Annotated in this window: 54 protein-coding genes, 1 tRNA gene and 2 pseudogenes (2 of these 57 running past the window's edge); 24 read left to right on the top strand and 33 right to left on the bottom strand. The window is 63.1% G+C overall.

Annotation, left to right across the window (positions count from 1 at the left end; genetic code table 11):
* Both KJQ96_RS05120 and KJQ96_RS05115 read right to left on the bottom strand, forming a co-directional pair.
* On the bottom strand, positions 1–1,464 hold the 5' portion of the coding sequence (locus tag KJQ96_RS05120; RefSeq protein WP_213285612.1) for an FAD-dependent oxidoreductase. 243 nt of this gene lie to the left of the window's left edge; the window shows 1,464 of its 1,707 coding nt (coding positions 1–1,464); the start codon lies at positions 1,462–1,464; its stop codon lies off the left edge, out of view.
* A 75-nt stretch (positions 1,465–1,539) separates the two neighbouring features.
* On the bottom strand, positions 1,540–1,737 hold the full coding sequence (locus KJQ96_RS05115; protein WP_213285611.1) for a hypothetical protein: 198 nt from the start codon (positions 1,735–1,737) through the stop codon (positions 1,540–1,542).
* A 341-nt stretch (positions 1,738–2,078) separates the two neighbouring features.
* On the opposite strand from KJQ96_RS05115, the gene KJQ96_RS05110 reads away from it, so the two are divergent.
* Positions 2,079–2,153 (top strand) — tRNA-Thr (locus KJQ96_RS05110).
* Positions 2,154–2,289: 136 nt separating this feature from the next.
* Here KJQ96_RS05110 and KJQ96_RS05105 read toward each other — a convergent pair.
* Positions 2,290–3,054, bottom strand: coding sequence for a Crp/Fnr family transcriptional regulator (locus KJQ96_RS05105; RefSeq protein ID WP_213285853.1), 765 nt, complete (start codon positions 3,052–3,054; stop codon positions 2,290–2,292).
* Positions 3,055–3,434: 380 nt separating this feature from the next.
* Entirely contained in the window at positions 3,435–4,478 is a 1,044-nt protein-coding gene (locus KJQ96_RS05100; RefSeq protein ID WP_213285610.1) for an HD-GYP domain-containing protein, read from the bottom strand.
* A 301-nt stretch (positions 4,479–4,779) separates the two neighbouring features.
* On the opposite strand from KJQ96_RS05100, the gene KJQ96_RS05095 reads away from it, so the two are divergent.
* Entirely contained in the window at positions 4,780–5,751 is a 972-nt protein-coding gene (locus tag KJQ96_RS05095) for a family 16 glycosylhydrolase (RefSeq protein WP_213285609.1), read from the top strand.
* A gap of 12 nt (positions 5,752–5,763) precedes the next feature.
* Positions 5,764–7,227, top strand: a complete 1,464-nt coding sequence (locus tag KJQ96_RS05090) for a GH1 family beta-glucosidase (protein WP_213285608.1) — start codon at positions 5,764–5,766, stop codon at positions 7,225–7,227.
* A 16-nt stretch (positions 7,228–7,243) separates the two neighbouring features.
* On the opposite strand, the gene KJQ96_RS05085 is transcribed toward KJQ96_RS05090, so the two are convergent.
* A complete protein-coding gene (locus KJQ96_RS05085; RefSeq protein WP_213285607.1) occupies positions 7,244–7,477 on the bottom strand; it encodes a hypothetical protein in 234 nt (77 codons plus the stop codon).
* A gap of 102 nt (positions 7,478–7,579) precedes the next feature.
* Between KJQ96_RS05085 and KJQ96_RS05080 the strand changes: the two genes are divergently transcribed.
* The 4 genes from KJQ96_RS05080 to KJQ96_RS05065 all read left to right on the top strand — a co-directional run bounded on the left by KJQ96_RS05080 (position 7,580) and on the right by KJQ96_RS05065 (position 12,499).
* The gene (locus KJQ96_RS05080) at positions 7,580–7,900 is read left to right on the top strand and encodes a DNA-binding transcriptional regulator (RefSeq protein WP_028348061.1); all 321 of its coding nucleotides are present in this window, start codon (positions 7,580–7,582) and stop codon (positions 7,898–7,900) included.
* Positions 7,901–8,121: 221 nt separating this feature from the next.
* On the top strand, positions 8,122–8,847 hold the full coding sequence (locus tag KJQ96_RS05075; protein ID WP_213285606.1) for an outer membrane protein: 726 nt from the start codon (positions 8,122–8,124) through the stop codon (positions 8,845–8,847).
* A gap of 223 nt (positions 8,848–9,070) precedes the next feature.
* Positions 9,071–11,194 carry a methyl-accepting chemotaxis protein gene (locus tag KJQ96_RS05070; RefSeq protein WP_213285605.1) on the top strand — a complete coding sequence of 708 codons (2,124 nt, stop codon included), beginning with the start codon at positions 9,071–9,073 and terminating at the stop codon, positions 11,192–11,194.
* A 243-nt stretch (positions 11,195–11,437) separates the two neighbouring features.
* The gene (locus tag KJQ96_RS05065; protein WP_213285604.1) at positions 11,438–12,499 is read left to right on the top strand and encodes an MBL fold metallo-hydrolase; all 1,062 of its coding nucleotides are present in this window, start codon (positions 11,438–11,440) and stop codon (positions 12,497–12,499) included.
* Between the two features lie 134 nt (positions 12,500–12,633).
* On the opposite strand, the gene KJQ96_RS05060 is transcribed toward KJQ96_RS05065, so the two are convergent.
* The gene (locus tag KJQ96_RS05060) at positions 12,634–14,019 is read right to left on the bottom strand and encodes a malonyl-CoA decarboxylase (protein WP_213285603.1); all 1,386 of its coding nucleotides are present in this window, start codon (positions 14,017–14,019) and stop codon (positions 12,634–12,636) included.
* A gap of 79 nt (positions 14,020–14,098) precedes the next feature.
* Positions 14,099–15,726 (bottom strand): annotated as a pseudogene (gene mdcA, locus KJQ96_RS05055) (malonate decarboxylase subunit alpha); the annotation flags it as partial.
* A gap of 88 nt (positions 15,727–15,814) precedes the next feature.
* On the opposite strand from mdcA, the gene KJQ96_RS05050 reads away from it, so the two are divergent.
* From KJQ96_RS05050 to KJQ96_RS05040, 3 genes are all read left to right on the top strand, one after another.
* Positions 15,815–16,726, top strand: coding sequence for a LysR substrate-binding domain-containing protein (locus KJQ96_RS05050; protein ID WP_249733763.1), 912 nt, complete (start codon positions 15,815–15,817; stop codon positions 16,724–16,726).
* Between the two features lie 144 nt (positions 16,727–16,870).
* Positions 16,871–18,100, top strand: coding sequence for a 5-aminolevulinate synthase (hemA, locus tag KJQ96_RS05045; protein ID WP_028348055.1), 1,230 nt, complete (start codon positions 16,871–16,873; stop codon positions 18,098–18,100).
* Between the two features lie 163 nt (positions 18,101–18,263).
* The gene (locus tag KJQ96_RS05040) at positions 18,264–21,773 is read left to right on the top strand and encodes a PAS domain-containing hybrid sensor histidine kinase/response regulator (protein ID WP_213285602.1); all 3,510 of its coding nucleotides are present in this window, start codon (positions 18,264–18,266) and stop codon (positions 21,771–21,773) included.
* A 129-nt stretch (positions 21,774–21,902) separates the two neighbouring features.
* Here KJQ96_RS05040 and KJQ96_RS05035 read toward each other — a convergent pair whose 3' ends face one another.
* The 3 genes from KJQ96_RS05035 to KJQ96_RS05025 all read right to left on the bottom strand — a co-directional run bounded on the left by KJQ96_RS05035 (position 21,903) and on the right by KJQ96_RS05025 (position 25,638).
* Complete coding sequence (locus tag KJQ96_RS05035; protein ID WP_028348051.1) at positions 21,903–22,574, bottom strand: response regulator transcription factor; 672 nt, start codon at positions 22,572–22,574, stop codon at positions 21,903–21,905.
* Positions 22,575–22,826: 252 nt separating this feature from the next.
* Positions 22,827–24,959 (bottom strand): DUF294 nucleotidyltransferase-like domain-containing protein, encoded by a 2,133-nt coding sequence (locus tag KJQ96_RS05030; RefSeq protein ID WP_213285601.1) that lies wholly within the window; start codon positions 24,957–24,959, stop codon positions 22,827–22,829.
* A gap of 70 nt (positions 24,960–25,029) precedes the next feature.
* A complete protein-coding gene (locus KJQ96_RS05025) occupies positions 25,030–25,638 on the bottom strand; it encodes a hypothetical protein (RefSeq protein ID WP_213285600.1) in 609 nt (202 codons plus the stop codon).
* A gap of 294 nt (positions 25,639–25,932) precedes the next feature.
* Here KJQ96_RS05025 and KJQ96_RS05020 point away from each other — a divergent pair, with 294 nt between their 5' ends.
* From KJQ96_RS05020 to KJQ96_RS04990, 7 genes are all read left to right on the top strand, one after another.
* Positions 25,933–26,211, top strand: a complete 279-nt coding sequence (locus KJQ96_RS05020) for a DUF4212 domain-containing protein (protein WP_213285599.1) — start codon at positions 25,933–25,935, stop codon at positions 26,209–26,211.
* 13 nt (positions 26,212–26,224) lie between these two features.
* Complete coding sequence (locus KJQ96_RS05015) at positions 26,225–28,201, top strand: sodium:solute symporter family protein (RefSeq protein WP_213285598.1); 1,977 nt, start codon at positions 26,225–26,227, stop codon at positions 28,199–28,201.
* A gap of 171 nt (positions 28,202–28,372) precedes the next feature.
* The gene (locus tag KJQ96_RS05010) at positions 28,373–28,693 is read left to right on the top strand and encodes a YggT family protein (RefSeq protein WP_213285597.1); all 321 of its coding nucleotides are present in this window, start codon (positions 28,373–28,375) and stop codon (positions 28,691–28,693) included.
* Positions 28,690–29,013, top strand: a complete 324-nt coding sequence (locus tag KJQ96_RS05005; protein ID WP_213285596.1) for a hypothetical protein — start codon at positions 28,690–28,692, stop codon at positions 29,011–29,013. Before KJQ96_RS05010 ends, KJQ96_RS05005 begins: the two co-directional genes overlap by 4 nt.
* Positions 29,014–29,108: 95 nt before the next feature.
* Positions 29,109–29,477, top strand: coding sequence for a hypothetical protein (locus KJQ96_RS05000; protein WP_213285595.1), 369 nt, complete (start codon positions 29,109–29,111; stop codon positions 29,475–29,477).
* Between the two features lie 224 nt (positions 29,478–29,701).
* A complete protein-coding gene (locus KJQ96_RS04995) occupies positions 29,702–31,351 on the top strand; it encodes an MFS transporter (protein ID WP_375293144.1) in 1,650 nt (549 codons plus the stop codon).
* A gap of 276 nt (positions 31,352–31,627) precedes the next feature.
* A complete protein-coding gene (locus tag KJQ96_RS04990) occupies positions 31,628–31,792 on the top strand; it encodes a hypothetical protein (RefSeq protein WP_156908634.1) in 165 nt (54 codons plus the stop codon).
* Between the two features lie 39 nt (positions 31,793–31,831).
* Here the strand turns inward: KJQ96_RS04990 and KJQ96_RS04985 are convergent, their stop codons facing one another.
* The 3 genes from KJQ96_RS04985 to KJQ96_RS04975 form a co-directional block, all read right to left on the bottom strand.
* Complete coding sequence (locus KJQ96_RS04985; protein WP_213285593.1) at positions 31,832–32,305, bottom strand: secondary thiamine-phosphate synthase enzyme YjbQ; 474 nt, start codon at positions 32,303–32,305, stop codon at positions 31,832–31,834.
* 153 nt (positions 32,306–32,458) lie between these two features.
* Complete coding sequence (locus KJQ96_RS04980; RefSeq protein WP_213285592.1) at positions 32,459–32,998, bottom strand: hypothetical protein; 540 nt, start codon at positions 32,996–32,998, stop codon at positions 32,459–32,461.
* Between the two features lie 66 nt (positions 32,999–33,064).
* Positions 33,065–33,688, bottom strand: coding sequence for a 2-hydroxychromene-2-carboxylate isomerase (locus KJQ96_RS04975; RefSeq protein WP_213285591.1), 624 nt, complete (start codon positions 33,686–33,688; stop codon positions 33,065–33,067).
* 275 nt (positions 33,689–33,963) lie between these two features.
* Here KJQ96_RS04975 and KJQ96_RS04970 point away from each other — a divergent pair, with 275 nt between their 5' ends.
* From KJQ96_RS04970 to KJQ96_RS04950, 5 genes are all read left to right on the top strand, one after another.
* Complete coding sequence (locus tag KJQ96_RS04970) at positions 33,964–34,335, top strand: AtpZ/AtpI family protein (protein WP_028348040.1); 372 nt, start codon at positions 33,964–33,966, stop codon at positions 34,333–34,335.
* A gap of 69 nt (positions 34,336–34,404) precedes the next feature.
* Positions 34,405–35,160: a F0F1 ATP synthase subunit A gene (locus tag KJQ96_RS04965; protein ID WP_028348039.1), complete on the top strand. Its 756-nt coding sequence runs from the start codon at positions 34,405–34,407 to the stop codon at positions 35,158–35,160.
* Positions 35,161–35,217: 57 nt separating this feature from the next.
* Entirely contained in the window at positions 35,218–35,448 is a 231-nt protein-coding gene (locus tag KJQ96_RS04960) for a F0F1 ATP synthase subunit C (protein WP_016847054.1), read from the top strand.
* Positions 35,449–35,504: 56 nt separating this feature from the next.
* Positions 35,505–36,068: a F0F1 ATP synthase subunit B' gene (locus KJQ96_RS04955; RefSeq protein WP_213285590.1), complete on the top strand. Its 564-nt coding sequence runs from the start codon at positions 35,505–35,507 to the stop codon at positions 36,066–36,068.
* 4 nt (positions 36,069–36,072) lie between these two features.
* Positions 36,073–36,558: an ATP F0F1 synthase subunit B gene (locus KJQ96_RS04950; protein ID WP_213285589.1), complete on the top strand. Its 486-nt coding sequence runs from the start codon at positions 36,073–36,075 to the stop codon at positions 36,556–36,558.
* 51 nt (positions 36,559–36,609) lie between these two features.
* Here KJQ96_RS04950 and KJQ96_RS04945 read toward each other — a convergent pair whose 3' ends face one another.
* From KJQ96_RS04945 to paoA, 9 genes are all read right to left on the bottom strand, one after another.
* On the bottom strand, positions 36,610–37,248 hold the full coding sequence (locus KJQ96_RS04945) for a hypothetical protein (protein WP_213285588.1): 639 nt from the start codon (positions 37,246–37,248) through the stop codon (positions 36,610–36,612).
* Positions 37,249–37,348: 100 nt separating this feature from the next.
* Positions 37,349–37,936, bottom strand: a complete 588-nt coding sequence (locus KJQ96_RS04940) for a GNAT family N-acetyltransferase (RefSeq protein ID WP_213285587.1) — start codon at positions 37,934–37,936, stop codon at positions 37,349–37,351.
* Between the two features lie 23 nt (positions 37,937–37,959).
* Positions 37,960–39,249 carry a pitrilysin family protein gene (locus KJQ96_RS04935; RefSeq protein WP_213285586.1) on the bottom strand — a complete coding sequence of 430 codons (1,290 nt, stop codon included), beginning with the start codon at positions 39,247–39,249 and terminating at the stop codon, positions 37,960–37,962.
* Positions 39,246–40,664 (bottom strand): threonine synthase, encoded by a 1,419-nt coding sequence (thrC, locus tag KJQ96_RS04930; protein WP_213285585.1) that lies wholly within the window; start codon positions 40,662–40,664, stop codon positions 39,246–39,248. The genes KJQ96_RS04935 and thrC overlap by 4 nt, the downstream gene beginning before the upstream one ends.
* A 153-nt stretch (positions 40,665–40,817) precedes the next feature.
* On the bottom strand, positions 40,818–42,086 hold the full coding sequence (locus KJQ96_RS04925; protein ID WP_213285584.1) for a lipoprotein-releasing ABC transporter permease subunit: 1,269 nt from the start codon (positions 42,084–42,086) through the stop codon (positions 40,818–40,820).
* Between the two features lie 194 nt (positions 42,087–42,280).
* The gene (locus tag KJQ96_RS04920) at positions 42,281–42,676 is read right to left on the bottom strand and encodes a cupin domain-containing protein (RefSeq protein ID WP_213285583.1); all 396 of its coding nucleotides are present in this window, start codon (positions 42,674–42,676) and stop codon (positions 42,281–42,283) included.
* A gap of 154 nt (positions 42,677–42,830) precedes the next feature.
* Positions 42,831–45,035, bottom strand: coding sequence for an aldehyde oxidoreductase molybdenum-binding subunit PaoC (gene paoC, locus KJQ96_RS04915; RefSeq protein WP_213285582.1), 2,205 nt, complete (start codon positions 45,033–45,035; stop codon positions 42,831–42,833).
* Positions 45,036–45,051: 16 nt separating this feature from the next.
* Positions 45,052–46,002, bottom strand: a complete 951-nt coding sequence (locus KJQ96_RS04910; RefSeq protein ID WP_213285581.1) for a xanthine dehydrogenase family protein subunit M — start codon at positions 46,000–46,002, stop codon at positions 45,052–45,054.
* Positions 45,999–46,649: an aldehyde dehydrogenase iron-sulfur subunit PaoA gene (gene paoA / locus KJQ96_RS04905; protein WP_213285580.1), complete on the bottom strand. Its 651-nt coding sequence runs from the start codon at positions 46,647–46,649 to the stop codon at positions 45,999–46,001. Before paoA ends, KJQ96_RS04910 begins: the two co-directional genes overlap by 4 nt.
* Positions 46,650–46,897: 248 nt before the next feature.
* Between paoA and KJQ96_RS40105 the strand changes: the two are divergent.
* Positions 46,898–47,000, top strand: a pseudogene (locus tag KJQ96_RS40105) (LysR family transcriptional regulator); the annotation flags it as partial.
* A gap of 237 nt (positions 47,001–47,237) precedes the next feature.
* Here the strand turns inward: KJQ96_RS40105 and KJQ96_RS04900 are convergent.
* Together KJQ96_RS04900 and KJQ96_RS04895 are read right to left on the bottom strand one after the other, a co-directional pair.
* Positions 47,238–47,450, bottom strand: a complete 213-nt coding sequence (locus KJQ96_RS04900) for a hypothetical protein (RefSeq protein WP_213285579.1) — start codon at positions 47,448–47,450, stop codon at positions 47,238–47,240.
* Positions 47,451–47,749: 299 nt separating this feature from the next.
* Complete coding sequence (locus tag KJQ96_RS04895; protein ID WP_213285578.1) at positions 47,750–48,394, bottom strand: response regulator transcription factor; 645 nt, start codon at positions 48,392–48,394, stop codon at positions 47,750–47,752.
* A gap of 113 nt (positions 48,395–48,507) precedes the next feature.
* Here KJQ96_RS04895 and KJQ96_RS04890 point away from each other — a divergent pair, with 113 nt between their 5' ends.
* Positions 48,508–49,830 (top strand): histidine kinase, encoded by a 1,323-nt coding sequence (locus KJQ96_RS04890; protein ID WP_309142367.1) that lies wholly within the window; start codon positions 48,508–48,510, stop codon positions 49,828–49,830.
* A 3-nt stretch (positions 49,831–49,833) separates the two neighbouring features.
* Here KJQ96_RS04890 and KJQ96_RS04885 read toward each other — a convergent pair whose 3' ends face one another.
* The 9 genes from KJQ96_RS04885 to coxB form a co-directional block, all read right to left on the bottom strand.
* Entirely contained in the window at positions 49,834–50,211 is a 378-nt protein-coding gene (locus KJQ96_RS04885) for a nuclear transport factor 2 family protein (protein ID WP_249733761.1), read from the bottom strand.
* Between the two features lie 174 nt (positions 50,212–50,385).
* Positions 50,386–51,153, bottom strand: a complete 768-nt coding sequence (locus KJQ96_RS04880) for an SURF1 family protein (RefSeq protein WP_213285577.1) — start codon at positions 51,151–51,153, stop codon at positions 50,386–50,388.
* Positions 51,150–51,536, bottom strand: a complete 387-nt coding sequence (locus KJQ96_RS04875; RefSeq protein WP_213285576.1) for a DUF983 domain-containing protein — start codon at positions 51,534–51,536, stop codon at positions 51,150–51,152. The genes KJQ96_RS04880 and KJQ96_RS04875 overlap by 4 nt, the downstream gene beginning before the upstream one ends.
* Positions 51,537–51,730: 194 nt before the next feature.
* Positions 51,731–52,621 carry a cytochrome c oxidase subunit 3 gene (locus KJQ96_RS04870; RefSeq protein ID WP_057847981.1) on the bottom strand — a complete coding sequence of 297 codons (891 nt, stop codon included), beginning with the start codon at positions 52,619–52,621 and terminating at the stop codon, positions 51,731–51,733.
* Positions 52,622–52,716: 95 nt separating this feature from the next.
* Complete coding sequence (locus tag KJQ96_RS04865; protein ID WP_213285575.1) at positions 52,717–53,358, bottom strand: cytochrome c oxidase assembly protein; 642 nt, start codon at positions 53,356–53,358, stop codon at positions 52,717–52,719.
* Positions 53,359–53,363: 5 nt separating this feature from the next.
* Complete coding sequence (locus tag KJQ96_RS04860) at positions 53,364–53,528, bottom strand: hypothetical protein (RefSeq protein WP_028348021.1); 165 nt, start codon at positions 53,526–53,528, stop codon at positions 53,364–53,366.
* Positions 53,529–53,546: 18 nt separating this feature from the next.
* Positions 53,547–54,485 (bottom strand): heme o synthase, encoded by a 939-nt coding sequence (locus tag KJQ96_RS04855; protein ID WP_213285574.1) that lies wholly within the window; start codon positions 54,483–54,485, stop codon positions 53,547–53,549.
* A 59-nt stretch (positions 54,486–54,544) separates the two neighbouring features.
* A complete protein-coding gene (gene ctaD / locus KJQ96_RS04850; protein WP_213285573.1) occupies positions 54,545–56,164 on the bottom strand; it encodes a cytochrome c oxidase subunit I in 1,620 nt (539 codons plus the stop codon).
* Positions 56,165–56,247: 83 nt separating this feature from the next.
* Positions 56,248–56,305, bottom strand: partial view of a cytochrome c oxidase subunit II gene (gene coxB / locus KJQ96_RS04845; RefSeq protein WP_213285572.1) — the final stretch only. 779 nt of this gene lie beyond the right edge of the window; 58 of the gene's 837 nt are visible here — the last part of the coding sequence; the start codon falls outside the window, past its right edge — the gene reads right to left on this strand; its stop codon occupies positions 56,248–56,250.

Here is a 56,305-nt window from a genome sequence, read left to right as displayed (position 1 = left end):
AGTCGCCGGATCGGCGCCGACGAACAAAAACAGGTTGCGCACTTCAAAACTGTGCTGTTCCGGCGCCAGCCGGCTCTTCCAGCGCACGCGTTCGAGCGATCCATCGCCGCCGCCTTCGACCGCAATCACCTCGGCGTTGAAGACCAGTTCGATATTGGGCGCCGCCTCGATCCGCTCGATCAGATAGCGCGACATGCTGGCGCCCAGCCCGCCGCCGCGGATGATCATGTAGACCTTGCGTGCATGGCCGGAGAGAAACACCGCGGCCTGGCCGGCGGAATTGCCGCCGCCGACCAACACGACGTCCTGGCCGACGCACAGCTTGGCCTCGATCGGCGAGGCCCAGTACCAGACGCCGCGGCCTTCGAACGCGTCGAGATTGTCGATTTCCGGCCGCCGGTAACGCGCCCCGCTCGCCACCACGATGGATCTGGCGCGCAGCGACTGCCCGCATTCGGTGGCCAGCGCGAACACGCCGTCGCGCTGCGAGCAATCCAGCGACCGGATCGAAACCGGAATCAGCATCTCGGCGCCGAATTTCTGCGCCTGGTTGTAGGCGCGGCCCGCGAGCGCCTGCCCCGAAATACCGGTCGGAAAGCCCAGATAGTTTTCGATGCGCGCGCTGGCGCCGGCCTGGCCGCCGAACGCCCGCGCGTCGAATACCGCCACCGACAATCCTTCGGAGGCGGCATAGACCGCAGTGGCAAGACCGGCCGGACCGCCGCCGACCACCGCCACATCATAGAGCCTCTCATGCGCATGGTTGGTGATCATGCCAACCGCCAGCGCCAGCTCCGTCTCCGACGGATTGCGCAGCACGGTACCGTCAGGACAAACCGCCAGCGGCAGATCGGCCCGCGAGGTGGCATAGCGCGCGACGAGATCGGCCGCGTCCTTATCGCTTGCGGGATCGAGCACGTGGTGCGGCTGGCCGTTGCGCGCCAGAAAATTCTGCAGCCGCGCCGTGTCGCCGAGGGAGGGCGAGCCGATCAGCACCGGCCCGCCGACGCCGCCCTGGATCAGGCTGACCCGGCGCAGGATCAGCGCGCGCATGATGCGCTCGCCGAGCTCGGCTTCCGCGACCAGAAGCGCGCGCAACTGGTCCGGCGGGATCAGCAGCGTTTCGACATCGCCCTCGGCATGGCCGTCGACCAGCGCGACGCGGCCAGAGAGTTGTCCGATCTCGGCCAGAAATTGTCCCGGGCCCTGGTCGATGACCGGCGTGATATGGCCGAGGCCATCGCGCTGGGTGATCGCGACCGTGCCCGACAGCACCACGAACATGCCGGGTCCGACTTTGCCGGTCTCGAACAGGGTTTCGCCGTCCTTATAGGTCCGAAGCTCCCCGAACCGGCGCATGCGCGCGATTTCGTCATGCGTAAGCGCCGGGAATGTCTGTTCGTAACGTGGAAACGCAGTGGAAGCCGCGCCGGTCGCCGGACCGGCCGTGATATCTGCACTCATGATCGCCACCCAAGAAACAACAACTGCAAAAGAATTGCCAGGCCGCCCGGCGAGCGATCGGGGATTCCCTCTACGCTACTGGCCCGGCTTTTCTCCGCTGGCGTCATCTAGGGACGCATTGGGGCTTTCGGAAGGTGCGCCATCACTGCGCCCGCGCGCCTGCGACTTCCGCCGCTTGAGATTTTCGCGGAGCGCCAGCTTAAGCCGGTCGCGTCGTGAATCCTTCACATCCGCGCCGGTCTTTCCTGCGCTCTTGCCGTGATCACCCTTCATCGTCAGTCCGCCGAATATGTCTTGGTCGAGACGGCATCAGCGACGCCGCCATTCGAAGATAGCCGCTTTCGATCGTCCATGCCGCAATCGCGCCCGGCCTGCCACGGTCCCGAACCCCGCGACAAGTAGCGGAAGCCGGGATTCAGCCGCTCAAGGCAAGGTCGGGAACCGGAGCAAGGCCCGAAGTTGCCCATTCGCCCCTGGTCCCGATCGTCGGGACGATTTTACCCCATTTTGATGCTTTCCCAGCCTACCCGCGCGCTTGCACCAGAAGGGCCCTTGTGGCAAGAACCGGCCGCCTGTAGGAGGCCTTTAGGGCCGATTCCCTGAATACCGGGCATGCTGCCGTAGCTCAGTGGTAGAGCACTCCATTGGTAATGGAGAGGTCGACAGTTCAATCCTGTCTGGCAGCACCATCTTTTCCTCTGAACCATCAGCCACAAGGCCCCGGCGCGTCGGGCTGTGGCGGTCATTCGCTTCCCTCGAAAACGTTGCGATTGCTTGAGCGTCGTCGTGGCCGTCTGTGGGAGCTTATGTAAGCTTGAAAAACGATCATGCACCGTGGAGTTTGTCGGCCGACGCAAAATGCGGGTGCGACCCCACGGCTTCATCCGGGACGATCCGATCGGTTGCACAACGTATGATGTCGTAGCATTCGCACGTTGCTTCCTCGAGCCGCGCCCTGTCGATTTCGACCAAGCCCCGCCGAGCGGATCTGATGGCACCCAAGGCGCGGAGTTTGGCAATCACCTGCGTCACGGTCGTTCGTCGCACTCCGAGCAACTGCGAAAGTGTCCCCTGCGTTAATGATAGGATGTTGTTGCCCTCGGTTCGATCGTGCAGGTGAAGCAGCCACCGGGCCATGCGGGCTTCGACCGAGTGCAGTCCGTTGCAGGCTGAGACGTGCTGGAACTGCATGAGTATCGACCTCGTGTGCGCCTCGACCACATGTCTGACGGCGCCGCTTTTCATGTAGGCTGCATGAAACCGCGACACGGAGATTTGCGATGCGGTGCCGCCCACCCGCACGACCGCGGTCACGGACGACAAGAAAGAGGGCCCCAGCACCGATAATGCGCCGATCGCCCCCTCGCGCCCGATTACCGCGGTTGCGATCGTTTCTCCGTTCGGAAGGCCGAGCATGAAGGAGATGGCCCCGCTATGGGGAAAGTAAACGTGGTGGCGTCGATCTCCCGCTCGTATCACCACCGCGTCCTGTTCGAGCGACACCTTCTGGAGATGTGGTGTGAGTAACGCGAGGTCTGCTGGCGGCAACGCGGTGAGAAGACGGTTACCGGCGCTCGCCGGACGGCCCATCACGAGAGACTTCTTCCCTCAGAAGAACAGGCAGCTCTCCTGGAAAGTCTTTGGCAGGAATGTCTTCTGTGGTGCGCCGACACTAACTCCACTTTCATCGTTCATCGTGCATCGTTCCGGCTTTGAGCTACCTTCTTGGATGCGATATTTGGTGAGTACCCTACGGCGCCGCGCCGGTAAAGGTACGGCAAACCGTTGGGTAATCGGGCGGAACCGCTTCGACACGAGCCTCAGGACCGCTGGCGAGGCGAAAAAGCTCAATAAATTCAGTTGGCGGGGTGTTTCTCGCGACAGTTCCTGTCTAGCAGCAGCATCCCCTCCCAATAAGATGACCGGCCTCAATCGGGAAATCGGGGGCAGAGCGGGATCATCCCGCAGCCTCATCCCGGCCCAAGCGCGACGTTGCGGAACGCCCTGACCAGCGATCCTTCGAGCTTGCCCTCCATGCCGCACAGGACCTGGTAAGCGGCAGGCCGCGGCATTGGCGGCCGGTATGATCTCGACTCGATGAGTGCGGCGAAGATGTCCGAGATCGTCAGCAACCGGACCAGATCGGAAATCTGCGAGGCTTTCACTCCATCCGGATAACCCGAGCCATCGAGATATTCGTGATGGTGCCTCACGCCGTCCAGAATCTCCGGGCTGATGCCGGATACGCCCTTCAGCAGTTCATATCCGATCACGGGGTGGCGCTTGATGATCTCCTCCTCGTCGGGGTCGAGGCGTCCCGGCTTGTCCAAAATCGACAGCGGGATGCGCGCCTTGCCGATGTCGTGAAGGGTCGCCGCCATTCCGAGCCTCGATACATCTGTGCCGGAGAACCCAATGTCGAGCGCGAAGCCGACCGCTACGCCGGTGACGAGCAGACAATGCTGAAATGTGCCCTCGTGGTAGCGGCGCACCTCATCGAGCCATGCCGAAAGGCCATCCTGCCCGACGCGCTGGATGATCTTCGACGTCGCACGCTTCGCATCGGCGACTTTCACCGGCCTGCCAAGGCGCACATTCGAAAACATCGAGGCGAAGGCGGCCACACCCTCGTCCATCTCCGATGCCGGAACTTCAGCTTTGTCCTCCGCGGCTGCTTCCACCGCTTCGATCTGCGCAACCTTGGGAATTGCTTCCTTGGCGCGTGAAAGGACCGCGGTCGCACCGAGCGCATAGGCCTGCGCTACCATCGAATGGGACAGATTGTGAACGACGAACAGTTTTTCGGGAATCCCGGCGAGGTCCTGCAATATGAGCCTGAGCCGATCGACGCGCGGCATCTGCCGCAGGTCGACGTCGACCATCACCACACCATGCGACCTGATCCGGGTGCCGTCGCCGCCCAGCAACCAGGGTACCACGGCGTGCTGCGGCTCGAACATCGCACGAATCGCCGGCAACTTCGTCGGTTCGTCTGTGACAAAATAGACGAGCATGTCGAGTAAAGTCCGTACGCGCCAATATTGAAGAAACCGTCTCTCAACCTTGGAGACTGAAAACAAATTGAACGATTGATGGTTCGAAAGGCCGAGCCCGCACTCGGCGCCATCGGCATCAGGCGCTCTAACGCACCTCATTCTGGGACATCAGGGCTACCTTGCCGTTAAGTATCGACCTCGTATAACTACCTACCTCAAACGAGGTACGCACGCCGTCCCTCCGCAGACCATCAGATCGAGGGCATCGTCCGTGAATGATCTCCTGTCGTCGCGAAGCGAACGGCGGACCGAGAGATTGATGCTGTGCGCTTTGGTCGCGATGGGAGGCCTGTTCGCCGGGCCAGCGTTCGCGCAGGCCGATGTCGCCGGGGCAACGGCCAAACTCACGCTGCAGGTTGCGACCGCCATGCTCGGCGAGCGCTGCCGCCGCGTCGACGCGCCGAACCCCGCATCGTTCGCATCGGTAGCCCTGCACCGGACTTTCCACGACGATTTCGATACCCATCCGCTGCTGGATGAAAGATGGGCGCCGTACTACGCCGGCGGCGCTGCCTGGCCGGAAGCGCGCTACTGGGGTGGCGAGGGCTCCGACTTCAGGCGCAAGACCAGCTACAATGGCGAACAGCAGATCTATGTCGATCCGCGTTATGGCGGGCGCGAAACAACGCCGCTCGGCCTCGATCCGTTCAAGGTCAAGGACGGCGTTCTCTCGATCGTCGCCAGCCGGACCCCGCCAGCGCTGAAGACCGTGCTGTTCAACAATGAATATATCTCGGGCATCCTGACGACCCAGAGCCGGTTTGCCCAGAAGTACGGATATTTCGAAATCCGCGCCAAGATACCGGTCGGCACCGGCGTGTGGCCGGCATTCTGGATGCTTGCCGATGACGGCGGCTGGCCGCCGGAAGTCGACATTATGGAGGGCCGCGGGCAACGGCCGGGCGACATCGTAATGACGACGCATTGGCGGATACCGGAGACGCAGCGCGTGGAACGCTGCGGGTTTGACTTCATTGTGCCGGACGCTCCGACCGCGTTCCACGACTACGGCGTGCTGTGGCAGCCGGATCGCATAACCTATTTCATCGACCGACAGCCGGTCTCGGAGATCAAGGTCCCGGTTGGCTTCCACGAACCCATGTACATGATCGTGAATCTTGCGATGGGCTCGAAGACTCTCGAGGGCGTCGGATTCGTCGATGGCGAATCTCCCAATATTGTCGCATTCGAGATCGACAGGATATCCGCCTACCAAATCGACGAACGCTGACCGGAGACAATGATGTTCGGAAAATTCTCGCGCCGGCATTTTGCAAAGCTTGCGGGCTTGTCCGCGCTGGGCGCTGCCGCAGCGCCAGCCGATGCCGCCGCGCAAGCGGCATCCGATCGGCCCGCGCCGGCGAGCTTTCCGAAAGACTTCGTCTGGGGCACCGCGACGTCGGCCTATCAGATCGAGGGCGCGGTGAACGAAGACGGCCGCGGCCGCTCGATCTGGGATACGTTCTCGCACACGCCCGGCAAGATCGAGGACGGCACCAGCGGCGACCGCGCCAACGAACACTATCACCGCTACAAGGAGGACATCGGCCTGATCAGGGAATTGGGCGCGAGGGCCTACCGGTTTTCGATCGCCTGGCCGCGGGTATTTCCGGAAGGAACGGGCAAGCCGAACCCCAAGGGCCTCGACTTCTACGACCGGCTCGTCGACGAACTCCTCAAGAACGGCATCGAACCATACGGGACGCTTTATCACTGGGACCTGCCGCAGACGCTCGAGGACAAGGTCGGCGGCTGGCGATCCAGCGAAACGTCAAAAGCGTTCGGCGATTACGCTGGCCATGTGGCGGCGCGCCTCTCCGATCGCGTCCGGTCGATCTTCACGATCAACGAAGCCGGAAGGTTCGTGAATTTCGGCTATGGATGGGGCATCGATGCGCCCGGGCTCAAACTGCCGGACGCGGAGGTTAACCAGGTCCGCCACCATGTGGCGCTGGCCCATGGCCTAGCCGTGCAGGCGATCCGCGCGCATGGACGCAAAGGCACCAAGGTGGGGCCGGCCGAAAACATCGCGGCCTGCGTGCCGGCGTTCGACACGCCGGAAAACGTTCGCGCGGCCGAGATAGCGACGCGCGAATTGAACTCAGGCTTTCTCGGCGTCATCCTGGAAGGCAAATATACCGACGGCTTTCTGCAGTTCGCCGGCAAGAACGCGCCGAAATTCACCGCTGAAGAATTGAAGATCATTTCGCAACCGAACGATTTCGTCGGCCTCAACATCTACGCGCCCCAGTTCTACATCGCCGCTTCCGACAAAGCGCCGGGCTGGAGCGTGCTGCCGTTTCCCGCCTCGTTCCCGCACATGAATTCGGAATGGCTGCGCGTGGGGCCGGAGACGATCTACTGGGCGCCGCGGCTGGCGGCAAAGATCTGGAACATCGAGACGATCTATATCAGCGAGAACGGCACCTCATCGGAAGACAAGCTTCGCGCCGACGCTCAGGTCTACGACCTCGATCGCATCATGTATCTGCGCAATTACTTGCGGCAATTGCAGCGCGCGACGTCGGAAGGCGTGCCGGTCCGCGGCTACTTCCTCTGGAGCCTGATGGATAATTTCGAATGGATCTATGGCTACGAGAAGCGCTTCGGGCTCTACCACGTCGACTTCGAGACGCAGCGCCGGACGCCGAAATTGAGCGTTGCCTTCTATCGCGACGTGGTAGCGCGGAACGCGATCGGCGTCTGAACGCCGGTAGCCGGCTTCAATACCTCGCGGCCTGCCGGATTGACGCCGGGACCTCGGTGATGGGCCGCTGCTTGCTGTCGGTTGCCACAGTCGTGGCGGGTTCATGCGCCAGCTTGCGCGACGAATCGTGACTGACGAAGACGCCTGCAGCCATAAACATCAGCACGACATAAAGGGCGAACATGCCGCCGACCCATTTCCAATAAATCTGGCGGGCCTGGGGGGTAAGGCTTTCAAGTAATCGGCGCATGGTTACCTCCTCATCAGGAAACCTAATAGGCTGCGTATAGACCCCGGGCCTGACCCGGTGTGTGACGCACTTCACAGATGTCGATTTGTAAATGGAGAACCCGTGACCGGAGCCGAACTGAAGAAACTTCGCGAGCATCTCGGTGAGGCCATCGGCCAGCCGCTGTCGGTGGCCGACATGGCCAAGCTCTGCGGGTTGCCGGCCGCGGATGGCGCCGACACCATCCGTAAATGGGAGGTTACCGGGCCGACCGGGCCGGTGGCGGAGCTGTTGCGCATCCTGGCGATGGCTAGCGACCACTACCCGATCCTCGAAATGTTCAACGTGTTCGACCGCCACGACGTGCCGGTGAAAGATCGCCCGGCGCGGCGGCAAGCCTTCCGCGAACAGATGCGCAGCGACGTGCGCCGCCGCATTGGTTAAGCAAAGCTTGCCTGAGACTTGCGCGGCCGCTGAAAATTAAGCCTTTCCTTACCTTTGATTAGGCCTTCATTAAGTACAAAAAGTGTTTGTCTGCCAATGAGTTGGCTTATGGAGCGCTGTCACCTCGGAGTGACAGCATTTTAGATAAAAGCTGTCTATCTGCGTGGCCATGGATGACGCCGGCACGCGGTGTCGCCGAACGGTTTTCGGAGACAGCAAAAATGAAGAAGATTCTCGCCGCCCTCGTGGCCTTCGCAGCCCTCACCGCCGCCGCGCCCGCGCCTGGCGCCGACCTCGGCGCAGGCCGCTACTATAACAAGGCGCCCGCTTTTGCGCCGACGATCTACAACTGGACCGGCTTCTATATCGGCGGCCATCTCGGCGGCGCCTTCAGCGGCAGCCACGACTTCAACGGCGCGGTGCTGAGCGACTCCAGCGCCCGGCTGCTCGGCGGCGTTCAGGCCGGCCTCGATTGGCAGTTCGCGCCGAACTGGGTCCTCGGCACCGAGGGCCAGTATTCCTGGCTCGGCAAGAATAACCTCACCGCCACCTTCCCCGGCGCCTACGTCTACACCAATGATCAGCGCGGCCTCGGCTCGGTCACTGCCCGCATCGGCTACACCTGGGGTGCGGGCCTGCTCTACGTCAAAGGCGGCTACGCCTATTCCGACAACCGCGAGCGGCTGACGCTCGCCGGCGCGCCGATCCCCTTCCTGCTCGATGGCAACCACAGCCACGGCTACACCGTCGGCGCCGGCGTCGAGTACATGTTCGCCCCGAACTGGGCGGTCAAAGGCGAGTACATGTACTACGACTTCGGCAGCAGCCGCTTTGTTTCCCCCGCGGCGCTGGTGCCGTTCGGAAGCTTCCACAATGACGACCACACGCTGAAGCTCGGCGTCAATTATCGCTTCAACTTCGCGAGCCCCGTGGTGGCGCGCTACTGAGCGCTTTCAACTGAGAATTACAGAAGGCCGGCTTTTTACGCCGGCCTTTTTTGTTTTGGTTCTGCGCCCCGCATTTTCCGATTCACGGAAAAATCCAGTACAGCAAGCTGCCTGCCGCTAAAATCATGGCGAAAATAGTTCCGTATTTCCAAACTTGTTAACCGGGTTTCGCGATACTGCCACCCGAAACATCCCAAGGTAGCGTGGACGGGGCAGCGGGCAGATGGCGTCATTCAATTCAGGGCTCAAGGGTATTCGCTTCGGCGTCAGAGGCAGTCTGTTTGCCGCCTTCGCCGTCATCGCCGGTATGGCGATCATCATCTCTGCCGGCGCCGGACTGATGCTCGGGCGGCTTGGCGGGACCATGGTGGATTTAAGCGGACGGGATATTCCCCGCCTCGCCGCCAGCCTTCAGCTCTCGGCGCAGAGCGCGAGCCTCGCCAGCCAGGGGCCGGCGCTGCTGGCCGCGCGCAGCGAGCAGGCGCTGAACGATCGCACCAGGAAAATGAAGGAAACCCAGACGGTCGCGCTGCAGAAGCTCGGCGAGATCGTCGAACTCGGCGCCGACAAGGCGGTCGTTGCCGCACTCACCGAGAACATGAAGAATATCGATGAGGTGATCAAGAGCCTCGGCTCGGCTGCACATGAACGGCTCGAACTGGCCGCCCAGCACGAAAGACTGTACGAAGCGGTGCGCAAGGCTCAACGGCGCTTCATTGCCGCCGCCGGCCCAGCGGCGATCGACGCCCAGACCGAACTCTACAGCATCTACGCCGCGCCTAACTTCTCGCAGCCCGACGCCATCAAGGCCCACAGGACGGCCGACCAGCTCGCCGATATCGCCGCGAGCGGCAATCTGATGGCGTTCGACATGATCGCCGCGTTGTCGGCCACCAGTGGCGATACATTGGAGGCCATCGGGAAGGAATTCCGCACCGCGCAGGCGCGCGTGAAGTCGAATGTCGAGAAGCTGCCCACGACCACGGCGATGAATGTTGTCCGCAACGCGACCCTGGACTTGCTGGCGCTTGCCGACGGCAAGGCCGGCGTCTTCAAGGTCCGCCAGCAGGAGCTTGATGCAGACGATTTCGGCCAGACCATTCTGGAGGAAACCCGCAAGCTCAATGTCGGCCTCGGCATCAGCGTGCAGCAACTGGTCGATGGCGTGCAGAAGGAAACCAACGCTGCGGCCTGGCAGGCGCGTCAGGAGATCTCGTTCGGGACCATGGTCATGCTCGCGCTCGGCGTCGGCACGCTGGTCGGTTCGGTCCTGTTCGTCTGGCTCTATGTCGGCCGCAACATCCTGCGGCGAATCAGTAATCTGCAGCGCTCGATGCAATTGCTGTCCAGCGGCGACCTCGAAACTGAGGTCTATCAGACCCACCACCAGGACGAGATCGGCGTCATGGCGGATTCGCTGCAGGTGTTCCGCGAGAGCATGATCCAGAGCCGCGCGCTCTCCGCCGAGCAGGACAAGGACCGCATCGCCAAGTCAGAGCGCGCCTCCCGCATGGAAGCCCGCATCGTCGAGTTCGAAAGCACCGTTCGCACCGCGCTCGACAGCCTGCAGACCGCGGCGGGTTCGATGCAATCGACCGCGCAAAGCATGTCGGCGACCGCCGATCAGTCCAGCGCGCTGGTGACCGCGGTTGCGACCGCCGCCGAGCAGACCTCGGCCAATGTGCAGACCGTATCGTCGGGCACCGAGGAATTGTCCTCCTCGATCGAGGAGATCGGCCGTCAGGTCATCACCTCGGCAGAGATCGCCAGCAAGGCGGTCGACGACGCCGGTGCGACCGACGCCACCATGCAGGGGCTCGCAGACAACGCGGCGCGGATCAGCGTGGTCGTCGACCTGATCCAGACCATCGCCTCGCAGACCAACCTTTTGGCGCTGAACGCCACCATCGAAGCGGCACGCGCCGGCGATGCCGGCCGCGGCTTTGCTGTGGTCGCCTCCGAGGTAAAAAGCCTCGCCAACCAGACCGCGAAGGCCACCGACGAGATCCGCCAGCAGATCGTCAGCATGCAGACGGTGACGGAGACCGCGGTCTCCGCGATCCGCAACATCAGCACCACGATCAGCGAGATCAACGAGGTGACCACCGCGATCGCGGCCGCGGTCGAGGAGCAGGGTGCGGCGACGCGCGAGATCGCGCGCAACATCCAGCATGCCGCGGGCGGCACCAGCGAAGTCTCCAGCAATATCGTCGGCGTCTCCAGCGCCTCGGCACAAGCCGGAACCGCCGCCAACCAGGTGCTGACCGCCTCCGACGCGCTGCGCCGCGAGGCCGACGTGCTACGCGAGGAGATCGACGCGTTCCTGTCGAATATTAGGGCGGCGTAGCCAGGTGTGCCGGGGCGGGCGCCGTGCCTGGCCGACAAAAAATGCGAGAACAACCCCATGCAAAGTAGCCGGGTACGCTGCGCAGCATCGGGGCGTGCGCCACCATGGCCAGGCGCGGCGGCACGGGATTGCGCCGTAAACTCGTGCATTTGAAGCCCGATGCCTTGCGATCCCCGGGCGCGCGGACACCGCCAGCGCTTTTTTCGGCTGGCGCAGCGCCGCGCGTCCCGCTAAGCCGGTAGCATGCATTCGAAGACCGACAGCATCCAGTCCATCGCGGAGACCCTGCGATACCCCTGGGAGAGCCACCCCGGCCATGACCAGGTCGTGGAGGTCATGCCCGGCGTGCTCTGGGCACGCCTCAAACTGCCGTTCCGCCTCAATCACGTGAACATCTATTTGCTCGCCGACGGTGACGGCTGGACGATGGTCGATTCCGGTTTCGGCAACGAGGAATCGATTGCGGCTTGGACCATGCTGTTCGAGGGGCCGCTCGCCCATGTCAGGGTCAAGCGCCTGATCGTGACCCATTCGCACCCCGACCATGTCGGTCTGGCGGGCTGGATCACCGAGCGATTCAATTGCCCGCTCTATATGTCGCAGGTGGAATACCTCCAGTCGGTCTATCATCAGAACCGTGGCACCGAGGAACGGCGCAATGCGCAGCGCCTGTTCTTCCGCCGTCATGGCATGGACGAGGACCTGACCGACAGACTGCTCGGCCGCGGCCAGGACTATTTGAAGCGGGTTTCGGTGCTGCCGCCGTCCTATCGGCGCATCTCGCATGGCGACGAGGTCGTGATCGGCACCCGCCGCTTCAAGGTGATCACCGGCGGCGGACACGCGCTCGACCAGGTGATGCTGTACTGCGCCGCCGACAAATTATTCCTATCCGCCGACCAGGTGCTGAGCAAGATTTCGCCAAATGTCAGTGTCTGGGCCGTCGAGCCCGACCAGAACTCGCTCGGGGAATATCTGGCGTCCCTGGCGAGCCTCACCACCACGCTGCCGTACGACGTGATGGTGCTGCCCGGCCACGGCGTGCCGTTTTACGGGCTGAAGACCCGCATCAAGCAGCTCGCCGACCACCACGAGGATCGCTGCCGGCTGATCGCGGAAGCCTGCCGCGAAGTGCCGCAGACCTCGAAGGAGTTGGTGCCGGTCGTGTTCCATAAGCACGTGCTGGACGAGCACCAGATGGGCTTTGCCGCCGGCGAACTGGTCGCCCACGTCAATTACATGCTGGTCGAGGGCCGCCTGACCTGCGAGGTCAGCGACGGCGTGTTGCGGTTCCGCACGACCTGAGCGGCCCCGAACGCACGGCGCCTACCGGACCGCTAGAGCGGGATGACTTTTCTTCGAATCGTCAGCCCGCTCTATCTCTTTGATTTGAGCATGATCTATTCGGAAAACCGGTACCCACTTTTCCGGATCATGCTCTAGATAATGGCGGACGACTCACGGCGTTGCCGGGATATTAGCAGCGCGTCGACGTCAGACGACCGCACCACCGTCCCGTCATGGGCGAAGGTCTCGTGGTTGGCCTCGATCGTGCCGGGGTCGTAGAGGTAATTGACCATGATACCGAAGGATTCCTCGATGCCGCGCGGCGCGGCGTTGCCGAGCCAGTTGATGCGCTCCAGCCGCGCGCCGTTGCCGAGATGGAAGCGCGCGACCGGATCGATCGGCGGCTTCGAGGATATCTGGCGCGTCAGATAGGTCGCGCAACGGTGCATCAGCCAGGGACGCAGCGCCTCGCTCTGCGACGCGTCGCGCCACCACCCGTCGGTCTTGAGTTCAGCCAATGCCGCCGTCTCGGGCTCGCTCGCGTCTGCCAGCGTGCCCGCCAGCCAGCGTCGAAAGCCCGGCACCGGCGACAGAGTGGAGAAACGGGTCAAATGCGGCAGCTCGGCCTTCAATTCCTCCACCACCTGCTTGATCAGGAAATTGCCGAAAGAAACGCCGCGCAGGCCGTCCTGGCAATTCGAGATCGAATAAAAAATCGCGGTGTCCGCGCGCTGCGCCCGCTGCCGCGCGGCATCATCATCGCCGTCCTGGACCAGCAGCGGCTGCACCGCTCCAGCGAGCCCTTGCACCAGCGCGACTTCGACAAAGATCAGGGGCTCGCCCGGCAGTGCCGGATGAAAGAAAGCAAAGCAGCGCCGATCGGGCGCCAGGCGGCGGCGCAGATCATCCCAGCCTTGAATCTCGTGCACCGCCTCATAGGCGATCAGCTTGTCCAGCAGCGCTGCCGGCGACTGCCAGTCGATCCGCCGCAGTTCGAGAAAGCCGCGGTTGAACCAGGATGCGAACAGATGCTTGAGGTCGCCATCCAGCGACTTCAGCACCGGCTCGTCGCGAAGATGCGCCGTCAGCTCCTTGCGCATACCAACGAGTGCGCTGGTACCGCCGGTTGCCATGTTCATTCGCCGCAACAGCTCCTGCCGCGGCGGATCGGCTGCTTGCGCCAGCCGCGCTGCGCTCTCGGCCGTGGCGCCGGCAAGGTAGGTTTGCGCGGCCGACCGCAACGCGGCGGCGTCGGGCAGGAAGTTGGTGGCGAGATGGCGGTGGAAGTGGCGGCGATCGTCGGCGTCGAGATCCCGCAGGACGTCGTGTAGCTCACGCGCGACCACCGCGCCGGAGGCTTCGCCGCGTTCGGACAGCAAGGCCGCCGCGAGCCGTTTCGCTTGATCGAGCGGCGCGATTGCATCGTGCGCCGATCCGGGGTCGGCGCTGCTGCGCAGGCCGAGCGAAATCCGAAGCCGCTCCAGCCAGGACGACCCCGGCTGCGCGTCGCGAAAACTGCTGGTTCGGGCGTTCTTCATGACGCTATCCTTCTATGGAATGGATCGCCGGCTTCGCCTTGACGTCCGCCGTTGCGAGCTTCGCGACTGACGATCGAAGGAATTTCACCGGCGGCGCATAAAGTCCGCCGGACCACGTGACGAGGTCGTCGATCGTCTGCGCGGCGAGCAGGTCACGGGTCGCGGACCGCGCATCGATGCCGAGGTCGGCGGGCCGCAGCACGATGCCGCGCCTGCGCAAATCCTCGGTCACGTCGGCCGACCGCGCGCGCCCGAATTCGGTGTCACCGGCAACGGCGCGCAGCGCTGCCGCGCGTTCCACCACTGAGCGGCAAAGCAAGAGATTTGCGACGCCTTCCTCGGTGATGACGTGGGTGACGTCGTCCCCGTAGATCATCACCGGCGGCAGCGCGAGGCCTGCGCTCGCGGCGAGGTCAAACGCGTCGAGCCGCTCGACGAAGCTCGGCGTGCCATCCGGCTGGCGGGTCTGGACCATCTGCACGACAAGCTTTCGCCCGCGCATCAGATCGCCGGCCTGCCTTCCCGCGCGCAACCATGCCGGGCTGTCGTGACGGCGTCCGCGCGCATCGGCGCCCATGTTCTGCGCGCCGCCGAACCCTGTGATCCGTCCCTTAGTCGCCGTCGAGCTGTTGCCCTCGGAATCGATCTGCAAGGTGCCGCCGATGAAGAGGTCGCAGGCATATTGGCCGGCGACCTGGGCCAGCGCACGGTTCGAGCGCAGATTGCCGTCCGCGCCGACAGGGAAAACATCCGGCCGACTCGACATGTAGCGTTCCATACCGAGTTCGGAGCCGAAGCAGTACACGCTCTCGACAAAGCCGGCCTCGATCGCCGGGATCAGCGTCGGGTGCGGATTGAGGACGAATTGCTTCGCGACCGTGCCCTTCAATCCGCGCGAGGCGGCGAACGTTGGCAGGATCAGTTCGATCGCCGCGGTGGCGTAACCGATCCCGTGATTGAGTCGCTGCACCTGATAGGGTTCGTAGACCGCGGCGACGGCCATCATAGCAATCAGGATGTTTTGCTCCCTGATCTTGGCGGGGTCGCGGGTGAACAGGGGTTCGATCGCGTAGGGTTTTGGAGAAGGCACGACAACGTCGACCCAGTCGCCGGGGATGTCGACCCGCGGCAGCACGTCGACGATCTGATTGCCTGCGCCACGACGATACCGCCGCGGAAAGCGGCCGCTTCCGCGATCGTGGGCGTGTCTTCGGTGTTCGGGCCGGTGTAGAGATTACCGTGCCGGTCGGCCTTGTCGGCGACAATCAGCGCGACGCGCGGCGTGAGGTCGACCAGCATGCGCGCGTAGAGCTCGAGATAGGTGTGGATCGCGCCGATCTTCAGCGCGCCTGCGCCGACCAGCTCGGCAAGCTTGCGGCTTTGCGGCCCAGCAAAGGCAAAATCGAGCCGGCTCGCGATGCCGCGCTCGAACACGGCCAGATGATCGGGCAGTGCCAAGACCGACTGCACCATGTGCAGATCGTGCACGCGCGCCGGGTCGACATTGGCAAGTGCCGTGGCGAGGAAATCCGCTTGCTTCTGATTGTCGCCTTCGATGGCAACGCGGTCGCCGGGTTCGATGAGCGCTTCGAGCAGCTCGGTCGCACGGCCGGATGGACAGATTTTTCCGCCATCAGTGCAGAGGGACACCGTCCGCGCCAGGCGCTCGCGGCGATTGGCCGACCTGGGGTTTTGTTGTTCCAACATGTTTGCAGCCCTTCGTTTGATCTCTCCGGCTTGCCGATGAGCGACACGTAGGGGCGGCCAATTGATTATAAAAACAATATTTCGTAATATGACTGATCGCAAAACTCGATCAATTGCCGTGCTCGAACTCGACCTGCTCAAAACATTCGTCGCAGTCGCCGAATGCGGCGGCTTCCATCGTGCGGCCGAGCAACTCCACCTCACGCAATCCACCGTTAGCCAGCACATCAAGCGCCTCGAGCTCGAGGCCAAACGCCCACTATTCCGCCGCACCACGCGCGCGGTGGCGCTGACCGATGATGGCGAGATGCTGCTGGGCGATGCGCGCCGGCTGCTGCAGCTAGAGGAGACGGCTCGTCATCGTCTCACCGCGCCGCAGCTCTCCGGCACGGTGCGCCTCGGCGCCGTCGAGGAGGTGGCCGGCGGATCGCTGCCTCCGGCGCTCGGCCGCTTCGCCAGCCTGCACCGCCATGTGAAGCTCGAAGTGCAGATCGGCGTTAGTTCGGAACTGATCGAACTGCTCGACCGGGGACGGCTCGACGTCGTGCTTGCCAAGCGCCCACTCGGGACGTCACGCGGACGCCTGGCTTGGCGCGAACCGCTGTTATGGGCGGCCGCTGAGACGTTCGATCTCGTTCCCGGCGCGCCGCTTCCGCTGGCGCTTTATCGCGAACACTCGGTATCGCGCGAGGCGGCGCTGCGGGCGCTGCGCGGTAGCGATGCATCCTGGGAGATCAACTACACCAGCCCCAGCCTGACCGGGGTACGCGCCGCGGCACTGGCCGGCCTTGCCATCACACCACTTCCGTCTAGCGCGATCACGAATGGCCTGCGTGTTCTCGGGGTCGCCGATGGATTGCCGCCGCTGCCCGATCTCGAATTCGCGATCTTCGAAAATGCGCGCCCGGCTGCCGCTGCGGCGGCGCTGGCGGAGGCGCTGGCCTCGCTTGTCCAATTCGCAGATCGCGGCGCCGCGGGTACGGCTGCGAAACGCATCTAGCATGTTGATCTAGATCAATTTTCGTCCGGTCTAAGTAGCGTCCCGGAGGCGCGCCGAAATGTGGGAATTCGCATAGACATCAAAGCTGGAAAGGCTCTAAAAAGGCCCGACGCCAATCTGGCCGGTTCCGTTCCAGGTCTTGTGATGGATTACAGCAAATTCTTCCACGCCGCCCTCAATCGCCTGCATGACGAGCGACGCTACCGCGTTTTCGCCGACCTCGAGCGGATCGCGGGCCGTTTCCCGCATGCGGTCTGGCACTCGCCGAAGGGCAAGCGCGATGTCGTGATCTGGTGCTCCAACGACTATCTCGGCATGGGCCAGCACCCGAAAGTGGTCGGCGCCATGGTCGAAACCGCGACCCGCGTCGGCACCGGCGCCGGCGGCACCCGCAACATCGCCGGCACCCATCATCCGCTGGTGCAGCTCGAGCAGGAGCTGGCCGACCTGCATGGCAAGCAGGCCTCGCTGCTGTTCACATCGGGCTATGTGTCGAACCAGACCGGCATTTCGACGATCGCAAAGCTCATTCCGAACTGCCTCATTCTATCTGATGCGCTGAACCACAATTCGATGATCGAGGGCGTCCGCCAGGCCGGCTGTGAGCGCCAGATCTTCCGCCACAACGACCTCGCCCATCTCGAGGAACTTTTGATCGCTGCAGGCCCCGACCGGCCCAAGCTGATCGCCTGCGAGAGCCTCTATTCGATGGACGGCGACGTCGCGCCGCTTTCGAAAATCTGCGATCTCGCCGAGAAATACGGCGCCATGACCTATGTCGACGAGGTTCATGCGGTCGGCATGTACGGTCCGCGCGGCGGCGGCATCGCCGAGCGCGACGGCGTCATGCACCGCATCGATGTGCTCGAAGGCACGCTCGCCAAGGCGTTCGGCTGCCTCGGCGGCTATATCGCCGGTAATGCCGAGATCATCGACGCGGTCCGCTCCTACGCGCCGGGCTTCATCTTCACGACCGCGCTGCCGCCGGCGATCTGCTCGGCCGCAACGGCTGCGATCCGGCATTTGAAGACCTCCAACTGGGAACGCGAGCGCCACCAGGACCGCGCCGCCCGGGTCAAGGCGATCCTCAACGCAGCCGGGCTGCCCGTGATGTCGAGCGACACCCACATCGTGCCGCTGTTCGTCGGCGACCCCGAGAAGTGCAAGCAGGCCTCCGACATCCTCCTGGAAGAGCACGGCATCTACATCCAGCCGATCAACTATCCGACGGTCGCCAAGGGCACCGAGCGGCTGCGGATCACGCCCTCGCCCTACCACGATGACGGGCTGATCGATCGGCTCGCCGAAGCGCTGCTGCAGGTCTGGGAACGCCTCGGGCTGCCTGTGAGGCAGAAATCGCTGGCGGCCGAGTAACCCTACCCGTCCTAATCTCTTCGAATTGGGCCGGTGGCGCCGTGCGCTGCCAGCCCAAAGCGTCTATATTGGCCTCTTCCGGCCATGGCGTTTACGAGCGTGCGGCTGGCGTGAAAGATACACGTCCGCAATCCAAGCGCCGGGAGAGGGAGACCCGAGAGCGATGCTGCACGACTGGGGCGTAATCGCCACCGCGTTCGCCTACATCGGACTGCTATTCGTCGTCGCCAGCTACGGCGACCGCCTGTCGCCGAGCCAGCGCGGCCGCGCCAGCATGCTGATCTATCCGTTGTCGCTGGCGATCTATTGCACCTCCTGGACCTTCTTCGGCTCGGTCGGCTTCGCCACCCGCACCAGCGTCGACTTCCTCGCGATCTATGTCGGGCCGATCCTGATGATCGGGCTTTGCACACCGCTGCTGCGGCGGGTGATCCACCTCGCCAAGTCGCAGAACATCACCTCGATCGCCGACTTCATCGCAGCGCGCTACGGCAAGAGCCAGGCGGTCGCCGCCACTGTGGCGGTCATCGCGATCGTGGGCTCGGTGCCCTACATCGCACTGCAGCTCAAGGCGGTGGCCTCGTCGCTGGAGACGATCCTGACCGAGGACAAGCTGTTCTCGTCCATTCCGTTGATTGGCGACATCGCGCTGGTCGTGACGCTGGCGATGGCGGCATTCGCGGTGCTGTTCGGCACTCGCCAGACCGACGCCACCGAGCATCAGCATGGCCTGATGCTGGCGATCGCCACCGAGTCCATCGTCAAGCTGGTAGCCTTTATCGCTGCCGGCGCTTTCGTCACCTTCTGGATGTTCACGCCCGTCGAACTGATCGAGCGCGCGATGAAGACACCGGAGGCAGTGCGCGCCATCAGCTATGTGCCGTCGATCGGCAATTTCCTGACCATGACGCTGTTGTCGTTCTGCGCGATCATGCTGCTGCCGCGACAATTCCACGTCAGTGTGGTCGAGAATTCCAGCCCTGAGGAGGTCCGCCGCGCGCGCTGGCTGTTCCCGCTCTATCTGGTCGCCATCAACCTGTTCGTGATTCCGATCGCGATCGCCGGTCTCGTCACCTTCCCGTTCGGCGCCGTCGACAGCGACATGTATGTGCTGGCGCTGCCGATCGAGGCAAATTCCGCGCTGCTCAGCATTGCCGTCTTCGTCGGCGGCCTGTCGGCCGCGACCGCGATGGTGATCGTGGAATGCGTCGCGCTCTCCATCATGGTCTCCAACGACATCGTGCTGCCGATGGTGCTGAAGGGAAGTCCCGGGGCGCGCTACGGCAGCAAGGATTTCGGCGACTTCCTGCTCAAGATTAGGCGCTTTGCGATCTTCGCCATCATGGTGATGGCGTATTTCTACTACCGCGCGCTCGGCAACACCCAATTGGCCGCGATCGGGCTGCTGTCGTTTGCGGCGCTGGCGCAGTTGGCACCGGCCTTCTTCGGCGGCCTGTTCTGGCGGCAGGGAACCGCGCGCGGGGCGATGGGCGGCATGCTGGTCGGCATCGCGGTGTGGTTTTACACGCTATTCCTGCCGAGCTTCCTGGAGGGCAGTACGGCCGGCCTTCTGTTGCTGCAGCACGGGCCGTTCGGCATCACAGCACTACGTCCGCAAGCGCTGCTCGGCACCGACCTGCCACCGCTGATGCATGGCGTGTTCTGGTCGCTCGCGCTCAATATTCTCACCTATGTCGTGATGTCGCTGGCGCGCCAGCCGTCCTCGATCGAACGGCTGCAGGCGGACCTGTTCGTGCCGAACACGCTGGCGCCGATCGCCCCGACGTTCCGGCGCTGGCGCACAACCGTCACCGTGCAGGACATCCAGAGCACGGTGGCGCAATATCTCGGCCCCGAGCGCGCGGCCCAGGCCTTCGAGACCTTTGCTGCCGGTCATCCCGGCAACCTCGATCCGGCGGCACCTGCCGATTTCGAGTTGCTGCAATACGCCGAGCGCCTGATCGCCTCCTCGATCGGCGCCGCCTCCTCGCGCCTCGTGATGTCGCTTCTCTTGCGCAAGCGCACCGTCTCCGCCAAGGCCGCGCTGAAGTTGCTCGACGATTCGCACGCCGCGCTGCATTTCAACCGCGAGATCCTGCAGACCGCGCTCAACCATGTGCGCCAGGGCATCGCGGTGTTCGACGCCGATCTGCAACTGATCTGCTCGAACCGCCAGTTTGGCGAAATTCTCGCGCTGCCGCCGCATCTCGTGCAGCTCGGCATTCCCTTGCAGGAAATTCTCGAATTCATGGGCGCGGTCAGCGTGTCCGCCTCCGGCGATCCCGATACGCTATTGGCGCGACGGCTGGAGGCCTACACCACCGAGGGCGAGCCCTATCTGGAGCGCCTGGCCGACCGCCACATGGTGATCGAGGTCCGCTCCAACCGGATGCCGGGCGGCGGCCTCGTCATCACCTTCTCCGACGTAACCCCGAGCTTTGAGGCCGCCGAGGCGCTGGAACGCGCCAATGCGACGCTGGAAAAGCGCGTGCGCGACCGCACCGAAGAACTCACCCGCCTGAACTCCGAACTGGCGCAGGCCAAGAGCACCGCCGAGGATGCCAACATCTCGAAGACCCGATTCCTCGCTGCCGCCAGCCACGACATCCTACAGCCGCTCAACGCAGCGCGGCTCTATGTGACAAGCCTCGTCGAGCGGCAGAACGGCGGTGAGGACTCCCGCCTGGTCGAGAACATCGACGACTCGCTGGAGGCGATCGAGGAGATCCTCGGAGCGCTGCTGGACATCTCGCGGCTCGATGCGGGGGCAATGACGACCTCGATCTCGAGCTTCAAGATGGCCGACCTGATGCGCTCGCTGGAGATCGAGTTTGCGCCGATCGCCCGCGCCAAGGGGCTGGAGCTGACCTTCGTCCCCTGCTCGCTGCCGGTGCAATCCGACCGCTCGCTGCTGCGGCGGCTGCTGCAAAACTTCATCTCCAACGCGATCAAATATACCCCGCGCGGGCGCGTACTGGTCGGCTGCCGCCGCCACGGACAATCCCTGCAGATCGCCGTCTACGATACCGGCGTCGGCATTCCCGTGATGAAGCGCGGCGAGATTTTCAAGGAGTTCCACCGCCTCGAGCAGGGCGCGCGGATCGCCCGCGGCCTCGGCCTTGGTCTATCGATTGTCGAGCGGCTGGCGCGCGTGCTCAACCACGGCATCGCGATCGACGCCAACGTCAGCGGCGGCTCGGTATTTTCGGTGACGGTGCCGGTCGCCAAGGCGGTCAACTACACCCACGCCGTCACCAGCGCGACGCCGCTTTCCAAGATGCCGATGAGTGGCGCCTTGATCGTCTGCATCGAGAACGATCCGGCGATCCTCGACGGCATGAAGACGCTGCTGACGGCCTGGAACGCCGAGGTGATCGCGGTGGCGGATCCGGAAGCTGCGATCGCTGCGATCGAATCGTCCGGCCACGGCGTGACCGGCCTTTTGGTCGACTATCATCTCGACCGTGGCAACGGCGTCGCCGCGATCCGCGAGATCCGCCGCCGCTTCGGCGAAAACATTCCCGCCATCCTGATCACGGCCGACCGCAGCCCGAACGTCCGCGCCGCCGCGCGCGAGGAAAATATCGCGATCCTCAACAAGCCGGTCAAGCCAGCCTCGCTGCGTGCCCTGCTCGGCCAGTGGCGGGCGCAGCAGATGGTGGCGGCGGAGTAAGAGTCCGTCATTCCGGGATGGTCCGAAGGACCAGACCCGTAATCTCGAGATTCTCAGGTGCGCAATTGCGCACCGTAGTTCGACGCTTCGCGTCGCCCCGGAATGACGGCGAGGGAATAGCTTTGAGTGTTACCCCGTCGGCGTGCCCTGGCGCCACTGGCCGCCGGAGATCTTGGCCGCCGCGATCACGGCCTGCGTGCGGCTTTCGACGCCGAGTTTTTGCAGGATCGCCGAGACGTGTGCCTTGATGGTCGCTTCGGAGACGCCGAGCTCATAGGCGATCTGCTTGTTGAGCAGCCCCTCCGACAGCATCATCAGCACCCGCACCTGCTGCGGGGTCAGCGTCACCAGGCGGTCGCGCAGCCGCGTCATGTCGGGATCGGTGGCCGAGGAGAGATCGGTGTCCGGCGGCACCCAGACGTCGCCCTCCATCACTTTCATGATGGCGTCGCGCAGCGTCTCGACGCCGAAGCGCTTGGGGATGAAACCGGAGGCGCCGAAATCGAGCGACCGCCGGATCGTACCCGCATCGTCGCTCGCCGACACGATCACCACCGGGATCGCGGGATATTGCGCCCGCAGGTAGATCAGCCCCGAGAAGCCTGAAATCCCCGGCATCGTGAGATCGAGCAAGATCAGGTCGACGTCGGAATCCCGCTCGAGCAGCGCGGTGAGTTCGTCGAACGTGCCGGCCTCGCTGACGGCGGCCGAAGCCACGACACTGGCAACCGCCTGCCGCAGAGCGTCGCGAAAGAGCGGATGGTCATCGGCGATGACGAGGTGGGTATTGGCAGCAGCAATCATCTGTTCCGGTCGCCGACAAGAGGTCGGGAAAGCATGCAAGTCGTTGCTGATTGACAGCAATTTGATTGTCCACTGTCAGGAAGCGACTTGCAAGGCAACCTTTCCCGCGTCGCGCAAAAGCAGTTAATCGGCACCAATTTTCTTCGAATGGTGCAACGCAAAAAAAATGAACAATTGAGGATTTGGGCCGCGCCGGCCGAGCCCCAAGGAACTCCGAGAAACGCTTTGCTTTCGAAAAGACACGTTGCGTCAATCCCTGAACAGGAGGTCTCGGCCGAGCTCATCGATGGTGGAGACCGCAGCAAGTGCCGCACGCAGCCGATCGAGGTCGCGGCCCGACAATCGCTTCACGGCAACCGCGTTGGAAGGCGGGATGCCTTGGGCGATGTCCTCAACCTGCTGCGACAGGATGAGATCGAGAAAGGTGCCCTGGGCTTCGCCAAGCGCTTCGAGATCACTCTCGCTGGCCTGAACACTCGCCTTCACGCCGGCCAGTCGCGCTGACGTCGACCGTTCCATGACGTGATAGCGGATTGCCATCGCGCGCACCCATGCGACGAGACCAAACAGTCCTGCCGCCTTGAGGTCGATACGGCCGGCGACCGTGCGGATCCCGCCGAAAAATTTCAGGCTCGTCGGAACGCTGACGTTCTCGACCAACAGCTTGATAAACGCGACCTGGCCTTCGGCCGCCGCGAAGGCCGCCTGACGCACCGAGACGGCAAGGCTGCCGTCGCCGTGAACCGCCCGCAGGTCGAAGAAGATATCGACGGACAACAGATCGGCGGGACTGGAACGTGTGATCCACTTGTCGACGCGATCCCGCCATGTTGCCACCGAGCCGCGCCAAAGCGCGTTCTTCGCCATGACACCGCCCTTGCAATAGGGCACGCCGACCTCGTGCAGGATATCGGCGACATGCGTCCCGAGTTCAGCAAACCAGCGATCCTCCTCGCCATCGGGCTCGCCCTGCGCGAAGATCACGGCGTTGTCCTGATCCATCGCCAACAGGCTCTCGCCGCGTCCGGCCGATCCGAGCACCAGCAGCGCATACTCGCACGGCGGCCCGCCTCGGCCGCTCTCCCGCATCATCCGCTCGGCGATCACCGCGGCCTGGCGGGAAAGAGCGCCCAGTTCCAGGGAAATCACTTCGGCGATATCGCGACCGGACAATCCTTCCGCCAGAAGCATTCGCGCCACGCGCGGCAACTGCGCCCAGGCCGCCGCCAGCGCATGCGCTTCGCCTGCATCGTCGATCTCCTCGCCGAGCGATATGGCATCGCCCGCGCGCAGGCGCAGCAGATCGCGCGTCGACAATGCACCGGCCACGTGGCCGGCGTCGTCGACAACACCGAGATGGCGGGTCTTGAGACGATTCATCCGGGCGATCGCGCGATAGACAAGCGCGTCCGCCGGGACCGCTGCCAGCGGCGTGCTCATGATCTCGGCGATTGGTCGCTGCAGCGCCGGGGCACCGAGCCGGGAGACGGCGCGCAGCACGTCGCGCTCCGTCACGATACCCGCCTCAGCCGCCCTGACTTCCGGGCCCGGCTGCGGTCCGCGCACGTAAATGGCCGATATCTTCTCGTCCGCCATTTGCGCCAGCGCTTCGCCGACCGTGGCATCCGGAGGGACGAAGATCGCCGGCGTCCGCATGATGCCGCCGACGCGGTGGCGGAACGCATAGCTATCGAAGCGCTTCAGGGTTTGCTCGGAATCGAGGCGGGCCGCTGCGTCGACCGCCTCGATCCAGCCGCTGCGCACCTGATCGTCGAGCACGGCGGTGAGCGCGCGACAGGCGCGTTCGGCTTCGGCAACGGTCCGGATGCCGTGTTCGCGCAGCTTCGGCACCAGCGCCAGGAATATCCGCGCCGTTGTGATCGCATCGCCCAGTGCAGAATGCCGGTCGACCATGTCGATGCCGAGCCAGGCCGCGAGCTTCTCCAGCTCATAGCCGGCGAGGTCCGGCGCGGCGATCTCCGCAAGTAACCTGGTATCGAGCGTCCGGGGCCGCGACCATGGCAACCCCGCCAGTTCGCATTCGCGCTTCAGCATCGCGAGATCGAAACCGATCATGTGCCCGACGACGACAGCCCGACCGACAGACGCGTCGAAGCGCGGCCAAACCTCCGAAAAACTCGGCGAGCCGGCCACCATGGCATCGTCGATGCCATGGATGCATGTCGTCTCGGCTGGGATTGTCTCGCCAGCCGGCCGAACCAATTGACGGAACGAACCGTCGGCAACCAGTTTTCCAGCGGTGAGCCGCACGCCGGCAAGCTCGATCACCCGCGCCTTGCGTGGATCGAGCCCGGTGGTTTCGACATCGATGACAACGGCGTCGAGTGACAACAGCGGGACACTGCCGGCCGTCCTGTCCATCAGCCTCCTCCCCTCACCGCCGCACCGTAGTACCGGTCGACAAGCTGGCGTTGGCAATGTGCCTGACGCCCTATTCAAGCAGTGCGCTGGTCACGGCAGGCGCATCGATCCGGTCCACCAATTCGTCATGGATATTACACAGGCTGACACGCAGGTAGTTGCGTGTGGTCTGGAAATCGCGCCCGCGCAGCTTTTCGTGGATCGGCATCATGGCAAAGTAGCTCTCGGCCAGCGGTTCGGGAATGTCCATCACCCGCTTGGGCGCGTGCCCGCCGACCAGGTCGAGCCGATGGGCCAGTTCGCGCCGCGCCTCCTGCCAGGCGGCCTCGCCGATCGAGGGCGGCACCGGATAGCGGTCGAACACCGAAAGGACGACCGCGATGATCTGGTCGAGCACCGCCCGGCGCTCTTCCCCGGCGTGCGGACGCAACACGACATCTACCGTCTCGCCGACCATCGACAGGCCGAGCGGAAAGGCCTGCCAGCGTGCGTGTTCGACGGATTTGGCAAAGCCCTCCTCGGCAAACAGCACCTTGGAATAATGCCCTGCCCGGGCGCGCGAATATTCGTAGATGCCCTTCTGCACGATGTACGCCGACTGCGCATCGACGAAGTCCGCGAGCGCCTCGCGGTCGCGAATCGGCGGACGCGGGCGAAACAATTTTTCGAACAGCTTCATTGCAGTCAATTCCTGCGCGGCGACCTCGATCAGCTTGTACAACTATCCGGTACCTGCAAAGCGCAATGATTCCAATGCGGCACCGCTGTTAGCAGTCGCAACATACTCCACCCCCCGAAAGTATTATTAAGAACTGACTGTTCGTGATGTTAGCCTTCGTTAGTTCCAAACCGGCACAAGAGCGGTTGGGACTGCGGCGCAGGGGGGTGCCGCGCTGACGGGATTGCAATCCCCTCGACCATTCAATCCCGGCACACTTTGCTGACCGGTGTCTTGAGGGAGGATTTGCAACCCATGGCTAACCCCACAGATCTGAAAGCTAAAGAAGAAGCACATTGGGCGAAGACATCACGCCTGATGTTCACGCATCTCGGCATCTGGTTCTTCTTCGGCTTCGTCATCCACATGTTCGTGAAGCCGCTCAACAATATCGTCATTCCGATCCTCGGTTTCCCGCTCGGCTTCTACATGGCCGCGCAGGGATCGCTCATCGCGTTCGTGGTCATGCTGTTCGTGTTCGCGAAACAGCAGGACAAGATCGATCGCGAATTCGGCTTTGCCGAAGAAGATTGAGGGGAGCATCGACATGGCCACGCAAGGCGCTGCCACTTCCGATTTCATCAAAAATCTCGGCAGGATGTACGGGACCTACACCGGCGGGTTCCTGGCTTTCATCATTCTGCTCGCGCTTCTCGAACAGGTTGGCGTTCCGAACAAGATCCTCGGCTACCTGTTCGTGTTCTTCACGCTTGCGGTCTACGCCATCATCGGCGTGATGACGCGAACAGCAGAAGTCTCCGAGTATTATGTCGCCGGACGACGCGTGCCCGCCTTCTACAACGGCATGGCGACCGGCGCCGACTGGATGTCGGCGGCTTCCTTCGTCGGCATGGCCGGCACCCTGTTCCTGCTGGGTTACGACGGCCTCGCTTGGGTGCTCGGATGGACCGGCGGATTTGTGCTGGTGTCGATCCTGATCGGGCCATACCTGCGCAAGTTCGGCGCCTATACCGTGCCTGACTTCCTGTCGTTCCGGTACGGCGGCAACTTCGCCCGCTTACTCGGCGTGATCGTTCTTGTCGCCTGCTCCTTTACCTATGTCACCGCGCAGATCTACGGAACCGGGATTATCGCCTCGCGATTCCTCGGGATGCAGTTTGAGCTGGCGGTCTTCGCCGGACTTGTCGGCATTCTGCTCTGCGCGATGCTGGGCGGCATGCGCGCTGTGACCTGGACGCAGATCGCACAATACATCGTGCTGATCATCGCCTACCTGACTCCGATCATTATCCTGTCCACCATGAAGTACGGGATTCCGATTCCGGAACTCACCTACGGGCAGGCGATCGTGGATATTACCGCGCGCGAGCAGCAAATGTTGGCGACGGGTCTTGCGACACCCGCAGCGCTGAAACCGCACATCCAGCCATTCATCAACTATAGCCCGCTCAACTTCTTCGCGATCATCATGTGCATGATGGTCGGAACAGCCTCGTTGCCGCACATCCTGATGCGTTACTTCACCACCCCGTCGGTGCGTGAAGCGCGCCAGTCGGTCGCGTGGTCGCTGCTGTTTATCTTCCTGCTGTACTTCTCGGCGCCGGCCTACGCGGCGTTCTCGAAGTTGGAAGTCTACACCAACATCATCGGGCGGGACCTGACGGCGATTCGCCCGTGGTTGTTCAGTTGGGGTGAACTCGGGCTGATCCAGATCTGCGGCAAGAACGCAGCCAGCATCGATGCGGTTATCGCGGCGTGCAAGGCGATCGCCGACCACCCCGGGGTCGTGCGGCTGCAGGACTTCGTGATCAACACGGACGTGATCGTGCTCTCCACGCCGGAGATCGCGGGACTTCCCTACGTGATCTCTGGTCTGGTCGCCGCCGGCGGTCTCGCCGCCGCGCTCTCGACCGCCGACGGCCTGCTGCTCGCCATCGCCAACGCGCTGTCGCACGACATCTACTACAAGATGATCGATCCGAACGCGCCGACCATTCGCCGGCTGACGGTAGCTCGCGCTCTTCTGGTCGGCGTCGCCGTGGTCGCAGCCGCGACGGCCGCAACCAAGCCGGGCGACATCCTGGCCATGGTTGGCTGGGCGTTTTCGCTCGCGATGGCCGGTAACTTCCCGGCACTGGTGATGGGTGTCTGGTGGAAGCGGACGACGGCAACGGGCGCCATCTGCGGCATCATTGCCGGCTTCGGGTTGTGCCTGTTCTATCTCGTGACAACCCGGTACTTCCCGGGCGCAGGCGTCAAGTACTTCGGCATGACCTCGTTGCTGAACCCCGTGACCGGGGCTCCGGTGGTCGACATCGCGAAGGCCATGGCGGCGCCCAATGCCATGGAAAGCTTCCCGACATTGGCTCACCCGCTGGCCAACAAGGTGGGTTGGTTCAACCTCAACAACATCGCCTGTGGACTGTTGGGAGCACCGCTCGGCTTCGCTGTCATCTACATCGTCAGCAAGCTCGGCAGGGAGCCCTCGGCCGAAATGCAGGCCTATGTCGACGAAATCCGCAAACCGCGCGGCAGGACGGTGCTCGAAGAGAAGACCACCTAGGTACTGTGACTGAAGATCGATGGACGGGGCCCCTCAGGGGCCCCGTCTTTGTTGGCGGCACCCTTATCCGTCTTGCCCGAACGTCGCGCTCTTGCCATTGTTGGCGGAGAGCGGCCGGTTGCGATGCTCGGCCGGTTATCTCAACTAATCAGGCTGCGAGGAGAAACGTCCTTGGATATCGCAAGCTCGCTCGCGGCGTACTGGTACTTTCATCTGCCTAATTTCATTCTTGCGGTGTTGATGTACACATTGCTCGGCCGCGTCCTGCTCGGTCTGATGGTGGATGCGGACTCGCCAAATTACATCTGGCGCTTTTTCTGTCGGATCACCGATCCCGTCGTCGCCGCCGTCGCGATCGTGACGCCGAAGGTGACCCCGCCGGTCGTTATTTGGCTGTTCGGCTTCGTCTGGCTGTTCTGGCTCCGTGTCATGCTTCACTACACGTTACTGCTGTTCAATCTGGCGCCCCGACTTGGCGGAGCCGCATCATGAACCGCAACTTCTATTTCATCGGAATCGCGTTCTTCGGAATGATCAACGGCATCTTCAATCAGCTCGCGCTGATTTTCACGCTGCTGTATGTGCAGATGCTCGCCGGCCCGCTGCTGTTTGGCAGCCTGTCCCTGACGCTGATGTTCGCATCGCTGATGGTTTCGACCGCGACCGTCATCCTCGGCGGAATTCCGGCGGCGATCTACGAGCGGATCACCGGCGGCTCGGAATCCAGCGATGCATCGCTCTGGATATGGCTTGCCGGAACCGCCCTTCTCGCGCTGCCCGCGGCCGGTAACTTTCTCAAGATCGGCCTGTAACGGCCAATTCGCGGTATTGAGGACGGGCCGCGCTGCCGCTACGCTGTGGCCTCTCTAAATCCGGCATATTTGCTTGATCGACGGAGTGGCGGACCGTGGAAGAGATGCGCCGTATCGCCTACGAAACAGTGCTGCGCGCCTGCGGCTTCGCCTCGCTCGCCATCTTCTGCGTCATGATAGGATTGTCATTCCTGCCGCGCTCGGCCTTCCAGGCCGGAGGTTTTCTCAGCATCCTGATGACGTTGATTCTGGTCTTGAAAGCCTGGGAAGCCCGGACCAAGGATCACCGACGTACCGAGATGTGGCTCTACCTCCCCAAGGAGAGCCGTCCGCCTCAGGCTTCCGCGCAGCGGACGGTTTCGACGATCATGCGCGAGACCTATCTGCTGTTCGCGCTCTGGACTGCAAAGATTTCCATCCTGATGTGGAGCGTTGCGCTCGTCTTCTCGGTCATTGGACTTTAGTCCGAAGCTGCACAGATAAACGGCAAATCAGCAATCGCGGCGGCCAAAACGACGCGAAAACGATATCAGTCCCACCGAAAGTACTATTGGGCCAAGCTTCGCGAACATGTAGTGAGCCCCATTCATAATGCGTGATCTGACGCAACGCACATCTTTGCGATCATAAAATGGGGAGCGAATCAGAAATGTCGACAATTACCGCCACATCCGGCAAGGCCGGCGGGATGACGAAGGACGAACGTTTCGTCATTCTCGCATCTTCGCTTGGCACCGTCTTCGAATGGTACGACTTTTATCTGTTCGGTTCGCTTGCCAGCGTCATCGGCGCGCAGTTCTTCGGCGTCATTGATCCCGCGACAAATCAACCGATGTTCAACCAGGCCACGCGTGACATCTTCGCGCTGCTGGCGTTCGCCGCGGGCTTTATCGTTCGTCCGTTCGGCGCCATCGTGTTCGGCCGCGTCGGCGACATCGTCGGCCGCAAATACACCTTCCTCGTCACCATCCTGATCATGGGCCTGTCGACCTTCATCGTCGGAATACTGCCCAACGCGGCTACGATCGGCATAGCGGCACCGATCATCCTGATCGGGTTGCGCCTGCTGCAGGGCCTCGCGCTCGGCGGCGAATACGGCGGAGCGGCGACTTACGTGGCCGAACATGCTCCGATGGGCAAACGCGGCTATTACACCTCGTTCATCCAGACCACGGCAACGCTCGGCCTGTTCCTATCGCTGCTGGTGATCCTGTTCACCCGCACGGCACTCGGCGAGCCTGAATTCGCCAAGTGGGGCTGGCGCATTCCGTTCCTGGTCTCGGTGCTGCTGCTCGGCATCTCCGTATGGATCCGGCTGCGGCTGAATGAATCGCCCGTGTTCCAGAAAATGAAGGACGAGGGCAAGGGGTCGAAAGCCCCGTTGACCGAAGCCTTCGCCAACTGGAGCAATGCCAAGCTCGTACTGATCGCGCTCATCGGCGGCGTGATGGGTCAGGGCGTGGTCTGGTACACCGGCCAGTTCTACGCGCTGTTCTTCATGCAATCGATCCTCAAGGTTGACGGCTACACCGCCAACCTTCTGATCGCCTGGTCGCTGCTGCTCGGCACCGGCTTCTTCATCGTGTTCGGGGCGCTGTCCGACAAGATCGGCCGCAAGCCGATCATTCTGGCGGGCTGCCTGATCGCGGCGCTGACCTTCTTCCCGATCTTCCGGATGATCACCACCAACGCCAACCCGGCGCTGGAAAAGGCGATCGAATCGGTCAAGGTCGAGGTGGTGGCCGATGCCAAAGGCTGTGGCGACCTGTTTAACCCGGTCGGCACCCGCGTCTTCTCGGCACCATGCGATACCGCTCGGGCCTACCTGGCACAGCAGTCGGTCAAATACTCGACCAGCTATGGCGCTGCAGGCTCCGGCGTGAAGGTCGTCGTCAATGGAAAGGACGTAGCTTACACCGACGCCAAGACGTCCAATCCGGCCGTCCTGGCAGCGGTGCAGGCCGCAGGCTACCCCAAGGCCGGCGACGCCCAGATCGTGAAGATGGCTCACCCGTTTGATATCTTCAAACCGCAGGTTGCGGCGATCATCGGACTATTGTTCGTCCTGGTGCTCTTCGTCACCATGGTCTACGGGCCGATCGCGGCGATGCTGGTCGAGCTGTTCCCGACCAAGATCCGCTACACCTCGATGTCGCTGCCCTACCACATCGGCAATGGCTGGTTCGGCGGGTTGCTGCCGGCGACGTCGTTCGCGATCGTGGCCTCGACCGGCGACATCTACGCGGGTCTCTGGTATCCGATCATCTTCGCTTCGATCACCGCGGTTGTCGGCCTGTTCTTCCTGCCGGAAACCAAGGACGTCGACATCACGAAGTAACGGTTTCGCCGGCGGCAACAGCCGCGGCGATACGACACTCCCGACCAAGCCGGCCGCGGATCGCTCCGCGGCCGGTTAGTTTTGAGCTGGGATCACAACCAACTGCGGGCCGATCTCACGCCAGCGCGGCAGCCGCGATGCCCAATCGTGCGATCGACGCTCGCGATCCGGCCAACGACGTCGCAGCGAGACCACTTGGGTTTAGCGCCGTTGTTTGGTAGCCGTGATCAGGCTAAATGTTGATGATATGGCCTCTCGAAAAGGCAGAGCAGGATAATGAAACATTGGCGCTATATCGCTATGCACACCGCGGCTGCTGCTGCCTTCATCTTCCTGCTGCAGCGGTATGGATTGAACGCGTCGCTTGATTCAAGCCTGATCTGGGCGCTTACCTTCGGTGCATGCGCTGCTGGGCTTGCCTATATGCAATCCAATCGCTGATCTCAATCCGGCTGCGGTCGCTTTGCGGCGATTCAGTTCCTAGCTCGTCGCACCGGTAAACTGCAGCACGATTTCGCGTCGGTGCGGCCGGGCGCGATGCTCGACCAGATAAATCGCCTGCCAGGTACCCAGCGCGAGTGCGCCCTGCAAAACCGGCACGTGCAGCGAGGTCGCTGTCAGCATGGTCTTGATGTGTGCCGGCATGTCGTCCGGCCCCTCGGTGTCATGACGCCAGCCGGCATTTTCGGGCGCAAGCCGGTTCAGCGCGGTGGTCAGGTCGACCAGCACGGTCGGATCGGCATTTTCCTGGATGGTCAGCGACGCCGAGGTGTGACGGATGAACAGCGTCACCGCACCCTCGCGTGCATGTGCGTCACGGACGAATTTTGCGACTTCGGCGGTGAGATCGGTGAATCCCATGCCGGACGTCTGCACCGTCAGCAACGATGACACGATGGTGGTGGCGCTGACGGACGAGGGAGCGGTTCGGGAAATGGATTTGGATAAGCTCACGAATAGTCTCTCCACATGTCGTCCCGGCGAACGCAGGGACCCATAACCACCAACGCCGCTTGTTGCGGAAGGTATCAACCCTGATCACACAAAATCGAAAGGCCGCGGGGTATGGGTCCCTGCATTCGCCGGGACGACGGTCGAAACCACCCGTCAAATCTTGCCGCTGACGTCCCGCTGCACCCGGTTGGCCATCTCGATCAATCGCCGCCAGGCCCGCTCGAGGAACGACATCATGCGATCCATGTCGCGGTCGCTCGGCAGCGGGATTTCGATCTTGCGCTCGCCCTCGGCAACCTTCGGCTCGCTCTTCTTCAGCGAGTCAGATTTCGGCAACGGCTCCTCGATCTTGCCCGGCACGGTCGGCTCGCGCGAGGCGAGGTCCGCCTTGAGCCGCTCATTCTCGGCCTGCAGCCGGACGATGTCGGCTTGTTGACGGCCGATTTCCGCGTCCATCGCCGCGCGCTCGTCAGGTACGGCATAGCAGGCCCAGCCCGCACCCGAATTGTTGCAAGTCGAGACCGCGCCGGTTCTTGTATCCAGGCGAAGCACGCCGTCGCCCGTCGGCGACAGCGCGTAGCGGCCGTTCTCGGTTTCCGGCATCGGGCCCGCAAGCACCTGACCGGCGCCGGCGAGACAAACGGCCAGCACAGTGACGCCGGCCAATTTCGAGGACGATTTCGCTCTGCTCATGGGCTTGCTCCCGCCTCAGGACAGCACCGGTTTCCTCGACCGTCCGGGCGCTTTCAAGGCGCACCCCTACACTCTTGACGTATAGGGCGCGCGGCCGGACTTCAACGCGTCTCCGAGCAATTCGATGCGGTCCTGCCCCCAAAACACCTCGCCATCCAACACGTAAACCGGCGAGCCGAACACATCGGCCGAGAGCGCGTCCTGCCGGTTCTGCTCATACGCAGCGGTGATTTCTTCCGATCCCGATCGCTCCACCAATTGCTTGCCGGGCAGCCCCGATTCATCGGCGAGTTTCGCAATCGTTGCGGGATCGGCGAGGTTGAGCTGCTCTTGCCAGACGCCGGCAAAGGCCCGTCGCAGGTATCGGTCGGGATCGAGGCCGGCCTCCAGCGCCGCAATCACGACGCCATCGGCCAGACGCGCATTGAATGGCCAGTTCGCCGGCTGCAGGTGGAATTTCAGTCCGCGCTTGTCGCGCCAGCGCTGCAATTCGACCATCCGATAGCGCTGCCGCACCGGATGGCGCTTCATCAAGGGCAAGCCGCCGGTCTCCGAGAACAGATCGACCAGCACCACCGGCTTGTGATTAACCTTGAGATCGTAAGTACTTACCAGGTCACGAAACGGCTGATGGCCGATATAGGCCCACGGCGATTGGATCGAGAAGTAGTAATCGAACTGACGCGGCATGCGGGCTCCACGGACGGGGATTTTCGCTTCGCTTGGGACATCCCAGCAGACCGCCCAAATCCGCGCAAGATCGATCCGTGTGGCAATACTGCTGCACTGCGATCGCAGGTCCACAGGGCCGCGGACGACATTCGAATAATTCCAGAAAACTCAAGGCACTAGCTGGTTACGGCGTAATCTTGACTTGATTAGACGCGGTAAGTATGGTCCGCGCGGCTTTCAAGGGTGACGGGCGTAATTTCCATCAACCGTTGGCATCGTTTAGAGTCTTGGGCATGGCCGAAGACAAGAACGACAACGCAAGTGGGAATCGCGATCAGCCGTCTTCCGACGAAGCTGCGCTTTCCGCAAGGCTCGGAAGTCTGGATCAACGGTTGTCCGAAATTCGGGACAGCCGGAAGCTCAGGACTGATCAACCCGGAACTGAAAGCGGAGACAGGGCTGCCAGAGCATCTGCGATGGCGCTGGGTTTCCGGCTTTCCTCGGAGTTGGTTGCGGGCGTTGTCGTCGGGGCGGCGATTGGCTGGGGGTTCGACCGTTTGTTGTCGACGTCGCCGTTCGGTTTCATCGTGTTTTTGCTACTCGGCTTCGTCGCCGGTGTAGTCAACGTGGTGAGATCTGCAGGCGTAGCTTCCCGCAGACGCTGAGCATCGACGGGAAGTCACGACATTTGAAATTCGATTGCCGGCCAGGCCGGTGGATAAAGAGCCGCGCGGATGAAAATCGACCCGATCCACCAGTTCAATATCGAACCCCTCTTCACGATCGGCCATATCGGCAACCAAACGATCGCCTTTACCAACTCCTCGCTCTACATGTTCCTCTCGGTAGCGGTGATCTCGCTACTGATGATCGGCGGCATGGCGGGACGGCAACTGGTTCCCGGGCGGCTGCAGTCGATCGCGGAAATCTCCTACGAATTCGTCGCCTCGACGATCCGCTCTACCGCCGGCGCGGAAGGCATGAAGTTCTTCCCGCTGATCTTCTCGCTGTTCATGTTCATCTGCATCTCGAACCTGATCGGCATCATCCCCTACACGTTCACGGTTTCGAGCCACATCATCGTCACCGCGGCGCTGGCCCTCCTGGTTTTCTTCACTGTCCTGATCTATGGGCTCTACAAGAACGGCTTCAAGTTCTTCAAGATTTTCGTGCCCTCCGGCGTGCCGATCTACATCCTGCCGCTGGTCATGTTCATCGAAATCCTGTCGTTCTTCCTGCGGCCGGTCTCCCACAGCGTACGTCTGTTCGCCAACATGCTGGCCGGCCACATCGCGCTGAAGGTGTTCGCGGGCTTCGTCGCGATGCTCGGCGTGTCGCTCGGCGCCGTCGGCTGGATCGGCGGCGTGCTGCCGCTGGCGCTCACGGTAGCGCTGACCGCGCTCGAACTCCTGGTCGCGTTCCTGCAGGCCTACGTGTTCGCGATCCTGACCTGCATCTATCTCAACGACGCCATTCATCCGGGACACTAAGCGGTCCGGGGAATTTCCACCCACACCTCTGTCTTACCCCCTCAAGGAGCTATAGAAATGGAACCGGCAGCAGCTAAACTTATCGGCGCGGGCATCGCATGCATCGGCATGGGCGGCGCGGGCGTCGGCGTGGGCATCATCTTCGGCAACTACCTCGCCGCTGCTGTGCGCAATCCTTCGGCGGCCCAGGGCCAGTTCGGCAACCTGATTTTCGGCTTCGCCGTGACCGAAGCGCTCGGCATTTTCTCGCTGCTGATCGCGCTGCTCTTGCTGTTCGTTCCGCTCTGAGCTGCACCCACTCGCGCCGCCTTCGGGCGGCGCGCTGACAGCAACAGGAGACCCCCGTGGCTGAAAAAAGTCCTGGTACCCCGGCCAAGGGCACCGGCGCCCATACCGAAGCCGATGGCGGACACGGCGGAGGATTTCCTCCGTTCGAGTCGAGCACGTTTGCTTCGCAACTGGTGTCGCTCGCCATCGCGTTCGTCGCGCTCTATGTGATCGTGTCCCGCTTTGCGCTGCCGCGCGTCGAAAGCGTGATCGACGCACGTCAGAACGCGATCGAGGGCGATCTGGCGGCGGCGCAGAAGTTCAAGGACGAGTCGGACGCTGCGCTGAAAGCGTATGAGACCGAGCTCGCTGCCGCCCGCTCCCGCGCCCAGGCCATAGGTAGCGAAACCCGCGAGAAGCTGAATGCGGCCGCGGAAGCCGAGCGCAAGACGCTGGAAGACCAGCTCACCGCCAAGCTTGCCGCCGCCGAGAAGCAGATCGCGGCGACGCGGGAAGCCGCGATGAGCAATGTCCGCGGCATCGCAGCGGATGCGGCCGGCGCGATCGTCCAGCGCCTCACCGGCGTGCTGCCCGACAGCAAGACGGTAAGCAAAGCCGTCGATGCTTCGTTGAAGGGATAGACCGATGTTCACCGAACCGGAAACCTGGGTCGCGATCGCCTTCGTCATCCTGATGGTGCTGTTTGCCTATCTCGGCATCCACAAGACGGTACTGACGGCGCTCGATCATCGCGGCGAACGCATCAAGGCCGAACTTGACGACGCCCGCCGTCTGAAAGAGGAGGCCGCCAAGCTGCTCGGCGAGTATCAGACCCGCCGCGCCAGCGCGGAGCGTGAGGCCGAGGAGATCGTCGCCAACGCCAAAGCCGAAGCCGAGCGCATCGCCACCGAAGCCAAGGCCAAGATGGAAGACTTCGTCGCCCGCCGCACCAAGACTGCCGAGAGCAAGATTGCGCTTGCCGAAGCCCAGGCGCTGGCCGACGTCCGCGCCGCCGCCGCCAACGCCGCGGTCGAAGCCGCCTCGACCATCCTGTCGCAGTCGGTCAAGGGCTCGGTCGCCGACGACCTGCTCGCCAAGGGCATTGCCGAGGTTCGCGCCAAGCTGAACTGAGCGCTTTCCACCATCGATCAAAAGCCGGCGCGAGACGATCGCGCCGGCTTTTTATTGCCTCTTCTTTTTCGGCGCCGGGCGCTCCGGCTTCAGGGCCTGCGGGTCGAAGCCGATATAGAAGATGTACCTGTCGCCGTCAGCGCCGGGGGGTACCGGATAGGTGAGATCTTCGGCCACCAGCGTGAACGGCTCGCTGCCGCTTTCGGTCATGTTGACCGTGGTCTGGTAGGCCTTGGTGGCGATGGTCTTCTCAGATACGCCGCCGTGCACCACTGCGACACGTATGGGGACCTGGACCGACGCCGGCGCGCCGGCGGGGCCTGCGATAACGCGTCCCTGAATGCCGATCCGGGCGGTAATCACACCGCCATTGAGGCTGCATTCGCGGGCCATCTTGCTGATCGTCGCCTGGAACCGCAGGTCATTGCCTACCGGCTGCTTGCCGGGCGCAGCAACGGCGTAGGTGGAAGCGCCTGACCGGACCGTGACCGGCGGACAGGTCAGATCGCCGGTGTCCTGCGGCACCGGCGCGGCAGGCGCGTCTGTGGCCGGCTCGTCCGATTTTCCTCCGAACAGGCTCTTGAAACGGTCGGTCAGCGATTGCGCCGATGCCGGCGGGGCCATCGTGCAAGCCAGCCCGCCCGCGACCGCAGCCGCGATCGCTACCCTGAGCAAACGATTGTCACCCATGCGACGTCCCTGCCATCCCCATCATCGTCTATTCCCGCGGCCTTATAGCAGCCCAATGGCGGCGAACCCAAGGCACCCAAAAGGCTTAGAAATCAACGGTTCAGCCGCGGAAATCCTCATGCAGCAGGCCGAACAGCAGGTGGTCCTGCCAGATGCCGTTGATGCAGAGATAGCGCCGCGCCAGCCCCTCGCGGGTGAAGCCGCACTTCTCCAGCACCCGGATCGACGGCGTATTGGAGGGAATGCAGGCCGCCTCGATGCGGTGCAGATTGAGTTCACCAAACAGCGTCGGCAGCAGCACCCGCAGCGCCGCGGTCATGTAGCCGCGGCAGGCGTGAGGCTCGCCGACCCAATATCCAATGGTCCCGGCCTGCACGATGCCGCGGCGGACGTTGGCGAGCGTGATGCCGCCGATCATGGCGCCATCACGCTCACGGAAGATGATGAAGGGATAGGAGCGGTCGGCGGCGATATCCTCGGCGTAGCGACGCAGCCGGCGGCGGAACCCGGCGCGGGTCAGATCGTCCGACGGCCAGATCGGCTCCCATGGCGTCAGATAGGTCCGGCTTTGTTCGCGCAATTGCGCCCATTGCGGGAAGTCCGCCATTTGGGGAGCGCGCAGCAGGAGGCCGTGGCCACGCGGCACGAGCGCAGCCGGTCCGCTGGTTGGCAAACGAAACAGGGCCATGGCCCACTCTCCCCAGCCCTACCTCAATGTAGAAGGGTTTTCGCCTTCGACCGCGTCAATCCTTCCGCAAAAGACACCGCCGTGTCCAGACCCCTTCCGCTACCAAGCGCGACAACCGCCGGCCGGCTGCGGGACAATAGCGCGTGCGCCGCGTTTCGGGTCGATTCGATGGAAACCGCATCGATCCTGGTGACCAGTTCCTCCACCGTCAGCGGCCGTCCATAGGCCAGCACGTGCCGCGCAAGCTGTTCGGCCCGGGACGAGCAGCTTTCCAGCGCCATCAACAGCCCCGCCTTCATCTGCGCCTTGGCGCGAGCGATCTCGGCTTCGGTCAGGGTTTCCACGGCGTCGTTGATGACGTCGACGATGACCTCCATCATCTCCGGGGCATCGCCGGGATCGGTGCCGGTGTAGAGGCCGAAGAACCCGGTGTCGGCATAGGGCGCGTGGAAGGTGTAGATCGAGTAGCACAGGCCGCGCTTTTCGCGCACTTCCTGGAACAGCCGCGACGACATTCCGCCGCCGAGCGTGTTGGTGAAGACCTGCAGCGAAAACAATGACAGGTCGGTCTGCGGCACGCCTTCGAGCGCGAGCGTCAAATGCGCCTGTTCGAGATCGCGGTGTACCACGCGCGAGCCGCCCTTGCCGAACATCGCCGGTTGCGGCTTCGGCGCCGGCGTGGCGTCGAAGCTGGCAAATTTCTGCGCCGCTTCCTCCACCACGCGCTTGTGGTCGACCGCACCGGCGGCCGCCACCACCATGTCGGGGCCGCGGTAATGCGTCGTCAGATAGCCGCGCAACATGTCGCGATCGAAATTCTTCAGCGTCTTCGCCGTGCCAAGCAGCGACCGGCCCATCGGCTGGTCCGGAAAGCAGAGCTCGTTGAGGTGCTCGAACACGACGTCATCGGGTGTATCCTGCGCCGCGCCGATCTCCTGCACGATGACGCTCTTCTCGCGCTCGAGTTCGTCCGGCACGAAGGACGGATTGGTGAGGATGTCGGAGAGCACGTCGAGCGCCAGCGGCACGTCAGCCTTCATCACCCGCGCGTAATAGGCCGTGGTCTCGGTCGAGGTCCCGGCATTGAGGTCGCCGCCGACCGCCTCGATTTCCTCCACGATCTCGCGCGAGGAGCGCCGCGTCGTACCCTTGAAAGCCATGTGTTCGAGAAGATGCGAGATGCCGTGCTCGTTCGGCTTCTCGTCGCGGCCGCCAACGCCGGCCCAGACGCCAAGCGCGGCCGTTTCCAGATGCGGCATGGTGTCTGTGACGACGGTCAGGCCGGACGGCAGCTTGGTGACATCAACGCTCATCCGGCAACTCCCTGCTTCGCGGCGCGGCTGACCGAGCGCACGAATCGCTCCACCTCGGCTGAATCGTTTTTCATCACCGTGATGTGCTCGGATTTGGTCATGAGGCCGTCGAGCCAGGCCGGCAGTTGCGGCCGCACGCCGCACGCAGCTTCCACCGCATCGGGGAACTTGGCCGGATGCGCCGTCGACAGCACGATGTTGGGGAGCTTCGAATCCGAGATATCGCGATCGGCCACCGCCAGCGCCACCGCGGTATGGGGATCGACGAGGTCGCCGGCCTCGCGCCAGGCGGCACGGATCGCGGCCGACGTCTCGGTTTCGTCGGCGCGGCCGGCGTCGAACTCCTCGCGGATCGCCGCCAGCATGGCATCCGGCAGCACGAAACGTCCCGACTGTTTTAGCGAGGCCATCAGCCGGCGGACGCTGTCGGCGTCGCGGCGGCTCGCCTCGAACAACAGCCGCTCGAAATTAGAGGAGACCTGGATGTCCATCGAGGGCGAAGCGGAGGCGTGAACTTCGCGGACTTCATAGATGCCGGTCTTGAGCGTGCGCGGCAGGATGTCGTTGACGTTGGAGGCGATGCGCAGCCAGCGCACCGGCAGGCCCATCCTCTTCGCCACGTAGCCTGCAAAGATGTCGCCGAAATTCCCCGTAGGCACCGTGAAGTCCATGGTACGCGCGGGCGCGCCGAGCGCCACCGCCGACGTGAAGTAATACACCACCTGCGCGACGATCCGCGCCCAGTTGATCGAATTGACGCCCGACAGCGAGACCGCGTCGCGAAAGCCGTGATGGTTGAACATCGCCTTCACGAGTGCCTGACAATCGTCGAAGGTGCCTTCGATCGCCAGCGCATGCACGTTGGACGCGCCCGCCGTCGTCATCATCCGCCGCTGCACGTCGGAGATGCGCCCGTTCGGGAACAGCACGACGAGGTCGACATTGTCGAGATTGGCAAACGCATCAACCGCGGCGCCGCCGGTGTCGCCTGAGGTCGCGACCACGATGGTGGTGCGCTGATTGCGCTTGGCCAGCACGTGATCCATCAGCCGCGAGATCAACTGCATGGCGACGTCCTTGAACGCCAGCGTCGGGCCGTGGAACAGCTCCAGCACGAATTGATGGGGACTGACCTGCTTCAGCGGCACCACCGCGGGATGGCGGAACGTCGCATAAGCCTCATTCGCCATGCGGCCGAGATCGGCGTCGGAAATTTCGCCCGCGGCAAACGGCTTGATGACGTCGACGGCAACTTCCCAATAGGGGCGGCCGAAGAAGGAGGCGATGGTCTCGCTCGATAACTGCGGCCAGACCTCAGGCACGTAGAGGCCGCCGTCGCGGGCGAGCCCGGTCAGCATCACATCGCAGAAACCCAGGACGGGGGCCTCCCCCCGCGTCGAAATATAGCGCGTCAAACCACCCTCCAAAGGCGCAAGCCCTGTGCCAAGCCTTTGATATTAGCCATGAATTAGATTTCGCCAAGCGCGAAGCGAGGGCGCACCATAATGGGTTTTGCGGCGAAGGGGAAATGGCTCGTGAGCGAAAAGCAACTGAGTGTGCGCCCGCCCTCACCCATATCGAAGCACATCGACCGGATCGAGCCGTGCGGCGCGCCAGGATGGATAGAGCGTCGCGAGCAACGACAGCGTCAACGCCATGACCACGACGGCGGCGGTTTCGCCGAAATCGATCTCCGCCGGCAGCTTCGACAAGAAGTAGAGTTTTGGTGGAAACAGCTCGGTATTGGTGAGCCAGGACAGGAATTGCCGGATCGTTTCGATATTCAGGCAAACCAGCATGCCGACGAGCAGTCCGGTCACCGTGCCGAGCACGCCGATCGCAGCACCCGCGATCAGGAATATCCGCATGATTGCCCCTCGCGAGGCGCCCACGGTGCGCAGAATCGCGATGTCGCTGCCCTTGTCCTTCACCAGCATGATCAGGCCCGACACGATGTTCAGCGCGGCGACCAGCACGATCAAGGTCAGGATCAGGAACATGATATTGCGCTCGACCTGAAGTGCGGCGAAGAAGGCCGAGGTGCGCCGTCGCCAGTCGACGAGGAACACCGGCCGTCCCGCGGCGTCAGCTACTGGCCTTCGGAAGCTGTCGACCCGGTCAGGGCTGCCGTCGATAAAAATTTCGATGGCGCTCACGTCATCGGCGCGGTTGAAATAGGCCTGCGCCTCGGCGAGCGGTAAAAAGACTATGACGGAATCATATTCCGACATGTCGATGCTGAACACCGCTGCAACCTTGTACGGCTTGATCCGCGCCGTCGTGGCCTTCGACCTCGCTGCGCCATCTGGCGCGACGAGCGTGATGTTGTCGCCGGCACGCAGTGACAATTGATCGGCAAGCCTGCGTCCGATCGCGACCCCTCGTCCCTGATCGAATTCATCCAGCGAGCCCTGCTGGATATTGCCGGCGATCGCGGCAAGTTTGTTGAGGTCATCGGAGCGAATGCCGCGAACGAGCACGCCGGAGGCGTTATGCGCCGACGATGCAAGCGCCGGAGCGTCCACCACGGGAACGGCGAGGCGTATGCCTGGAACCTGACTGATGCGCTCGGTGACGTCCTCCCAGTCCGTCAACGGCTGCTCCAGCGGCTGCACCAGAAGGTGGCCGTTCAGGCCGACGATCTTGCCCACCAGCTCCTTGCGGAAGCCGTTCATGACCGCCATCACGATGATCAGCGTCGCAACGCCGAGCATGATGCCGAGGAAAGAAAAGCCGGCGATAACGGAAATGAAGCCTTCCTTGCGACGCGCCCGCAAGTACCGCCCGGACAGCAGCCATTCGAATGCCGAGAACGGCAGGGGGCGCGGATTCTCCATGGCTCCACTTTAGCGCGTTTTTGGAACGATTGGCGCTCTAGCTTTGAAGAATGATCCTCATCCACCGCCATATTCCTGCCATGCCAGATCAGGGCCGCGAGCGCCGAACGACAAACGGCGTCTCAATAAGACAGAAAGACGTAGAGGGCCGGGACGAGCCCGGCCTCGGTCAAGCTCTCAAAATTTCACTCCAATCAAGCCCGGTATTGTTCGTCGCTGACCTTCTCCATCCAGTCGACGGTCTTGCCGTCGAGCCGCTCCTGGATCGCGATATGCGTCATCGCCGTGGTCGGTGTCGCGCCATGCCAGTGCTTTTCGCCGGGCGGAAACCAGATGACGTCGCCCGGGTGAATTTCCTCGACACGTCCGCCCCACGCCTGCACCCAGCCGCGCCCCGAGGTAACGATCAGGGTCTGACCGAGCGGATGGGTGTGCCATGCCGTGCGCGCACCGGGCTCGAATGTGACGTGGGCACCGGCAACACGCGCGGGATCGGCGGCCTGGAATAGCGGATCGACACGCACGCTGCCGGTGAAATATTCCGCAGGTCCCTTGCCGGAGGGCTGTGAACCGCTTCGCTTGATTTCCATCGTTCCGTTCCTTGCTTGCACCTGGACAGAGTGCGTGACATCTGCCGCCAACACAGCGAGGCCGGCGCTTGCTATGAGGCCTCGTCGCGTGATCATGGCTCTCCCTTGCTTGAAGATCAGGAATTGAATTTACGTGTCGAGATACTTGGGTAGTTCAACCTACGTTGGGCAGTCGCTCCAGCAGCTTGTCGAGCGTGATCGGATAGTCGCGCACACGGACGCCGGTGGCGTTGTAGACGGCGTTGGCGACCGCCGCCGCCACGCCGCAGATGCCGAGCTCGGCGACGCCCTTGGCCTTCATCGGCGACGACATCGGGTCGGTCTCGTCGAGGAAGATCATGTCCTGATGCGGAATGTCCGCGTGAACCGGCACTTCGTAGCCAGCCAAGTCATGGTTGACGAAGAAGCCGGCGCGTTCGTCGACGACAAGTTCCTCCATCAGTGCCGCGCCCACGCCCATGGTCATCGCGCCGATCACCTGGCTGCGCGCGGTCTTCGGATTGAGAATGCGGCCGGCGGCACAGACCGCGAGCATCCGGCGCACCCGGATTTCGGCCGTGGCGGCATCGACGCCGACTTCGACGAAGTGCGCGCCGAAGGTCGATTGCTGATACTTCTTGTCGATGTCGCCATACTCAATGCCGTCCTCGGCACTGAGGCCGCCATCGCCCGCGGCCTGCGCCAGCGGCACGCGGCGGTTACCCGAGCGAACCTCACCATCGGCGAACTCCGCTTCCGCCGAGTTGAAACCAAGTTTTTGCGCGATCGACTCGCGCAACTTGACGCATGCGGCATAAACGCCTGCGGTCGAGTTGTTGCCGCCCCATTGTCCGCCGGAGCCAGATGACACCGGGAAGGTCGAGTCTCCCAAACGCACCACTACTTTCTCCATCGGCACACCCATCATCTCGGCCGCAGTCTGCGCGATGATCGTGTAGCTGCCGGTGCCGATGTCGGTCATATCGGTCTCGACGGTTACAACGCCGTTGTTATCGAGCCGCACGCGCGCGGCCGACTTCGTCAACAGATTGTTGCGAAACGCGGCTGCGACGCCCATGCCGACCAGCCAACGCCCGTCGCGGACCCCGCCCGGCTGCGGATTGCGCTTGTTCCAGCCGAAGCGCTCCGCGCCTGTCCGCAGGCACTCGGTGAGGCGGCGCTGCGAGAACGGGCGCTCGGGCTTTTCCGGATCGACCTGGGTATCGTTGATGATACGGAACTCGATCGGATCCATGCCGAGCCGCTCGGCCATTTCGTCAACCGCGATTTCGAGCGCCATCATGCCCGATGCCTCGCCCGGCGCGCGCATGGCGTTGCCTTCGGGCAAGTTCAGCTCGGCGAGCCGCGTGGCGGTCATGCGGTTGGCGCCGGCATATAGCAGCCGCGTCTGGGCGACCGCGCCCTCCGGCCTGCCGCCGGGCAGATTGCCGGACCACTCTTCATGACCGATGGCCGAGATTTTGCCATCCCTGGCCGCACCGATGCGGATGCGCTGGATCGTTGCGGGGCGATGTGTGGTGTTGTTGAAGACGAAGGGCCGCGGCAGCGCCACCTTCACGGGCCGCCCCGTTGCGCGCGCGCCGAGTGCCGCCAGTAATGCATCCGAACGAACGAACAGTTTGGAGCCGAAGCCGCCGCCGATGAAGGGCGAGATCAGGCGAACGTTCTCCTTTGGAATGTCCAGCGTCTTCGCCACCTCCCCCACTCCCCAGGCGATCATCTGGTTCGAGGTCCAGAGCGTGAGCTTGTCGCCGTTCCAGGCGGCGATCGAGGCATGCGGCTCCATCATCGCATGCGCTTGATCGGGCGTGGTGTAGCTGGCGTCAAGTTGAACCGGCGCTGCGGCGAACGCGTCGGCAAAATCACCGACCGCCGTATCGGCCGGACCGCCGAACACGGCCTGGGGCTTGGCAATGTCCTTAGCTGCCGCGAGATCGAAAGCGCCATCCGTTCGGACATAGTCGACGCGGACGAGTTCCGCGGCGGCGCGGGCCTGCTCGAAGGTATCGGCAACCACGAGCGCGATCGCCTGGTGATAATGCTCGATGTCGGGACCGCCGAGCAGCTTCGCAGTGTTGCGATCACCCTTGCCGAGCTTGCCGGCATTGTCAGCCGTGACGATAGCACGCACGCCCGGTGCGGACTTGGCGGCAGCGAGATCTATACCGGTGATCCGGCCCTTGGCGATGGCCGAGCCGATCACGTAACCGTAAGCCGGATTTGAAATGCCCTCGTGGTGCTCGTAGGCATAACGCGCGGTGCCCGTGGTCTTGAGCGGACCATCGATGCGATCGGCGGGCTTACCGACCACCTTGAGCTGGTCGATCGGATTGATTGTGGCGGGGGTTTCGAATCTCATGGATCAACCTTTCGGATCAGCCTTTCGCTTCAGCCAGCACGGCGCCCAACGTGCGTTCGGCCAGCGCCAGCTTGAATGCATTCTCCCGCGTCGGCCTTGCGTCGGCGAGCAACCGTGCGGCGACCGCCTTGGCGCCATTCGGCATCTGGGCCTCGGCCGCCTCGACACGCCATGGCTTGTGCGCGACGCCGCCGAGCGCGACACGCCCCGTTCCGTCGCGCTGCACGATCGCAGCCACCGAGACCAGCGCGAAGGCGTAGGAGGCGCGGTCGCGCACCTTGCGGTAGATCTGTTTGCCGCCGACGGGTTTTGGCAGCGTCACCGCCGTGATCAAGTCGCCCGGCATCAACGTCGTCTCGATGTGCGGCGTATCGCCGGGCAGACGGTAAAATTCGGCAATCGGGATCGTTCGCGTCGCGCCGTCGGGCCGCACGGTTTCGACGGTGGCATCGAGCGCGCGCATCGCCACCGCCATGTCGCTCGGATGGGTCGCTATGCAGGCTTCGCTTGCGCCGACGACAGCATGCTGGCGGCTGAAGCCGCCGATCGCCGCACAGCCGCTGCCGGGCTTCCGTTTGTTGCAGGACTGGTTGGTGTCATAGAAGTAAGGGCAGCGCGTTCGCTGCAGCAGATTGCCTGCCGTGGTCGCCATGTTGCGCAATTGTCCCGAGGCGCCCGCAAGCAGCGCGCGCGACAATACACCGTAGTCGCGCCGCACGCGCGTGTCCGCGGCGAGATCGGTGTTGCGCACCAGCGCGCCGATGCGTAGTCCGCCCTCTTGCGTCGGCTCGATCTTGTCGAGTGCGAGGCCGTTGACGTCGATCAGATGGGCCGGCGTCTCGATCTCGAGCTTCATCAGGTCCAGGAGATTGGTGCCTCCGGCGATGAATTTGGCATCCGGCTTGCGCATCGCGGAAGCGGCAGCCTCAGCCGGCGTGCGGGCGCGTTCGTAGGTGAATGATCTCATGCGGGCCTCCCGGCGACTTCCGATATTGCCTCGGCGATGTTGGAGTAGGCGCCGCAACGGCAGATGTTGCCGCTCATGCGCTCGCGGAGCTCGGAATTGCTGAGTTGCGGCGGCGCGTTCAGATCGGCACTGACGTGGCTCGGGATGCCGGCCTTGATCTCGTCAAGCACAGCGACGGCCGAGCAAATTTGTCCCGGCGTGCAATATCCGCATTGGTAGCCGTCATGCTTGACGAAAGCGGCCTGCATCGGGTGCATGTTCTCGGGCGTGCCGAGCCCCTCGACGGTCGTGATGCGCTCGCCCTCGTGCATCACGGCGAGCGTCATGCAGGAATTGATCCGCCTTCCGCCAACAATGACCGTACAGGCGCCGCACTGGCCGTGATCGCAGCCCTTCTTGGTGCCGGTGAGATGCAGGTGCTCGCGCAGCGAGTCGAGCAGCGTGGTTCTCGGGTCGAGCGTGAGGCCCCGCGCCGTTCCGTTCACGGTGAAGGAGACTTTCCATTCGGCAGAGACGTCAGCGACGGCAGCCTCCACGGCAGGCACCTGGGCATTGACGATGGATGGCGCCGCCGTCAGCGCTATTGATGCAGCGCTTCCCGCCAACAGTTTACGCCGCGATAATTCGAAGTCGCTCGGACTTTTCATGTCGTGTTCCCGTTTGTGCTTTTTGCCCGGATCGCGTTCGAGGCAGGGCGCGGTCTGTACCGCTGCCCCCCGTGAAATATCCGGCTGCGCTCCTGTAACTGCGCCGCGTTTCGGCTGTTCCTGGCCGGCGTTCACGTTTGATAGAGCGCGACGACCGGTGCGAGCGACGCCAGGCCCAACATCTAGCGGCTGCAGGCGCGTCCTATTAGATCGTAGGGTTAACTTAGACCTATGAAATGGATTCATGAATGGCGCGGCAAAACATCAGCGATCTCACCGCGTTCCTTGCAGTGGCGCGCGAAAGAAGCTTCACCAGGGCGGGCGCAGCTCGGTACTTCACCCTCTGCGCTTGAGGCTGCGTTGCTGATGCTTGTTGCCGGACCAGCAAAAAGGGCCGCAGGTGAACCTGCGGCCCTCTCTCCTGGAAGGGTCTGTCTTAATTGCCTGTGCAGACCTTCATGGTTTTCATACTGGTTTCGGCCGCCATCCGGGTAAGGCTCCAATGATGCAGGCAACGCGCGATGGAATCGATTGTTCCAGTTTTTCCCGATCTAGCGTGGATGAGCCGTCGGGCAAAGCGGCGGTGAGCTAGTCCTCCTGGGGTCCTTCCAGGCTTTTGAGATATTTGAGCCCCTCGACCGCCAGTAGTTCCGTGTCGGTCTCGCCCGCACTACAGCGCTGTTGGATAAAGCGCTGAAGACTGGCGCGGCGTGCGTCGTTCTCGTCGATACCGCTGTGGATCAGCAGGTAGACGCTCCAGGCCCGTGCAAAGGCGGCTTCTGCGACATCGGGGCTGTTCATCCAGCTCTCCTTGCAAGTGCTCCGCAAGGTTACTTTGCCTATTTTTCCCGTCAACTGGCGGCAGACTATCCGCTCCATCCTTCTTGCTTGGTCGCAGCGGAACAAAATCGACTGTGGGTGATACGCGAATTGCAGCGGCGCAAACGGGTCGCGACCACGCGGCGCGGCCGGTTTAGCCCACGCGGATGCCAGAGCTTCTCGGTTCTGATTGAATCAGAACCGGGCTCTGGATCCTTGTCTTGACGTGTTTTCTTGACGCGAACCGGTGTCCACTTCGCTGGAAAACGCTCCAGTGGCGTTCAGCCGAGCCCCATCTCGACCGCGATCCGGATCAAGTCCGAATGGTTCTTGGCCCCGAGCTTCTGCTTGAGCAGCGAGGTGGTGTTGGCCACCGTTTTGTAGGAAATCTCCAGCGCGTCGGCGACCTCGACGATCTTGTCACCACGGCCCAACAGCCGCAGGATTTCCAGCTCGCGCGCCGTCATCAGCGATGCCGGATTGGCCTTGATCGACGCGCCTGAAAACGTCACCGCCTCCGCCAGTTGCGGTGAAATGAAATTCTCGCCCGCGGCCACCTTGCGGACCGCCCTCACAAGCATCCGGGGATCATCGCCCTTCGAAACATAGCCCTGCGCGCCCATCTCGATGGCGCGAACGACGAACGCCGGATCGTCATTCATGCTAAACATGATGATCCTGGCACCCGGATCGTCCTTGCGGATGCGCCGCATCAGCTCGAAACCGGAAACGTCGGGAAGCTTGATGTCGATAACCGTGACGTCGGGCTTCCTGGCAACATAGGCGCGGTGGCCGGACTTGGCGTCGGTGGCTTCCTCGATCTTGACGGAATTGTCCGAGGCGAACAGCGAACGGCAACCGGACAGGACCACCGGATGGTCGTCGACGATCAATACCTTCGTTGCCGATCTGGCAGAATTTTGCATCATCCATCCCCTATCGGGATAAATAAGCGGTTGGGGGTATTTGAAAAGAGAAATCTTGGGTTGCGGGAACTAAAATAGTGCAAATGTGGGAACGGCTTTCTCTTAGAACGCGATTGTTGCTGCCGCTCGGCCTGATGTTCGTGGCCGCCCTGCTGGCCGGAGCCGTTTCGCTCCAGATCTTTGCCTCTGCGCAACTTCTGGAGGAAGCCGAGCCAGGGACTCGCTCGGCCAAAACGGTCGCGACGGCGCTCAACGCTGCGCTTGGAGCCTCGGCCAATCCGCAAGCAACCCTCGAGGCGTTCGTGCAATCACTTGGAACGTCGGAAACAATCCGGTTTCGGCGCCTCGGGACCGATCTCGATGTTTACCCTCCCGAGGTGCAGACCCCCCTGGGTACGGTGCCTGAGTGGTTCGTCCACCTCCTCGCCATCCCCGAAATCGGGACAGCCTTCCCCGTGATGGTCGAGGGGAAGCAGGTCGGCGATATCGTATTTGCGCCGGACATGTCCGCCGACATCTACGAAAAGTGGATCGGATTTCTGGCGATCGCCTGCTCCGGAATTATCCTGATGCTGCTGACGGGGGCGATCGCCCACCTCACCGTGCGCTCCGCATTGGTACCGCTGCAGAATCTGGGCGATGGCCTGACCCGCATGCGAACGGGGAATTACGAACAGCTAATTTCCCCTGCCGGTCCGCCCGAGGTCCGCAGGAGCGCGCAGGAAGCCAACGAACTCGCCCGCACCCTCAATCGCCTCAGCCAGGATAATCGTAGCCTGCTGCGCCGGATCATGTCGCTGCAGGATGACGAGCGGCAGGACATGGCGCGCGAGCTCCATGATGAACTCGGGCCGCTGCTGTTCGGGATCCGCGCCAACACGGTGGCGCTCTTGGAAACCATCCCGTCCGCTAACGCGGAGTTGAGGAGCGCGGCCGATGGCATTCTGCAGTCGGTCGAAACCTTGCAGCAGGCGAACCGCCGCATCCTGGACCGCCTGCGGCCGCTCTACATTCACGAGCTCGGCCTCGAGAAGAGCATCCAGACGCTGCTGCGGAATGCGAAGGCGCAGTCGCCTGATCTCAAAGTGACGTCGCAGATCGACGCTGATCTGAACGAGGTCGATGGCTTGCTGTCGCAGACGGTCTATCGCGTGATCCAGGAGGCGGTGACAAATGTGCTCCGCCACGCCAAAGCGAAATCGATGCATGTCGCGGCGGGCATCAACGAGCGCGAAGTGACCGTGGAAGTATCCGACGATGGCATCGGCTTTCCGGCAGATCGGATGTTCGGCCGGGGACTGACGGGAATGCTGGAGCGCGTCCGGGCGCTGAGCGGGACGCTTGAGCTGCTGCGCGAGGCAGGGCGCACCAGCGTTCGTTGCCGGCTTCCAGCGGGCGATTCCGCCTTACATTCGCAACACGCAGAACGGAGTTAACGATCAGTCGCCAGTGGCGGCAACTTCCCGGCACAACGCCTGGCCCGAGGGGGCGCAGGTGGTGCGCAAGATCTTGGCGTCGCGCGAAAAGGCGAATGCGATGCGGACTGGCATGCCTTCGTGGCTCAGATAATCGAGCACGACGCCGTCAGTGGTCGGCGTGATTTCCTCCAGCCCGAATGCGGTGGGTGCGATCGCATCGAGGCGCGGCCGCCAGTAGGACTCGAGTCCGGCGCGGCCTTCACTGACCTTGGCCTCGCCGCACCGGCATTCGGCGATCGCGTCATCAGCATAGAGGTCGAGCAATGTCGCGAGGTCGCGATTGCGGCACGCGTCCAGCCAGTCGACCACTAATGCTACCTGATCGAAATCATCAGCCAATTCCGCGATCCCATCCACGTTGCCATACCTTGTCCCGAGTGCTGACGCGGGTGACGGAGTATGGCGATCGTCGTGAATGGACACTGAACAGCCTATTTCCGGAACTCACCTTGGTCCCTAAATGATTGTGCGGAACAAAGGTTCCATGAGGCTAGTCCGGACGAATACGGGGTCTCATGCTCGACGTTGCGCGCGCCACCACACACCGAACGCAATGACGACTGCAAAGGCGAGCGTGAACCAAGTGATGGCGTATTGCAGGTGATTGTCCTTGAGGTGCACGGAGAGTGGCCCGGGCTTTGGAATGCCGCTTTCGGGCACCGGATGTTCCAGATCGACATAGAACGGCGCGACGGCCTTGCCGCCTTCGACCCAGCCGAGCGCATGCGCCATCGCGAGATGATCGCGAGTGAACCAAAGCCGTTTTGCTACGCTCTCCGGCGGCGTCAGCGTGCCGGCGCTCTCGGGAAACCGGATATAGCCGGTGAGCTGCACCGGGTCACCGGTGATGAGGCGTCTTGCGGCGCGATCCTGCTGGGCGCGGTCCTGCATCGTGTTCTGCACAAAGCCGGTGTTGACCACGATGGTGTTGCCATCGGCGAGCTGCGCCGGCAGGAAGGCCCAGGTGCCGGGGCCGGAGATGTCATCGCGCACCGCGGAGCCCGCACTATAGACCATCGCATCCGGCAAGGGCGCGTAGGTGGCAGTGAAGCTGACGCGGCGGAATTCGTCTTTGGCTGGTGTCAACGTATGCCATTGCGTTTGCGCCGGCAGCGCCTCGGGCGCGGCCGCGAGCCGTTCATTCAACCTGGCGATCAGCGCGTGCTTCTCGACCCGGCGCTGCAATTGCCAAACGCCAAGGCCGGCGAAGACCGCCACCATGATCAGCGTGAAGACGGCAAAGCCGGTGACCGGCCGCCGCCGTGACGAAAGACCGGTCATTTCGGCTCGCGGTCGATCAGCCGGCCCGGCGCCGCCTTGTGATGGAACTGCAGCGCGATCAGAAGCGACTTCATCGAGCGTAACGGCAGAAGCGTGGTCGCTGCGATCAGCGGCAGCCAGAGCGCCGCATGCAGCCAGAACGGCGGCTGATATCTGACTTCGACGATCAGGGCGGCGGTGACCACGATGGCGCCTGCCAGCATGATGATGAAGATCGCAGGACCGTCGCCAGAATCGATGAAGGCGTAGTCGAGCCCGCAAGCTTCGCAATTCGGGCGCAGGTCGAGGAAGCCCGCATAGAGCTTGCCCTTGCCACAACGCGGGCAGCGGCAGGCGAGGCCGCGGAGCGCGCTCTGAGTGAGTGTGGGTGAAGTGTCAGCCATCGACTTTTCCTTCCCTCTCCCCTCGTGGGAGAGGGTGGCGCCTCACGAAGTGAGGCGACGGGTGAGGGGTTCTCTCCGCGGAGACAGACCCATCATCCGCCTTCGCTTCGCGAAGGCACCTTCTCCTACAAGGGGAGAAGGGTAAGAAAAAGGGCGGTCCTTCCGACCGCCCCTTGTAGCACGTCGAGCCTGTATCAGTGCCCGGCCACCGGTCCCGAACCGCGGAACCAGACGTAAATGGTGACGAACAGGAACAACCACACCACGTCGACGAAGTGCCAGTACCAGGCGGCGAATTCGAAGCCGAGGTGCTGCTTCGGTGTGAAGTGGCCGGCATAGGCGCGGAACAGGCAGACCAAGAGGAAGACAGTGCCGACCAGCACGTGGAAGCCGTGGAAGCCGGTGGCCATGAAGAAGGTTGCGCCGTAGATGTTGCCCGAGAACGAGAACGTGGCGTGCGCATATTCATAAGCCTGCACGGCGGTGAAGCAGGCGCCGAGCACGACGGTGAGGATCAGGCCGTATTTGAGTCCTTGGCGATCGTTCTCCAGCAGCGCGTGGTGCGCCCATGTAACCGTGGTGCCCGAGGTCAGCAGCAACAGCGTGTTGAGCAGCGGCAGGTGCCAGGGATCGAAGGTCTCGATACCCTTCGGCGGCCAGGTGCCCGGCACGGGGCAGGCGCCGGCAGCCGTCCCCGGACCACAACCGAACACTGCGTCGCGGGTGGCGTGGACCGCATCCGCAGGGAACAGCGCGGAATTAAAGAACGCCCAGAACCAGGCGACAAAGAACATCACCTCGGAGGCGATGAACAGGATCATGCCGTAGCGGTGGCTGATCTGCACCACGCGGGTGTGGTCGCCCTTGTACTGGGCTTCGCGGATCACGTCGCCCCACCAGCTCGCCATGGTGTAGAGCACGCCGATGGTCCCGACACCGAAGATGATCGGGGCGGCGGCGAACATGTGATGCATCCAGGCGATCGCGCCCACGGCCATGATGAAGGCCGAGATCGAGCCGACGACCGGCCACGGGCTCGGATCGACGAGGTGGTAGTCGTGGTGCTTCGCGTGCGCCGTAGCCATTGCGGTCTCTCTCCGTTAGGTGTGCCGTTCCCTTCGGCACATATTCGTCTCAACAATCAAAAACGCGAAATCCCGATCAATACGGAATTCCGAGGTTAGAGGTTTCCCTTGCGTTTATCGGTTTCGCCGGCCGCAAGCGGCTTCGGCGTCGATTCGCGTACGGGATAGAAGGTGTAGGATAGCGTAATCGTCTTCAGTCCGTCGTTCTCGCTGTCTTTCGCCAGCGCCGGATCGACATAGAACACCACGGGCATCTCGCGCTTCTCGCCGGGGCCCATGGTCTGTTCGGTGAAGCAGAAGCAGTTGATCTTCTGGAAATAGGCGCCGACGGTGAGCGGCGCGACGTTGTAGGCGGCAACACCGGCGGTGGCGCGCGCGGCCTGGTTGGTCACGGTATAGAAGACGGTGACGACCTCGCCGATGCGGACCTCGATCTCGTTCTGCTCGGGCTCGAATTTCCAGGGCAGTCCAGGACCGACATTGGCGTCGAACCGCACCGCGATCTTGCGCTCCAGCGGCGCGTCTGACGGCGCCGAGGTCGCAACCTGGGTGGTGCCGTTGAACCCGGTGGCGCGGCAGAACCAGTCGTAGAACGGCACGGCGGCATAGGACGCGCCGACCATCAGCACCACGACGAAGCCGCAAATCGAGGCGACGGCCGCATCGCGCGTCAAGGTACGGCGCGAGGCAACCCTCTCGCCTTCCCTGCCCTCGCTGACCTGCGGCTCGTTCTGCATCTCAATCACAACGGACGGACGAGAACGCCCGGCCCCTTGACCATGGTGACTGCGAAAAACAGTACGACGAGGACGCCGAGCGCGAGCGCAATGGCGATCGAGCGCTGACGGCGGCTTCGCTTCTGCGCCTCGGTGAGGACGATTCCATCTGGCTTGCGCTTGTCGTCCATGAGCGTTCCATGCGCCCCCTACCCGACCATAGCTGCGACGGCGCGAATCACGATCTCGAGCAGGAGCGTCGCAAACAGCGCGAACAGATATAGGATCGAGAAGGCAAATAGCCGGCGGGTGGCGCGGCTCGCCTGCTTGCCCTCGCGGTGGCGGTAGACCTCGATGGCGAGCCACATCATGCCGGCACCGAGCGTCAGTGAGGTGACGCCGTAGACCGCGTCGAAATAGCCGAGCGGCCAGGGCGCTGCGGCGATGGCGACCAGCACGATCGTGTAGAGCAGGATCTGCAGCCGCGTCGCGTCGGGTCCCGCGACCACGGGCAGCATCGGAATCCCTGCGCGGGCATAATCGTCGCTGCGGAACAGCGCCAGCGCCCAGAAATGCGGCGGGGTCCAGAAGAAGATGATGAGGAACAGGAGCAGCGGCTCCATCGACAGCGAGCCAGTGGCCGCGGCCCACGCTACCACAGGCGGCAGCGCGCCGGCGGCACCGCCGATCACGATGTTCTGCGCGGTCGAGCGCTTCAGCCACATCGTGTAGATCACCACGTAGAAGAAGATCGTGAACGCCAGCAGCGCGCCGGCGAGCCAGTTGACGAGGGTGCCGAGCGTCATCACCGAGAAGAACGACAGGATCAGGCCGAACGCCGTGGCCTCGCCCTGCGTGATGCGTCCCCGCGGGATCGGCCGGTTGGCGGTGCGCGACATCAAAGCGTCGATGTCGCCCTCATAGGCCATGTTCAGCGCGCCCGAGGCGCCGGCCCCGACCGCGATGCACAGGATCGAGGTGAAGGCGATGACCGGATGGACGTGGCCGGGCGCGATGAAGAGACCGACCAGCGCGGTGAAGACCACAAGCGACATCACCCGCGGCTTCAGCAGCGCGAGGTAATCACCGACATCAGCCTCGGAAATCCGAGGCAGGGCATCGATGGCGTTGTGGTCGACTACCGACAAGATTTATCTCGCTTCACTAAAGCCGCGGCGCGCAACGATGGCGCGCCGCGAACAAATGTTTACTGCACGCGCGGCAGCACTTCGAACTGGTGGAAGGGCGGCGGCGACGTCAGCGTCCATTCCAGCGTGGTGGCGCCGGCGCCCCACGGATTGTTGGCAGCCGCCTGCTTCTTCACGAAGGCATCGACCACGCCGTAGATGAAGATCAGCACGCCGAAGCCCGAAATGTACGAGCCGAGCGAGGACACCAGGTTCCAGCCCGCGAACGCGTCGGGATAGTCGACATAGCGGCGCGGCATGCCCGACAGGCCGAGGAAGTGCTGCGGGAAGAACACCAGGTTGACGCCGATGAAGGTGAACCAGAAGTGCAGCTTGCCGATCGTTTCCGAATACATGTAGCCGGACATCTTCGGGAACCAGTAGTACCAGCCCGCGAAGATCGCGAACACCGCGCCCAGCGACAGCACGTAGTGGAAGTGCGCGACCACGTAATAGGTATCCTGCAGCACGCGATCGACACCGGCATTCGCAAGCACGACGCCGGTGACGCCGCCGACCGTGAACAGGAAGATGAAGCCGATCGCCCACAGCATCGGCGTTTTGAACTCGATCGACCCACCCCACATCGTGGCGATCCAGGAGAAGATCTTCACGCCGGTCGGCACCGCGATCACCATGGTTGCGGCGACGAAATAGGCCTGCGTCGCGCTGGACATGCCGACCGTGTACATGTGGTGCGCCCACACCACGAAGCCGATGCCGCCGATCGCGACCATGGCGTAGGCCATGCCCAGATAGCCGAACACGGGCTTGCGCGAGAAGGTGGAGACGATCTGGCTGATCATGCCGAAGCCGGGCAGGATCAGGATGTACACTTCGGGGTGGCCGAAGAACCAGAACAGATGCTGGAACAGCACCGGATCGCCGCCGCCGTCGGCGGAGAAGAAGGTGGTGCCGAAATTACGGTCGGTGAGCAGCATGGTGATGGCGCCGGCGAGCACCGGCAGCGACAGCAACAGCAGGAACACCGTCACCAGGATCGACCAGACAAACAGCGGCATCTTGTGCAGGGTCATGCCCGGTGCGCGCATGTTGAAGATCGTGGTGATGAAGTTGATGGCGCCGAGAATGGAGGAGGCACCGGCAATGTGCAGCGACAGGATCGCAAAGTCGACGGCCGGTCCCGGATGGCCCGAGGTCGACAGCGGCGCGTAGATGGTCCAGCCCGCGCCGACGCCGTTGGCGCCCGGTTCACCCTCGACGAAGGTGGACATCAACAGTAGCGCGAAGGAGGCCGGCAACAGCCAGAACGAGATGTTGTTCATGCGCGGGAACGCCATGTCGGGCGCGCCGATCATCAGCGGCACGAACCAGTTGCCGAAGCCGCCGATCATCGCCGGCATCACCATGAAGAAGATCATGATCAGGCCGTGCGAGGTCACGAACACATTGTAGGTGTGAGATTCGTGGAAGAACTGGACGCCGGGATACATCAGTTCGATGCGGATCGCGATCGACATCGCAGCCCCGATGATGCCCGCGAAGATCGCGAAGATAAGGTACATCGTGCCGATGTCCTTATGGTTCGTCGAATAGAGCCAGCGCCGCCATCCCGTCGGATTGGCATGGGCATGGTCATCATGGGCGTGATCGTGGTGTGTCGCTGCCGTCGTTGCCATTTTGTAATCCTGCCTTGCAGTCCCTTTTCGGACCTTTACAGGTCCGGTCGCCCTTATCTCTTGCTTGTCCCTTGGTCCGCGCCTTACTGCGCGACCTGACCACCAGCCGAGGCGTAGGTGTTCGCCGGGTTTGTCGCATAC

The sequence above is a fragment of the Bradyrhizobium sp. sGM-13 genome (genome assembly GCF_018398875.1).
Lineage (GTDB): Bacteria > Pseudomonadota > Alphaproteobacteria > Rhizobiales > Xanthobacteraceae > Bradyrhizobium.
This window is presented reverse-complemented; position numbering and strand designations above follow the sequence as displayed.

Excerpts from the sequence above, each read along its gene's own strand:
- KJQ96_RS05090 (WP_213285608.1), top strand. The coding sequence starts at position 5,764 with ATGTTCGGAAAATTCTCGCGCCGGCATTTTGCAAAGCTTGCGGGCTTG.
- KJQ96_RS05060 (WP_213285603.1), bottom strand. The coding sequence starts at position 14,019 with ATGAAGAACGCCCGAACCAGCAGTTTTCGCGACGCGCAGCCGGGGTCG.
- KJQ96_RS04995 (WP_375293144.1), top strand. The coding sequence starts at position 29,702 with ATGACGAAGGACGAACGTTTCGTCATTCTCGCATCTTCGCTTGGCACC.
- KJQ96_RS05030 (WP_213285601.1), bottom strand. The coding sequence starts at position 24,959 with ATGGACAGGACGGCCGGCAGTGTCCCGCTGTTGTCACTCGACGCCGTT.
- KJQ96_RS05115 (WP_213285611.1), bottom strand. The coding sequence starts at position 1,737 with ATGAAGGGTGATCACGGCAAGAGCGCAGGAAAGACCGGCGCGGATGTG.
- KJQ96_RS04975 (WP_213285591.1), bottom strand. The coding sequence starts at position 33,688 with ATGCCGCGTCAGTTCGATTACTACTTCTCGATCCAATCGCCGTGGGCC.
- KJQ96_RS04965 (WP_028348039.1), top strand. The coding sequence starts at position 34,405 with ATGAAAATCGACCCGATCCACCAGTTCAATATCGAACCCCTCTTCACG.
- KJQ96_RS04870 (WP_057847981.1), bottom strand. The coding sequence starts at position 52,621 with ATGGCTACGGCGCACGCGAAGCACCACGACTACCACCTCGTCGATCCG.
- KJQ96_RS04935 (WP_213285586.1), bottom strand. The coding sequence starts at position 39,249 with ATGAGCGTTGATGTCACCAAGCTGCCGTCCGGCCTGACCGTCGTCACA.
- KJQ96_RS05040 (WP_213285602.1), top strand. The coding sequence starts at position 18,264 with ATGCTGCACGACTGGGGCGTAATCGCCACCGCGTTCGCCTACATCGGA.
- KJQ96_RS05085 (WP_213285607.1), bottom strand. The coding sequence starts at position 7,477 with ATGCGCCGATTACTTGAAAGCCTTACCCCCCAGGCCCGCCAGATTTAT.
- KJQ96_RS05015 (WP_213285598.1), top strand. The coding sequence starts at position 26,225 with ATGGCCACGCAAGGCGCTGCCACTTCCGATTTCATCAAAAATCTCGGC.
- paoA (WP_213285580.1), bottom strand. The coding sequence starts at position 46,649 with ATGAAAAGTCCGAGCGACTTCGAATTATCGCGGCGTAAACTGTTGGCG.
- KJQ96_RS05075 (WP_213285606.1), top strand. The coding sequence starts at position 8,122 with ATGAAGAAGATTCTCGCCGCCCTCGTGGCCTTCGCAGCCCTCACCGCC.
- KJQ96_RS04945 (WP_213285588.1), bottom strand. The coding sequence starts at position 37,248 with ATGGGTGACAATCGTTTGCTCAGGGTAGCGATCGCGGCTGCGGTCGCG.
- KJQ96_RS04970 (WP_028348040.1), top strand. The coding sequence starts at position 33,964 with ATGGCCGAAGACAAGAACGACAACGCAAGTGGGAATCGCGATCAGCCG.
- KJQ96_RS04900 (WP_213285579.1), bottom strand. The coding sequence starts at position 47,450 with ATGAACAGCCCCGATGTCGCAGAAGCCGCCTTTGCACGGGCCTGGAGC.
- KJQ96_RS05070 (WP_213285605.1), top strand. The coding sequence starts at position 9,071 with ATGGCGTCATTCAATTCAGGGCTCAAGGGTATTCGCTTCGGCGTCAGA.
- KJQ96_RS05005 (WP_213285596.1), top strand. The coding sequence starts at position 28,690 with ATGAACCGCAACTTCTATTTCATCGGAATCGCGTTCTTCGGAATGATC.
- paoC (WP_213285582.1), bottom strand. The coding sequence starts at position 45,035 with ATGAGATTCGAAACCCCCGCCACAATCAATCCGATCGACCAGCTCAAG.
- KJQ96_RS05025 (WP_213285600.1), bottom strand. The coding sequence starts at position 25,638 with ATGAAGCTGTTCGAAAAATTGTTTCGCCCGCGTCCGCCGATTCGCGAC.
- KJQ96_RS05095 (WP_213285609.1), top strand. The coding sequence starts at position 4,780 with ATGCTGTGCGCTTTGGTCGCGATGGGAGGCCTGTTCGCCGGGCCAGCG.
- KJQ96_RS05065 (WP_213285604.1), top strand. The coding sequence starts at position 11,438 with ATGCATTCGAAGACCGACAGCATCCAGTCCATCGCGGAGACCCTGCGA.
- KJQ96_RS04990 (WP_156908634.1), top strand. The coding sequence starts at position 31,628 with ATGAAACATTGGCGCTATATCGCTATGCACACCGCGGCTGCTGCTGCC.
- KJQ96_RS05020 (WP_213285599.1), top strand. The coding sequence starts at position 25,933 with ATGGCTAACCCCACAGATCTGAAAGCTAAAGAAGAAGCACATTGGGCG.
- KJQ96_RS04950 (WP_213285589.1), top strand. The coding sequence starts at position 36,073 with ATGTTCACCGAACCGGAAACCTGGGTCGCGATCGCCTTCGTCATCCTG.
- KJQ96_RS04875 (WP_213285576.1), bottom strand. The coding sequence starts at position 51,536 with ATGGCTGACACTTCACCCACACTCACTCAGAGCGCGCTCCGCGGCCTC.
- hemA (WP_028348055.1), top strand. The coding sequence starts at position 16,871 with ATGGATTACAGCAAATTCTTCCACGCCGCCCTCAATCGCCTGCATGAC.
- KJQ96_RS04960 (WP_016847054.1), top strand. The coding sequence starts at position 35,218 with ATGGAACCGGCAGCAGCTAAACTTATCGGCGCGGGCATCGCATGCATC.
- KJQ96_RS04895 (WP_213285578.1), bottom strand. The coding sequence starts at position 48,394 with ATGCAAAATTCTGCCAGATCGGCAACGAAGGTATTGATCGTCGACGAC.
- KJQ96_RS04910 (WP_213285581.1), bottom strand. The coding sequence starts at position 46,002 with ATGAGATCATTCACCTACGAACGCGCCCGCACGCCGGCTGAGGCTGCC.
- KJQ96_RS04865 (WP_213285575.1), bottom strand. The coding sequence starts at position 53,358 with ATGCAGAACGAGCCGCAGGTCAGCGAGGGCAGGGAAGGCGAGAGGGTT.
- KJQ96_RS05105 (WP_213285853.1), bottom strand. The coding sequence starts at position 3,054 with ATGGGCCGTCCGGCGAGCGCCGGTAACCGTCTTCTCACCGCGTTGCCG.
- KJQ96_RS04920 (WP_213285583.1), bottom strand. The coding sequence starts at position 42,676 with ATGGAAATCAAGCGAAGCGGTTCACAGCCCTCCGGCAAGGGACCTGCG.
- KJQ96_RS04980 (WP_213285592.1), bottom strand. The coding sequence starts at position 32,998 with ATGAGCAGAGCGAAATCGTCCTCGAAATTGGCCGGCGTCACTGTGCTG.
- KJQ96_RS04940 (WP_213285587.1), bottom strand. The coding sequence starts at position 37,936 with ATGGCCCTGTTTCGTTTGCCAACCAGCGGACCGGCTGCGCTCGTGCCG.
- KJQ96_RS05100 (WP_213285610.1), bottom strand. The coding sequence starts at position 4,478 with ATGCTCGTCTATTTTGTCACAGACGAACCGACGAAGTTGCCGGCGATT.
- KJQ96_RS04880 (WP_213285577.1), bottom strand. The coding sequence starts at position 51,153 with ATGACCGGTCTTTCGTCACGGCGGCGGCCGGTCACCGGCTTTGCCGTC.
- KJQ96_RS04925 (WP_213285584.1), bottom strand. The coding sequence starts at position 42,086 with ATGGAGAATCCGCGCCCCCTGCCGTTCTCGGCATTCGAATGGCTGCTG.
- ctaD (WP_213285573.1), bottom strand. The coding sequence starts at position 56,164 with ATGGCAACGACGGCAGCGACACACCACGATCACGCCCATGATGACCAT.
- KJQ96_RS04860 (WP_028348021.1), bottom strand. The coding sequence starts at position 53,528 with ATGGACGACAAGCGCAAGCCAGATGGAATCGTCCTCACCGAGGCGCAG.
- KJQ96_RS05050 (WP_249733763.1), top strand. The coding sequence starts at position 15,815 with ATGACTGATCGCAAAACTCGATCAATTGCCGTGCTCGAACTCGACCTG.